Below are 57671 nucleotides of genomic sequence, written 5' to 3' on the forward strand. Positions count from 1 at the left end.
CAAGTATGGAGAAAAGCGGCTGTCAGAACTGACCATGCCTTAGAATGCACCGCCAACAGCGTAAACCTTCTTATTTTCACACAACCCGGACACAACTCCATAGGTTTTTTACGAAAACCACCTCGTACAGCATCGACTTGCTGTTCTGGTCAAACACAGGTATTTTTTCTTCTTTTTTTGATCAAGGTCAAACCTGTCATCAGGTTGACCAGATTGCTCACTTTATTAAGGTTCGCACCCAATGTCTGTTGATCTAGATCATATCCGGCAAGTTCGTGACGAAGCTGACTGTCTCTACAATGAGCAGCAGATTGAAGAAGCTATTGCCAGCATGGGTAAAGCCATCACCGAACAGCTGAGTGACAGCAACCCGCTGGTTTACTGTGTGATGAACGGTGGTCTGGTCATCACCGGCAAACTGATGACCCACCTGCAATTCCCTCTGGAAGCATCCTACGTGCATGCAACCCGCTACAGAAACCAGCTGACTGGCGGGCAGCTGAACTGGAAAGTGCGCCCAACCCAGGACATGAAAGGTCGTACCGTTGTGGTGGTTGATGATATTCTTGACGAAGGTCACACTCTGGAGGCCATCGTTGACTTCTGTAAAGAACAGGGCGCCGAGAAAGTACTGACTGCCGTTCTGATCGATAAGAATCACGACCGTAAGGCTCGCCCTGGCATGAAAGCCGACTTCTGCGGCCTGGAAATCGAAGACCGTTACATCTTCGGTTACGGTCTGGACTATCAGGGCTACTGGCGTAATGCTAACGGCATCTTTGCCCTGAAAGGTCACTGAGGCCTTTTAGCTGCAATAAAAAAACCGCTATTTTATTACGGAATAGCGGTTTTTTTCGTATTATTTTTCATCTGCCTTTGGCAGATGCCTTTTCCTCAGCGGCCACGTATTGATTTTTTAATGCTGTTCCTTTCCTTCCTGACTGTTTCTGTTACCTGTTTGTGTTCTTTCTCTGCAACCTTGTCTTCATTGTGAGTGCGTTTATCCAGGTTTTTCAGTGTTGCACTGAAAGCGTCACCATCAGTGACTTTTTTCAGATCACTTTTGGCTTGTTCCAGTTTCTTTTTCAGCTTTTTCCGATCCAATGGGTAATAATCAACCCTATTGTCCATTTCTTCTTTTTCGCTTTTGGCTTTATTTAACTTTTCAACTAATTCACCAAGACCTGACTGCAAAAATTCTTTTTTGGATGTTGATTTTTTTTCCGCCTTTGGGAGCTGGTTATACTGGGTTTCCAGCTTGCTTTTTTGTCTTTTCAGCTCACTCTCTAACTGTTTAATATCACGCCTTTTTTTAGGGATATCGACATTCCGGTATTTATTCCGCGTAGTCCTCAGGTCACTTAAATTTCTCTCCGCTTCGCTGACTTTATCCTGATAATTTATCAGCAGTTTATCGTAGCCCTCTTCCACCCGACCTTTCTCCTGATCGAATGCTTTGTGCCGAGCCTCAGTGGCTTTGTCAATACCGCTGTGTTTCTGATTTCCTACCTGTTCGTAGTGTTGGTCAAGCGCAGCGCTAAGCTCTTTAGTCGATAATGATAACTGATCTTTCAGTCCGGCTTTGAGAGAGTCAATATCAGCCGTTTGCTCAGATACACCCTTATAATGGTTATATCCCGCTGACTGACTGAACGCCGCTTTAAACTCTCTCAACATCTCTTTTTTCTGGTCTCTGGATTGAGATTTGGAGAAATTAAACTCCTTCCCTGTATCCGGAATTTTGAACTTGCCTGACTTCGGGCCCTTATCACTATCAAGCAAATCCAACTCCTTACCAAACTGACGTTCAAACTGCTGCCACTCCTGCTTCATGGTCTTTAGCTCATCAAGACGTTCCAGCTTCTGGTTTCTGGCTTCTACCTTAGCCTGCAGGTCTTCTGGAAAGGTCTTCAACACGTCTGGAGGTACTTTTTTCCAGTTCTTCCCTGTTATCCAGCGTTTTGCTTCACCATAAACCATTGATTTAAGTTTGCGCCCTCTTGTACGAATGGCATCTTTCACCTTCTGCGTTGTTTTTCGGGTGTCTGTTCTTTCCGGGGTTTGATCAGCGGCTTCACCGGTAAGTTCAAGAAGCTCACTTTCAGAAGGAGGAGGCGGAAAGTCATTATCGTCTGCGTTTTTTACGCCAGAGTCCGATGCAGGCTTAGGGATATAAGAGTGTTCTGGCGTATGGTGTGAAATGCGCCTGCTGGCAAGCAGTGGACTGTGATTCGAAGGCGCAGGCTGTGAAGATGGTGATTTGACAGTAGGAAGCGAATCCATTTTTGACGGCAAACTGACCGACTTGCCAAAAGTCTTTCCTGTTGCTGCCGGAGCCGATTGAGTCGCCTGATTCAGGGGTTGCGCTGACCTGGCAGCTCCGGAACTATCGATTGATGACATAAGCTGATACCGTGAACGTCCCTGTTCTGATATTGCAAAAGCACTTGCAACGGTTACTGAGTCCTTTCTGTTATAAATTAAGTATCAGCTATAGCTGTAAGGATGATTCTGTTGGATTTATATCAATTTGAAATATCAAAAAATATTATCTACAAAAAAAGCTGTTATAGCCACGATACCAACCATCACAGTAAAGCAATCAAGCAGTGGTTGCCTGAAACGCTTCAGTCGCTCGACCCTGTAGAATGCGTATACAGGCATCAGGTAGAGAATGGTTGCCAGTACAGGCACAACAACCATTTCAATCATGCCGATGACACTCCAGTTGGCATAACCTGCAAACCAGCAGGTCACTATCACAAAAAGCACTGAAAAACGCTTCAGCCCGACCGTATGCACAGGTATGTCTGGCCACTTTTTGATCCACTGTTGCACAATCAACCCCTGAATACCCTCAAGCGTTCCCAGGTACACACCAAACCATGAGCTGGCTATGGCAAAGAAAGCGATACAAGGCGCAATAACGGAGAAAAAGAGATTGCCCGAACGGTTTGCCAGCAATGACAATACGGGTAAATTCTCAGCTTTCGCCAAAGCCATGTCTTCAGGAGAGAGGCAGAGAACGGAAGAAAAAACAAACAGAAGAATCACGACCAATAACAGCTGAGTATTACGCTTGAGTATCAGGGCTGTCTTGCGGGCACACGCCTCACCATCCTTGATGTGGATCCGGTAAGCCTGAGCAAATGCTGAGCATGCGGGAGAATGATTAAATGAAAAAATCAGCAGCGGCATGGTCAGAAACATCGTAACCCCCATGCTCTGAAAGTCGACAGGCTGCTCAAAAGCCGAAAGATTCCACTGAGGCACCAGATACAGGGAAATCCCCAGCAGAATCGCTACCAGCGGATAACACAGTAGTTTGGCAGCACGAAGCATCCAGGTTTCACCAGCATGCATCACAGCGACAAGCATAAGGATTAAAGACAGACACAACCAGAGGCGGGAAGGTGCCTCTATATGCAGCTGATGTTCGATAAAACTGAGTACGACATTGGTAATGCCTATGCCATAGAGCAGGCTAATAGGGTAAATACAAAGAAAGTAGGCAAACGTAAGAACCTGCCCGATTCTCTCTCCAAAATGTTCCCTCACGGTTGAGGTAATATTGGCCGCCGGATCACTGCCAGACAGGCAGAAACGAACAAGGTTGCGATGAGCCAGCCAGACCATTGGGCCAGCCAGAACAGACAATATAATCAGTGGCCAGATACCACCCGCTCCGGCACTGATGGGCAAATAAAGGATACCAGCACCAATGGCGGTGCCAAACAAATTAAGCATCCAGCCTGTATCGCGGGAAGTCCAGCCAAAAGCCTCTGCCCGCCCTACATCAAGCTCTGCAGAATTTTTTGGCATTGAGTTCTCCTCAAACTTAGCGCTTTCTGTTACTTCTGTATTAATAGCTGGTTTCCATTCCGGCCTGATTAGTAACCTTCAAGAGCCTGTTGAAACAAAGGCTGCCCGGATACAGGGCGTCAGAGTCAGAAAAATACCCTGAATGGGTAAACAACTCAGGAGCCTGTCGGAGTATAGACACCCTGCTCAGAAATAATTCCCGTGTTTACAGAAAAAAACACTTTAAAAAGAGGTATGGATATTCATATAACCATTTGGATTAATTCCTTAAGGAGTTATTCAGTTAGAATCATGCAAGACCATTTTCCGGACCGAACCATGAAAAAAGACAAGAAGAAAATCATTGGAGAATCATTAAGCGATGAGCGTATTAAAGAGCTTCTGGCATTGAGGCCTCCAGTCGGTGAAAGCCGCTCATTCCATATTCTGACCCGGGCTTACCGTACTCTGAGGCAGGAAGATTTTTCCCGTTTCATTCTGTTTTATGCAGAAACCGGGTTAGAGCTGAACCCCTGTGACCGATCTGGCCGTCGCTTCCTTGATGTACTCTCCAGGCATCAGCGTGCCGCGCCTTATATTCAAATTCTCCACACAGTGGGCGTCAGATAAACACCAGATGGCAGATCCTCAACTGCCATCTATACTCCTGATTCTTTATTATCTTTTCATTATCGGGTAACCCCAACATGCTGTTATCAAGGCTTCAACGCTTATGGCTTATGGCTGTTATTTTGCTTTCAGGCCATCTGTTTGCCGCAGAGATGGATCAGGCAAGAGCTTATGACAAACACTACCCTGAAATAAAATACACCGAACTGAGAAAATCCATTGATGCGGGTGAAGTGTTTATTATTGATGCCAACAGTGAGCAGACTTTCAAAAAAGGCCACCTGCCTACAGCAGTGTCTATGGTTGATGAAAAAAAGCTGGAAGAGCGTATGCCTTATAACAAGCACTACCCCATTATTGTTTACTGTGGTGGCTCCCAATGTACGGCGTGGCACAAAGCAGCCGACTTTGCAGCAGCACGGGGTTATACCAGTGTTCGCCACTACAAGGGCGGGTTGAAAGACTGGCAGGCACAGGGTGATCGCCTGTCTACAGCATCAAACTGAACCGTTAGGTCTCTTGTTGCCACAAATGTTGTCACAAAATAAATGTGCTGATTCTCAATAAACTCAGCCTGTTCATCGGTTATTGCCTCAAATTGCTTTCCCATAATAACCACCCGCTTTATTGATGTTTGACCCGATGCAAAACAAACTCTTGACCCGTCTACATTATGACCATGTTTTTTGTAAAATGGCCCTGCAAAAAAGTCATCGACAGACAGCATAATTTACACAAACAGCCACTGAAACAACATTATGAAAATTCGCAAAGAAACATCAGACGACATCAACACCATACGCCATCTGGTTTATGCTGCGTTCAAGGGGCATCCACACCATAAACCCGGAGCCGAACCCACTGAACACACGATTATCGACCTGCTGAGGGAAAGTAACGAATTATCGCTGTCTCTGGTGGCTGAGCTGAATGGTAAAATTATTGGTCATATCGCATTCTCACCCGTCAGGATTAATGGGCAGGATAGCCACTGGCTCGGGCTCGGGCCTGTCGCCGTTTTACCCGATGCGCAGGGCAAAGGCATTGGCTCAGCACTGATCAATGAAGCGATTAAGCAGCTTAAAGAAAAGGGGATCAGCGGCTTTGTTGTTCTGGGAGAGCCGGAATATTACAGTCGGTTTGGTTTCTCTCATTACTCAGAACTCACTTTACCCGGCGTTCCGCAAGAGTATTTTATGGGATTGTCAAATAGCTCAGAGATCCCAACAGGTGAAGTTACCTACTCTTCAGCCTTTGGTTAAAATTTCTCCTTCTTTTGACGATGGCCTATAAGTACTCAGCCATAAGGTTGAGTACTTATATTTACAACACAGTGCTCATACTATGCCTGATATCTCTGGTACCAACAGGCCACTACCACCAATCCCCGGTCGCCGGCCTAAACGTCCGCCTTTGCGAACAGGCAAAGTGGGCAATACAGGACGTACCGTTCAAACTGCCACACCAAAGCGAAAGCTGCCAAAACGACCAAAGCTGTCACCCATAAACCCTCTTCCCGACAAGCCTCTGAAAGAAAGAAAAGTAGCAGCAACAGAGAGCCAGGCACCTTACATCAAGAGACAGGCAAAGGATGTCATACCTGAAATGATGCCAGGCAAGGTGCAACCCCCTCCCAGACTGGGCAATGTAAAGATTGGAACAATGCTGGGTCAGGGAGCATTTGGTAAGGTATTCCTCGCCCAAAACGATTCTTCCGCTAACATTTCTGAAACTCCGGGAATATTGCAGAAAAATTATGTAGTCAAGGATCAAAATCTGGGGGTCGACCCGAATGTGGTACAGTTTCGAAAGAATCTGGCTCATGCAGAAGTCAACTTCCAGAGGCAGGCAAGAGGAGCGGTGCGCGTTACCGGCGAAAACGTCTATCAAGGCAGGGATGGTGTTCATCATCAGGTTATGATGGAACATGGTGGTCAGGAGCTTGCCAAAATCATTGCACGCTCAGCCAGTGGCGCGGCCAACCCTCTGGATGAAGGAACCTGCCGGGCCATAGGCTCACAGCTTATTTCACAGTTATCTTCCCTGCACAGACAGGGAGTGGCTCACCGGGATATCAAGCCTGAGAATGTACTGGTCAACCATCAGGGAAAAGCCAGGTTATCCGATTTTGGGCTTAGCCAGAAAGAAAATCCTGTCAGCAGACAGTACGGTTCTGACGACCTGAAATTCAGCGGTTCTGCAGGAACCCCCGTCTATATGGCTCCCGAAACCTTTCATGCACAAACTTACTCGGAAAAAGCCGACTGCTGGTCGATGGGAATGATGCTGTCAGAATTACTGACCGGAGAAAGGCCACCTTATTTATTTCAGGATTTTGAGTTTCAGGGGCAAAAATACAAGCAATTTAACCAGCAGCTGTATAACCAGTTTACCCGTTCAATCTTGAACCACCCTGAATTGTCATCAGACGCAAAGAGTACCATTCTCAGTATGATTGCCCTTGATCCACGAGCCAGACCCTCTGCCGAACAAACTCTGAATCTGCCGTTTTTCCAAAGTGGCAAGACCCGGGCCGGAGGCGCACATTTTCAACTTCAAAGCCAGCACCAGGAGGCATTCCAACAACTGGCACACTTTGAGCAAATGCTTGAAAGTGCCGAAGCTCGCTTGCAGGACAATCCTGATGAAACGACCGCACGAGAAGTTGCTTCACTAGGGCGACAGGTCTCAGCAATGGGTGTTGAAGTCAAGAGTTTACAGGCCAAAATGGAATTAGAAGACCTGAATTCTGAACTGAAACAACTGGATCAGAAAATGAATAGTTCTCGTAGCTGGCTACCACAAACCAAAAAACAGAAACAAGCCTTTTCAGACCTGTCTGTCAGGTATTACGCAACCAGAAAAGATGTACGCCTGAAAGAGCAGGAAGCAAATTATCTGGACCAGGCCGCCAGTCTTATGCAGCAAAAAAACAGCCTTATTGCTCAGGTAGAGGTCGCACAAAACGGAAGCAGCGGGAGACCAACCCGGAAAATAGCACAATTGATGATGCAGGCTCTGGAGATCGACAACACGCTACAAATCAAAGACCTTGAGAACCAGCTTGGCATCCTTAAAATAAAGCAAAATTATTTCATAGATCATCAAACGACATTAACCAGTCGTCAACGCACCGAGGCAAAAGGGATAGCAGCCACTATAAAAAATACGGAAAAAGAGTTGACAGATTTCAAAAAGTCATCTAAAGGTTCATAAAATTGGCTACAGTGAGTCCACTCTGGCCCTCACATCATCCGTTTTAACAACTCACGATCCCGAAACCCCATGAACTAAACTGTTCCTAGAGCAAGAAGACAAAGTAAAAGAAATTAATCTTTTACTTTTGCTTTTACTTTTACTACCAGCAACCATTATCCAACTGACAGACTGATGCTTATGTACTGGTTCCTTCTCTTTATGGCCGGAGTGTTTGAATCCGCCTTCGCCATAGGGCTTAAGCTCTGTGATGGCTTCAGCAAGCCGATTCCCAGTATTCTGACGGCAATTGCCATTGTCCTGAGTATGCTGATGATGTCCATGGCCATGCGTGGCATTCCGGTAGCAATTGCCTACGCCGTCTGGGTGGGAATCGGGGTTGCTGGCAGCCTGGCCCTGAGTTATCTATTCCTTGAAGAGCCCATCAGCGCTATGCAAGTTGTTAGCGTTTCGTTGATTATCACTGGTGTCATTGGCTTAAAAATCACATCTACTGGTTAATACCTGCTCAAACAAGCAGGTTAGTTCTGCGTAACTGGGCACTGAACCGTTAAACAGACTGATCCAGATCAATACAAACACTTAGGTAATAGCCGAAATTGAACAAATGAAGGCTCCAGGTGCCAGCTATATCCTCTAAATAACATAGAATAATCAGTGCTTTACCCCAAAAACACCTGATTTGATTCTCTATTTTGTCATTTATTGATCTAAATCAACTTCTCTTGCCCTCTGTATCTCTAACCTTTATAGTCGACGGAGTTTAGTTGAGTAATTACCAGGAAAAACCCTTCATCGCCTATGGGTTCATGGGTAGATTTTATGCTCATAAACTCCGTTACCCGCTGAGATTGACTATCCATAACAACCACAACAAGCAGATCGTACATCTCGCAATCAGCCTGCAATAGCTACACGACAACAACATGTGAGCAGGCACTATGTCTGGCAACAAAGGATAATCAATATGCAGCAGTGGATTCGACTCTCCCTAACCACCAAAGTACTGATTGGTATGTTAACGGGCTTGCTGGTTGGCCTGGTTATGCGACACCAGTTCGAAGGCATTGCCTTCGTGGAACATTATCTGGTCAACGGTCTGTTCGACATCACTGGTCAGATCTTCCTGACTGTTCTGAAAATGCTTGTGGTACCACTGGTTTTTACTTCCATCGTCTGTGGTGCCTGCTCTCTGAAAGATATCAGCGTACTGGGTCGCCTTGGGGTTAAAACCGTTGGCCTTTACCTTCTGACGACCTGCATTGCAATCAGTCTGGCAATGGCAGTAGCCCTGGTGGTCTCACCTGGCGAAGGAGCCAACCTGGAGAGTGTCAGCACCTTCGCTGCATCTGACGCGCCTTCCATTTCCGACGTCATCATTGGCATGTTTCCAAAAAATCCAGTTGAAGCTCTGGCTTCCGGCAACACTCTGCAAATTATTGTATTTGCACTGCTGTTTGGTATTGCCATTGCCGCTGCCGGCAAACCCGCCCAGCCGGTGGTCAACCTGTTCATCGCCCTGAACGAAGTGATGATGAAACTGGTGACTCTGGTAATGAACCTGGCACCTTATGGCGTGATGAGCCTGATGGCAAAATTGTTCTACAGCATCAATCTTGGTGCTGTTGGCAACCTGTTCCAGTACTTTATGGTGGTGATCGGTGTTCTGGCCCTGCAGGTTTTCATCACCTATTGTGGCCTGCTAAAAATCACAACGGGTCTGAGCCCACGCCTGTTCCTGAAGAAAATTCAGGATGCCTTTATGTTTGCGTTTACCACGGCCTCCAGCAATGCCACCATTCCGGTTACTATGGAAGCCGTAACCCGTCGTATGGGCGTAAAAAACGATGTCGCTTCTTTCACCATCCCTCTGGGCAGCACCATAAACATGGATGGCACTGCCATCATGCAGGGTGCTGCGACAGTATTTATCGCCCAGGCGTTTGGTGTTGAATTGTTTATGAACGACTACCTGATGGTCATTATGACAGCCACTCTGGCATCTATCGGCACAGCAGGTGTTCCGGGGGTCGGACTGATCATGCTGGCAATGGTCCTGCAACAGGTTGGTCTGCCGCTGGAAGGCATTGCCCTGATTATGGGTGTTGACCGTCTGCTGGATATGGTGCGAACAGCCGTTAACATTACCGGCGACAGCGTTGTCACCTGTATTGTTGCGAAGAGTGAAGGCGCGCTGGACCTGTCAGTGTTTAATAACGAGGCAGCCGGTGAGAGTGATGAAAACATTGACTTTCGCCAAATAGGCAACCGCCAACAACCTCTGGAAGCCTGATCAGCTAAATGTCCGTTCTCCAAACCGGCGCGCTCCGCAGGTTTGGAGAACTCAAAACATCAACTCACCGTTGCTGAAATGTCGTCATAACCAGGCTTCTGACCATACAAACCCGGATCATCAGGATTAGGGCGGGTTTTAAAACGACGGTGCAGCCACATATACTGCTCCGGTGCTTTCAGAATACCCTGCTCAATAATTTTGTTGCAGCGAATGGCATCAGCCCGGTCATCGCCACTTGGAAAGTCTTCCAGAGGTTCAGAAATTTCCAGCGTATAACCGGAACCATCTTCATTACGGGTCGCTAGAAACGACATCATCTTTGCTTTGGAAATTCGGCACATGGTACTGCTGCCAGTAATGGTGGCGGCTTCTTCCACAGCAAAAAAAGGTACAAACTCCGCACCGTCACGACCAAAGTCCTGATCGGTGGTATACCAGACAAGCTCTCCCTGACGCAGCGCACGAATAGCCGACTTCAGTTTGAATTTGTTAATCATGCCCTTGTTGGAACGGGAACGACCACGAACCTGCAAGTACTCCATCACCGGATTATTATGCGGACGATAAACGCCCAGACCGTCAGACTTCAGACCGAACAGCCGAACACCAATCTCCAGCGTCAGGCTGTGCAGGGAAAACAGCAAAACGCCACGTCCTTCCTTATGAGCCTGCTCAATATGTTCCAGCCCTTTAAACGTCAGTAGTTTGCTGAGCCGTCGGTCTGACCACCACCACGCCATCGCCAGTTCAAACAGGGCGATACCAGTAGATTCAAAGTTTTTCACCAGAAGTTCACGACGTTCGTCGTCTGGTATCTCAGGGAAACAGAGTTCAAGGTTACGCTCAGCGATTTTACGGCGGGAGGAAGCAATCAACATCAGCAGTCGTCCAAGTTTTCGGCCCAGTGCCAGCTGCCAGCGATAAGGAAGGACCTGAGTGGTTATCCACAGCAGCCCTGCCAGCAACCATAATGCCCAGTATTTTGGATGCAGAAAAGCCAGCTCAAACTTAACGGTGTCCGCTGATACCAGAGAGTTGATGGTCTTGCCTGAAGATCGTGAGGTATTGGAAGTCTTTTGCATGGCAGCATTTTATTAAAAATTGCAAATGCTGAACTGGAGTATTAACCGCAAATTACCGTTATAAACGACAGTACTTACCGAATCAGAAGATATAACAGCGAGGAGCCTGTCTTTCCCTATGGAAGAGAAAATGTACCTTTTCTACAAGCACTCCGGCCTGCGCCCTATTGAATAATTCTACCCATTCGGTAAAGTCCGCGGTTTATCGTAACCCCAGATGGAATCAGTGTGTCCAGAAGCTTTCAGTTCGATCAGATCGGTGTCATCCACTCCTGTTACCGGCAGAAGTTTGGTATTCCACGTCAGCCCGGCATTGTGACGGCTGCAGAGGCAGAGCTGGAACTGTTACCCCCTTATAATCAGGAAAATCTGGTGCGCGGACTGGAAGGGTTTTCACATCTGTGGGTACACTTCATTTTTCATGAAACCATGGATGAAGGCTGGCGCCCAACCATTCGTCCACCACGACTGGGCGGTAAGCAGCGCATGGGGGTTTTCGCCACTCGTTCGACGCATCGCCCAAACCCTGCGGGTCTTTCGGTGGTTCGCTTAAAAGGCATTCAGTCTGGCAATGGCAGGCTGATTCTTAAACTCGCAGAAGCCGATCTGCTGGACGGCACGCCGGTCATTGATATAAAGCCCTATCTTCCTTATGCAGACGCCCTGCCTGAAGCCAGGGGTGGTTTTGCGCCACTGCCAGCGGTGATGGCAGAAGTAGAGTTCACCGAAGACGCCATGGCCAAATGCCTGAACTATGAACAGAAAACCGGTCGACGGCTGGTTCTGCTTATTCAGCAGGTTCTTGGTCAGGACCCTCGTCCGGCTTATCTGCGTGAAACCACCGGGCGACGACATGGCTCGGCACTATGGGATGTGAATGTGGTCTGGGAATCCAGAGGTGACCACTTTCTGGTCACCGACCTGGAAGCTTATACAACCCATCCGTAGCTGCTCTGCTGCTACCGGCAACATAGTGATCAATGACCAGTCTCTGGTCAGCCTGAACCAGCATCCTGATGGGGGCTCGGGGGGCAGAAGCATCCGTCATCATATCGGCAATCGTTTTTGTTAATAAGACTGAGGCTGGTCCACCATAGTTCAAAGAGACATGAAGAAAAACACCTTTGGTTGCAGAGTTGCTGGCAGAAAGGGCTGCACCTTTTACCTGACCGGGTAATGATAAAACCCTTCCCAGCAGGTTTGTCGCAGATGCAAATCCCGGGATATAAGCCTTGCCGTAGGGGATAAAGTAGTTGATAACCGGACTCACGTAAGGGGAGGCTATAGCGGCTACTTCTATTCCAACCAGCACCCCCGTGGTCAGGCTGATACTGTCAATTTTTTCCTGAAACCATTCTTCTAATTCCTGCATCCGCTGACTACTGGACAACACATAACCCGTCGCTGAAGAACTCGTCTGCTTCAGGTATTCATCAAAAAAAACCTTTGTAACCGCATCAGGGTCACTCATCAGTGCCATAGATACAGAAACCAGACCATCCTGTAGCAAAGGCAGAATTTCAGAATCACGCCAGAAATAGTGATCATTGATATTTCTTATAAAGCTTCGGATTCTTCCTGCAGAAGTAATGGTAATTTTTGCCAGCATGCCAAGGTCGTCACCCTTGCCTGCCAGTGCGTAAGCACTACCCAATGCACCAAAACCGCCCCAGGCATCGGTGACTAGTTTGCTGCCAGGCTGACGAACAGTGCCATTCGCAGGCGACAGCGCCTCCCCTATTGGCTGAAAAGCAGTCAGCCCAATGCAGTCAACGATGTTTCCTGACAGCGATGAGAGCCAGAATGTGGCATAGCGCCCTGCCAGAGAAAGGTCAGCCATTGGTGTTAATAATTTTTGTATGAATGGATAACCAGTTGCCTGCACGGCGGCGGCCTGACAGGTTGACAGGGTCGGTGAAAGACCGAGATTCGCGAAAAACTGCTTAATGTCACGTCCTGCCTTCAGCTGCACCGGTAACAAGCCGTAACCGTGGGCATATGCGAACGCGCCTCCATCCTTAAAGTTATTTAACCGATCCCCTGTTGCCTTATCGATACCCCAGGAAAAAGCCACTCCCATCAAATGATAACCCAGTGTTTCAAGTGGGGACTGAACCCTGACATAAGGAGAGCGCCCGGGCTTATGCAGGACGGTCAGGCAGATCAGTTGGCCTTCATTACCTGGCGAGCGAATAACACGTTTTCTGGTCAGAGGGGTTTCCAGCCTTTCACTGTCAAATTCAGTTTGCCGCTCAAGGTTAATGAAAGGCAGATCCAGATACAGACCGTGATGGGTGTAATCAAACCCCTCCTCCGTGGCTGTGCTGCCAGGGCGGATCGGGTTGTATTCCAGGCTGTCCCAGTCAGCGTTCTTTAATTGCGGAGGAGCAACCAGATAAACGGTTGCAGTGGCATCAGGACCGACCAGAACACAGTTAGTCCCATCATCTTTAATCGTGCCGTCAGGCTGAATCTCAATAACAGGGTGCTGTTCATCAAGAGCTGCCGGCCAGGTGGCATTGAATGGTTCGACGCTCGACTCTGCACTACCGGGAAATAAAAAACCCGCTAGCAGGCTACCCAATAACAAAGAAAAGAACTGTCGCATATTATCTACAGGCTCTAGAAAATGAACGCTAAGAATAGACAGTTATCTTAAAGAACGCAGACAGTTACCAATTTATTTTTTAAGCACAATGTGAACTGACAGGAAGTATTCTGAATTCGCCCTGATATTTATTTCGGAACAAAAGTGCTATTTTATCCCTTCGAATAATGTTTGTTGGCAGAACGCTGAATGATCATACCTTATAAGGACATTGAACCCGATACACTCAACAACCTGATTGAAGAATTTGTCACCCGCGATGGCACCGACAATGGCTACGACCAGCCTCTGGAACAAAAAATAGAAAGTGTCCTGAAACAGCTACAGCAAGGGGAAGTCGTGGTTGTTTTTGACCCGAACCTGGCCAGCGTTAATATTGTGCCGAGAAATATGGTAGCCGCGATGGATGGTAGCCATTAAGGAAGCATATATTGCTGTTGGCTGTTGGCTGTTGGCTAAAAGCCAACAGCCAACTCCTCAAAGCGGAAACTGTGTCAACTCCACACCATTCAACATCAGCAACCCATCTTCCAGAGCCATTTTCAGGGTTCTGCTTTCCTGCCAGACCGCTTTAGCCTGCTGCATGCTGTTCAGGCATTGCATCTGCTCACCGGAATCCTGAAATTGCAGACAGGAAGCGGTAAGGAAGTCACCACTGTTCACCATGGTCTGACACATGGAAGTGTAAAGTACCGCTTCCGCTGGCTTCCCGCCCTGCTCCTGAACCATTTGCTGAGGAATATATTCACAGCCCCAGTCCAGCAGCTCATCGGACAAATGAACAGAAGCAGACACAGCCAGCGACTGCATCGCTGCATGAGTCATCAGGCTTTCTTCTATCGGTGTCTGAGGTGGGTTATCCAGAAACTGTTCTACAAATGCTTTAGTTTTGTCTGTACCTGTCAGATCAAAGGCAAAAGAAAAATGTCCTTTGCTGGTCTGTACCGAGACTTCATCAACCGCAATACGTGGCTGAGTACTGATTAAATCCCGTAACCACAGACCAGCATCGTCAACCGACATGACCTGTTCAGCATCACCGCGCCCCAGCAGTTCAGGGATACGTTCAAGCAGATTCCTGTCAAGATTTTCCACGCTGGAACTGATGCTTAACCCTTCAATCAGATTATCCAGCCCCTGGTCGGACAATAGCGGAACAGTCACTGAGCCAGTACTCATGACCATATGACTGCTCAGCTGGTCATTAGCCGTTGTCTGCTCACCTTCAGCCTGAAAGTTATCCACAACCAGCAATACATCGGAAGAAACGGAAGGCACAGAGTAAGAGACTTCCGGAGCCGTCATGGACCAGCTCTGTTCATGGGTACTGAATTCCACCACCGGAGAATTCATGGCCATGCGAAACAGGGGCTCACTGTTTTCATGCACCGTCCAGACCAGAGGTTCCATATCCACAGCAACGGTTCCGGAGCCCTGGCTGGTCAGCTGCCCCTCTGCTGGGTCAACCTGTAAAGTCAGCACCGATTCCGGATCCAGAGGCCATTCAATACCTTCTGTGGTCAGTCTGGCGGATACGGAACCGTTCAGATTCATAGAACCACTGATGGTTCCGGGCATGGTAAAACGAACACCCTGCTCATACGTGTAATAGTTAACGTCCAGATCACCGGAGATCATGCCCGGCACAGAAAACAGAGAGCCATGATTCAGAGTACCGGTCAGTTCCAGCGCCTGACCGTTAATCTTGCGCAAGCCCGTTCCCTGAAGTGTCAGTTCCAGATCCGTACTGCCATAACCCCGACTGATGGACAGGTTTTCAACACGATAGTCGTGCTGCTCTGCCAGATTGACCAGATCATTCTTCAAACGGCTTTCAAGAATAAAACCGTTCAGGGCTGGCATACCCAGTACCGCCAGGCCTGCCAGTCCGGCCATACCGGATATCCATAATTTTTTTGTATTCGTCATTGATTACTTCTTACTTATAGTTTGCAGCGACGCAGTTGCTCGCCATAATTACTGGCCCGACTCTTTACACGTCGTGCCGTATTCATCAGCCATGGCTTACTCTTGTGAGTACCACGGCGATACCCCCCCATACCTTCGTGATAGTTGAGATACAACTGATCAGCCCGCCACAGGGATACCCCATTCACACGACGGGCTTTATTGGTGTACCAGCCAATAAAATCAATTGCGTCAGCAAAGTCATCACGGCTTTTAAACCAGCCTCCGGTTTCATCCAGATATTCCTGCCAGGTACCGTCCTGCGCCTGGGCATAACCATAGGCTGAAGATTTACGCGGTAGCGGAATAAACAGGAAGTAAGGGCGAGGCGGCCGAACGTTGTGTCTGAAGCTGGATTCCTGATACATAATCGCCATCTGTACCTGCACAGGGGTTCCCCACTTCTTCTGGGATTTTTTTGCCGCCTTATACCAGCTGGGCTTTTCTCTGAAGATGCTACACAGGTTATGCCTGTCAGAAGGCGGAGCCGTACTACTGCACCCGCTTAACAGCAGGCTGATCAACAGGATCAGCCCCCCCAGTTTCTTAGTGTGGCTATTTTTAGAAAAGCTTTTTCTTAAGAACAAGGCCGATATTTGTATCATTCAACGCCCCAGTCCGCTTTCAGTGCTATGAAATCGTCTTCGGAAATCACTTTAACCCCAAGATTCTGTGCTTTGGTTAACTTCGATCCTGCTTTTTCTCCGGCCAGCAATACGGTGGTTTTTGCTGAAACAGACCCGGATACCTTAGCGCCCAGTTGTTGCAGAATCTCTTTTCCCTGATCTCTGGTCATAGAATGCAGGGAGCCGGTCAATACCCAGGTTTCTCCGGCCAGTGGTTGTGCTACGTCTTCAGCCGGTGCTTCAATAGCGGCCCATGTAACCCCCTGCTCCAGCAGTTCTGCAATCACGTCCTTATTATGAGGCTGACGGAAAAATTTCTCGATATGCGACGCCACAACAGGACCCACATCATCAACAGTTTGCAGATCATCAACACAGGCTGAACGAATGGCTTCCAGTTCTTTATAGTGGCTGACCAGACTGCGTGCCGTCGCCTCTCCCACTTCCCGAATACCCAGAGAATAAATAAAACGGGCAAGGGTTGTCGTACGACTGCGATCCAGGGCATTAATCAGGTTGGTGGCTGACTTTTTACCCATTCGCTCCAGGCCGGAAACCTGTTCTACCGTCAGTTTGTAGAGGTCGGCAACGGTATTAATCAGGCCTTTTGCCACCAGCTGGTCCACCAGTTTATCGCCCAGCCCTTCAATATCCAGCGCCTTGCGGGACGCATAATGCTTAATGGCTTCCTTACGCTGCGCGGAACAGAACAAACCACCGGAACAACGTGCCGATGCTTCACCTTCATCCTGCTCGATTTCAGAATCACACACCGGACAGGTGTCCGGCATAACAACATCTCGCAGCTGATCGTCTGAAGGCCGGCGGGAATGAACAACACCCACCACTTTAGGGATAACATCACCCGCCCGATGCACAATGACCGTATCACCTATTTTCAGATCGAGGCGGATAATTTCATCCATATTGTGCAACGTGGCATTACTGACCGTAACGCCCCCCACAAACACAGGCTCCAGTCTGGCGACAGGCGTTACCGCACCAGTTCGCCCCACCTGAAACTCAACGTCTTTCAGCAGGGTCATCTCTTCCTGCGCTGGAAACTTGCGGGCAATCGCCCAGCGTGGTGCGCGAGCCACAAAACCCAGCTGTTCCTGCAAAGCCAGGTCATTTACCTTGTAGACAATGCCGTCTATTTCATAAGGTAAACTCTGTCGTTTTTCTGCCAGCTGTCCGTAGTAATCTTCACAGGCTTTAATACCGGTGACGACCTGCATTTCAGGGTTAATGCGCAGCCCCCACTGACTGAACTGTTCCAGAATGTCAGCGTGTTTATCAGGCAGGCTACCCCCTTCGACAATACCGGCACTGTAACAGTACATATCCAGAGGACGACGTGCCGTCACTCTGGAATCCAGCTGCCGCAAACTGCCCGCAGCCGCATTACGGGGATTGACAAAGACCTTTTCTTCTCTGGCACGGGCGCGGGCATTCATCGTTTCAAAACCGGCTTTGGGCATGAAGATTTCACCGCGCACTTCCAGCCGTTCAGGCCAGCCTTTCCCCATGAGTTTAAGCGGTATGGATGAAATAGTCCGAACATTCTGGGTGATATCTTCCCCGGTGGTACCGTCACCACGGGTAGCACCACGAACCAGAATGCCATTCTCGTACAGCAAACTGACGGCAATACCATCCAGCTTGGGTTCACAGGCGTATTCGATATCAGCCGTAGCGGTCAGACGCTCTTTTACACGACGGTTAAAATCCTGCAGGTCGGCTTCATCGAAGGCATTATCCAGCGACAGCATCGGCAGTTCATGACGAACCTGACCAAACTCTTTCAGGGGGGCAGCACCGACACGCTGAGTAGGAGAATCTCCGGTGATCAATTCCGGATTGTCGGTTTCCAGTTGTTTCAGGCGTTGCAGTAACTGGTCGTAAGCGGCGTCACTGATCTGTGGATCATCCAGCACGTAATAACGATGGTTGTGGTGGTTAATCTGCTGACGCAGGTCCTGAATTTCCTGCTCAACATCTTCCTGAGAGAATAGATTTAGGTCAGTCATGGTCCGGGAGAGTATTAAAGCCCCGTCTTTTAAATAACATTTAACAACGACGGGGCTGACAAGAGAATTAGTGAGAAAGCTTGATCGCCAGCTGCTTACGTTCGTAATCACGAATGCGCTGGCGACAATGCTCCAGTGTCTGCTGGGTCATTACACTCATATTCTCATCCTTGAGTTCACCGCCAAGATCCAGTGCCAGCTGCTTTGCAGTTTCTTCCATCTGGGCAAAGGCTTTCTGCGGTGCTTCCGGTCCGGGCAGGCACAGAAACAGGCTGAGAATCGTCGTTTCTGTCGCTTCCATCTGTTCGATATCAAACGTACCCGGTTTTACACCGTTGGCAAGGCTGAACTGTATCTGTCCACTGCCGTCTTTGCTGCTGTAGCGATGGAAAATCGACCGATCACCAAAGCGCATGCCAGCCGTCAGTACACTTTGCAGCAGGCGGGTACCATCAAACAGCTCATTGTTTTTAGCCAGCACGTTAATGACGATCACTTCTTCAATAGCAGGGCGGTCAGACAGCTTTTCCTTGTCCTTTTCCACCTTCCTGACAGGTCGTTGCTTAGCCCTTGTCTCTGGAGCAGCAGGCTCAGCCATCGCTGCTACGGAGTCTGCACCATCCCGGATTTTATGCTGTAAAGGCTTAATCTCATCCATCGGTTGTGGCTGGTCATCGACAGAAGGTGCAGCAGGCTGTTCAAACCCGGTCTCCACGTTTCCTGCACGACCACTGGCTAACGGCTCGGACAGATCCAGCCCTGGTTCAATGGCTGAGCCAAAGTCCATGCTGTCAAAATCCGGTTCGATACGGTCAAAACGATTTGACCGATCTTCCCTGCGTACACGTTTTGGTGCATCAGACTCAACCGCCTCAGTTTCTGGCAGTTCATCCTGCGCACTGGTGGGACGCGCGCCGCCATTGGGCAGCTCACTGGAAAATGACTCGTCGTAGCCTTTTACTTCTTCAATTCCAAACGTCAACTCAGAGGCTCGTTTACGAGCCAGACGCATACGGCGGTATCCATCAATAATTACTCCAATAATGACGATAACTCCGATTACTATCAGCCACTCTCGTAAACTCATGTCCATGCCATCCGTCTTACCGCACTTTCCGGTTGCTCAGTGCTTACTACCTGACTCCCGAACCGGAAAAATAAGGTGTATTTCATTCAATGGTACATCAAAAATACATGAATCGGACTACCTTGAAAGCAATACACGACCATGTTGTTATACTACATTACTGCTACACCGCTACTACATTGCAGCCATAGCAGCTGCTTCTTCAATATCCACAGACACCGGCCGGGAAACTCCAGGCTCCTGCATGGTAACCCCCACCAGCTGATTAGCCGCCTGCATTGCAATCTTGTTGTGGGTGATGTAGATGAACTGTACCTTGTCACTCATCTCCGACACCATTTTTGCATAGCGGCCAACGTTAGCGTCATCCAGTGGCGCATCCACCTCGTCCAGCATACAGAACGGCGATGGATTCAACTGGAAGATGGCAAAAACCAGCGCAATGGCAGTCAGTGCCTTTTCCCCGCCGGATAACAGGTGGATAGTACTGTTCTTTTTACCGGGCGGCTGTGCCATGATCGCCACACCGGTATCCAGCAGATCTTCGCCCGTCAGTTCCAGATAAGCCCGGCCTCCGCCGAACACTCTGGGAAACAGATCCTGCAGACCTGAATTTACCTTATCAAAGGTATTCTTGAAACGTTGCCGGGTTTCCCGGTCAATCTTCCTGATTGCATTCTCTAACGTTTCCAGCGCAGATTCCAGATCTTCGTTCTGGGCGTCCAGATAGTTTTTGCGTTCAGACTGGGTTTCATACTCTTCAATCGCTGCCAGATTGATCGCCCCAAGTCGTTCAATCCGAGCCTGCAGACGTTCCAGTTCATACTCCCAGCCCTGCTCTGAAGCCTCTTCCGGCATATTAGCCAGCACCGTTTGCAGGTCAAACTGATCTTCTTTTAACTGTTCAGCCAGTGTCGTCCGGCGTACCTGCATGCCCTGCCAGTCCATACGCAGTTTTTCCAGACGGGAACGGGCAGTCTGTGCTTTCTGCTCAGCGGCCTGACGCTCTTTCTCATATTGTTGCAGATGCTGTTCAACCTTTTCCAGTTCACTGCGGGCGGTCTGCATGGCCTCTTCTTCTTCCAGCCGACGCGTCAGCAAAGCTTCCAGCTGCTCCTGTAATTCACCTTCAGGTGAGTGGGATTCATTCAGGGAAGCCTGTAACAGTTCCCTTCGCTCACGCAGTTTAGTGGACTGCTGGCTCAGCCGTTCGATGGCTGCCCGCAATGACATGACCTGACTGTTGATGCTCTGTTGTCGCAGTGCCAGCTGATGGGAACGCTCTTTATCGTGACGGGAGCGCTGTCGCACGTCTTCCAGCTTTTCACGACAACGTTCACGTTTTTCCAGCAGTTCATCTTTATGACTGCTGTCGTATTCCATAAGGTCCAGAGCTTCCTGCAATTTCAGGCGGGATTCATTCACTTGCTCCTGCTCAAGCAATTGCTGTTCCCGACAATCCGCCAGTTCCTGCTCCAGACGCCTGCGTCGCTCAGAAAACTGCTCCAACCGGACTTTGCGCCCCTGTAAGTCAGCACGCACTTCACCCTGCTGCCGGTTCAGATCAGACAACTGCTGTTGAATTTCCTTACGGAGACTTTCCAGAACATCGCCCTTCTCTCTGTGGTTTTGCAGGTCCTCGGCCAACTGTTCGAGAGTCTGCTCCAACTGTTCCAGTTTAATGGTCAGCGCTTCCAGCTCCTGCTGCCGTTCAAGCACCCCCGAGCTGTTATCGGCACTGCGATTAACCCGCAGCCAGCTGCGGGACAGCCAGATACCTTCCGGGGTAATGATCGATTCATGGGGTTCCAGTGACGCACGCAGCCCTAACGCTTTGTCCAGCGATTCACAGGTAAAAATACCGGCCAGCAATGGCAGGGCTTCACTACCAGCCACCACTTTACTGGCCAGAGCCACCAGCCCCGATTTATCCGCCTGCGGTGTTACGGTCTGGCTGGAATCCAGCAATATGGCTGAACCCTGTTCCAGATTACCGAGAAAACTGGCAACCGGATCAAAGCCATCGACACATAATGCCTGCAAACTGTCGCCCAAAACCGTTTCCATGGCCAGCTCCCAGCCACTGTCCACCTGCAGTTTTTCTGCCAGCCGGGGACGGTTCTGCAACCCATGTTCTTCCATCCACACCAGTACGCCGGTATCCTGCCCCATGGCGGCCTGTTGCAAGGCTTCCAGAGAGGCATGCCGACCACGCAGGGTACTGAGTTCAGAACGGCTGCGATCACGCTGCTCCAGTCGTTCATCCACTGCCGTACGATTCTGTTCGATTTCGGTCAGGGTATCTTCCTGACGCAGTTCCTGAGTCTCACGCGTCATTTCCAGTTCGGTCAGACGCTCAGCCAGCAGTTCAATTTCTTCCTGGTCTTCACCACCGCCAAGGCCATCCAGTTCGCCTTTCAGGCGCTGGTCTCGCTCGGACAGACGCTGAATCACCTGTTCAGCGTGTTGAATGCGGGACTGTTCGACTTCTGCCGTACGACGAGGTTCATGGGAACGCTGGTTAAACTGATCCCATTCCTGCTGCAGCCGGTGCATCTCTTCTTCCGCCTGAGCCAGCGCATCACCGGAACCGGCTTCCTGCTCCAGCAGCATTTCCAGCTCAGGTTCAATCTCCAGTTTCTCGGCTTCGAGCAGCTCCAGCTGTTCCTGATCATCCGCCATCTGTTCACGGGCTTCCTGCCAACTGTGTTCCAGCTGTTCAAGATCATGACTCAGCTCTTTCGCCCGCTCTTCACGGTGGCGCAAAGTCTGCTCGATGCGGGTAACTTCATTGCCGGTGCCGTAGAATTTAGCCTGAGTCTCGTGGAAGTGATCGCTCAGTTCCATCTGCGCGGCACGGTCTTCCTCCGAACGGGCATCTGCTGAGCGCTGTTGGCTGACAGCTGCTTCCAGCTGAACTTCCAGCTCACTGATAACGTGTTCCTGAGACTTCGCACCTTCATCAATGGTTTTCCAGCGCAGTGCCTGCAACTGAGCCTTTTTCAGGCGCTCTTCGCCTTTAAATTCCTTATACTTTTCCGCAGCCTGTGCCTGACGCTGCAAATGTCCAAGACGCCGACCCAGCTCTTCACGCAGGTCAGTCAGACGTTCAAGGTTTTCATTGGTACGACGAATGCGGTTTTCGGTTTCCCGCCTGCGTTCTTTGTATTTGGAGATGCCAGCGGCTTCTTCAATAAAGACGCGCAGTTCTTCCGGCTTGGATTCCACCAGGTTGGACACGATCCCCTGACTGATGATGGCATAGCTGCGAGGTCCGAGACCTGTCCCCAGAAAGATATCCATTACATCCCGCCGACGACATTTGGTTCCGTTGAGGTAATAGAAATTCTTGGCTTCAGAGGTAAGCAGACGCTTCACGGAGATTTCGCTGAATGCCGCGTATTCTCCGGTCACCCGGCCTTCGTTGTTGTCAAAGACCAACTCAACCGACGCTTTGGCAGCCGGTTTGCGACTGTTTGACCCCTTGAAAATAACATCGGTCATGGACTCGCCACGCAGGTGCTTGGCGGAAGACTCGCCCATCACCCAGCGCACAGCGTCGATAATATTAGACTTACCGCACCCGTTAGGCCCGACCACACCACTCATATTGGAGGGAAAATGAACCACGGTTGGGTCCACAAATGATTTGAAACCGGCCAGTTTGATCGATTTTAGACGCATCTTATCCTTTAGCTCATCGCTTTCGGGGCCACAGCATGCCGCCTCGCGGCCCCCATTCCCTGTCCTCGAGTGTTGCCTGGATCACCTACTGACGTATTGAACGAATCAAGTCTGATGACGTTCAGCAACATTTTGCTGCCAAAAGCCTTAACTTTCAGAGTGTACACAGGATTAGACTAACAGGAAAAGTCGTTAAATCCGAAAAGATAAGACCAGATGATGGAAAAGTAGTTCAGAAGCGGTTGTAAACCGCATCTATGCGGTCTGTTACGTTTAGCTGAACTAGCAAAAAAGTGCTATGACTTCTTCAGCTGTCTTTAAGGTTTCATTGTCGTTATAGTGTGGATTTATAGTGATTTTTAACTCATTAGGTGGCCCTTGTCTCCATTCACTTTCCTCTGGATTCAAAAATCTATATGGCCAGACCACTCCCACAATATAATCATTCAAAATTGGGTGAGTAAAGTTTACATCACAGATATTTTGCGCCAAATGGGGATGATAGTGGGATATTGAGGGATGCAGGTTATTCGGATTAGCATAGCCCCTGAAGCAGGTTGCATTGATCAGGTACACGTATCCAACAGTGCCGAAGTTAGAAAAAAACCAGCCAGCAACATGAGAACAGATACTTGAAGAAACCCCTGCACTGGCGTTATGAAATCGGGTTGCCCCGGATGAAGGCGCACATAACAAACCCAGCCTGGTCTCCGGGTCGACTAAAGGATCAGGGGTAAAAATCAGGCCTGTTTCAAAAATTTCATCAGGCGGCTTATAGCTGCCCACAAAAACGTAGCCGGTAAAATACCTCTGCCCGGGACGACTGCTGTCCTCTATGAGCATAGAGCCAGGCACTGTTGTTGTATCATTAATTTTTAGCTGATCGGTCAGGCATTCATACTTATCATACATGCAGATTACCTGCTGAGCCCCTGGCTTTGGGGCTTCAAGTAAGGGTTACAAACTGCATCCCTGCAGCCTGTTACACATTAATGCTCATCATGGCGAGGCGAAAAAGTCTCCACATCGGAGTACATGGTGCTTTTAATGGTCATCTGATCTCCCCTGGCCATTGGATAGGTATCTTCATCAGCCTTCATTTCAATCCGGTCGAGCTTGATATCATCAAGGTATGTGGCCTTATGTTGCGGATCTAGTTCACCTCGCACAGTAATATCACTTGGATCGACATCAACATCAATATTTTCAGGCAGTGTTTTCACGCCATCAGAAAGTATTTCAAGAAAGGGAGTATCTATACCCGCAGCCTTTACAGCATAGGTGATGACGGCAAAGGCTATCTTAAACACTTTAACAAATGGGATGTTAAGGTCTCTTTCCTTGAGTACCAACTTAACCTGATCGGTTCCTTTCCAGAGAAGCAGTTTCGTATTCCCTACATTCACTCCTTTTTCGATCGCCCAGTCTACATTAACAGTATCCATGCGGACGAACTTTCCATCCTTATAATAGAGAACCAGAAAATAAATCTCAGGGCTCCCAAACCATTCTCCGGTGCGCTTAAGTTTAAGCTTGATCAGGCTGGTTTCCTTAGCCCATTTTTTGCCATCGGTTGTAATTGGCACTTCAGCTTCTGAAGCAAGATCAGAATCAACGGCCATGGACATTGGCTTAAAGCGATAAACCAGTCGTATCACATCTTTTTTTACATCTTTCACATCGTCCAGTTTGATCGTTCTGAAATCACAAGCGCCCTCACGACAACTGTCGCCATCGGTTACATAGCCAATTTCAGGTACTTTCTCCCCCTCTGCTACCTCCACATCCGGGTCAGGTCGCACATAGCCCACCAAAGGCTTGTCAGTCTCACCAAGGCGATAGTAACGCCATCTGAGAATCGGTGGATCAGACTCATCAACCCGACCATACATATAACACCTGGCTACCGTTTCGACCTTATTTTGAGTGGCTTCCAGCTCAGGTATTTTATCTGCAAACTGTGGATATAAGGCCTTCACCTTATCAGGAAACTCCTGTAAAAAAAGTTCATGGTATTTACCAGTTTCCGTTCCCGCTCTTATAATAAGCTTGAACTTTTCACTATGTAAATCTAACCGCAGTGAAGTAATAAACTCATTCTGTGCAGCCATCAATTCTTCAAACTTTTCTTTATCAGACTGTTTCTGAAACTCCACACATTCTTCAGCTGTCATCGCCGAAACCGGCATAGAACCCAGTGAACCCAATAAAGGCAAGGCAAACTGCCAACTGCGAGAAATTTTAGCCATAGCAGGAGTACCTGACTGATTAGAGAGGAAAAACTAATTAAGAGAGGAAAATATGAAGGCTGAACTGAAATCAGCCTGACTATTTATTAGAAGGCAATAGTGCTTCTGTCAAACCAGGGAAGAAATATTCGACCTACCGTTAACCCGCAGGTTCTATCAACAGCTCAACCACTTCTTTGCTTTCAGGCCGGACAGACTTCACTTCACCTTTGTAATCCGGGTTCATCACGTCGCCGGAAAGGCTGATTGTCGCCACCACATCAAGCAGTTCTGTTTCCGATAATTTGCTGCCCCCCATCATCATGGCCGTGCTTTCATCCAGCACCACCTCCCCCGGCAGTTCTGATACCAGAACAGGCTTCACCGCTAAAGGCATACGCCCCTCTGCAGCTCTGGCAAATACCATCACCCGTGTATTACCCGGCAGAGACTGTAGCTCTGGCGCCAGAGACACCATTACCCTGAGCGAGGGCAACGGCTCACCCAGCATCTTTTTCGCCTGATTAATGCCGGTCAACAGCGACTCCCGCGCCTCCGGGTCGGTCTCAACAGAAAAGGCTTTATCCCAGGCTGCCAGCGCACCGGCGTAGTCTTTCAGTCCAAAAGCGGCAATACCCTGCATTCCAAGGGCTGTTGTATTAAATTCGTTGCGTGTCAGGGCTTCGTGCAGCAACTGACTGACCTCTGCATCAAACTGACTGTTGTTTTTCAGATACAGCACCTGAGCCAGCTGGGCAGCCCCCTGGTCACTGTCAGTCAGCTGATAAAAACGACGGAAAGCATGTACCGAATCCTCCATTCGCCCCAGAGCCAGATAGCGCCCACCCAGCAGATACAATGCCTGAGGGTTGTCTGGCTTCTTCTGCTGCCAGCTCTCCAGGGTCTCCAGTAGTGAATTCGAATTCAGCTCGGGCTTTGCCAGCGCTTCTGCCACCTGCAGTTCAGTCTGTGCGCCCAGCTTCCAGTAAAGTGGCAATGCCATCAGAGGAATCAGCAGCACAATCAGGGCCGACATGACAACGCCGGGACGAACGTCGAAGCCTTTACGGTGCCCTGCTGGCACATCACTCAACAGCTTTTTTTCAAGCTCTGCACGCATTTCATTAGCCAGGGCTGGAGCAATCAGTCCCTGACTGAGTTGTGCTTCCAGCTCTTTCTGTTGCTCGCGAAACTGTTCTATATTGGCTTCCCGGGCTGACGTACCAGACGACTTTCGCCGCTTAACCAGCAAAGGCACTGCGGCAAGAGCAATGGCAGCCATAATCAGTAAACCGGCAGAAAACCAGAAATTCATTATCATTGTTTACCGTCCAGAATGTTATCCAGCTCATCTTGTTCCGCTGTATCCAGCACGCTGGACTGAGCAGTTTTTCGATGCCTTTTTACGATCACGGCCAGAACCCCCAGCGCCAGAATCAGCAGGAATAAAGGGCCAAACCAGAGCAACAGGGTTTGAGCATTAAGCCGGGGTTTGTAAAGAACAAAGTCGCCATAGCGCTCCTGCATAAAGCGGATAATATCCTGATCCTCCCTGCCTTCATCAATCAGTCGATAGACCTCACGACGTAGGTCTTCTGAAATGGTGGCGTTGGAATCGGCAATCGACTGGTTCTGGCATTGTGGACATCGTAACTCTGTCGTCAGTCGAATAAACCGGCTCTGCTGTTCCGGCGTTTCAAATACATAGTCGTCTATTGCGGCAGCATTCGCTGCCATCGCCCACAGAGAGAACACTAGCAGAGAAATAACATATCGGATGACCTGAAGCATTCAGCCTGACTCCTTCTGCAAAGCCTGGTAACGGGGTTTCAGGTCTTCCTCCCAGACCCGCTTGTCCACTATGCCAATATGCTTGTAGCGGATCATACCCTGCTGATCAACCAGAAAGGTTTCCGGCGCGCCATAAACACCCAGATCAATGCCCAGTCTGCCATCCACATCGGCGACACTTAAGACATAAGGGTCATCCTTTTGTTTCAGCCATTGCCGGGCGTCAGCCTGTTCATCCTTGTAGTTCACGCCATAAATCGTGACGCCCTGATCAGCCAGTTCCATCAGGTATGGGTGTTCAACCCGGCAGGCGACACACCACGAACCCCAGACATTCAGCAAAAAGACCTGCCCTGTAATTTCTTTTGCCGTTATTAAACGCTCAGGGTTTAATACCGCTGGCAACTGAAACTCCGGCAAAGGTCTGTTCAGCAATGCAGAAGGCAAGTCATTTTTGTTTTCCCGAAACAGAGCCCGGTAAAACAACAGAGACAACACCAGAAATAAAACCAGAGGCACCAATGTCCATTTCTTCACACAGCGACTCCTTCTGCATCGTCCTTACGGGAATCTATTGCTGATCGTCGTTTTGTCACCCGCATTCGGTAACGCCGGTCGGCAATAGCGACAAAACCACCCAGCGCCATAAAGATCGCACCCAGCCAGATAAAACGGACGAAGGGTTTTACATGCAGCCTGAGCGCCCAGCTGTCATCACCCAGACTTTCACCCAGTGCAACATAGAGGTCTCGTGACATACGTGGATGAATCGCGGCTTCTGTCATAGGCATATTCTGTACCTGATAAAGCCGTTTTTCCGGATGCATACGGGCCACTTGCCGCTGACCTTCAAAGACCGTTACGCTGCCATAATCAGACAGATAGTTAGGTCCCTGCCGACGCTGAATACCGTCGAAGCGGAAGGTGTAATCGCCCAGGGTCGCCATATCGCCCGGCGCCATGCGGACATCTTTCTGTACCGTATAACCGGCACTCATCGCCACACCAATAAAGGTAACAGCCAGCCCAAGATGAGCCAGCTGCATGCCGTAATAGCTGGCCCTCAGTGTTTTCATACCTTGCCACAGCCCTTTGTGGCGGGTTTTATTCATAATGTCCCGGGCAATGGCTAAAACAATCCACAGCACCAGCCCTATCGCCAGAGCTTCACTGATCAGGAAGCTATCTCCATAAAGCAGGCTGAATGCAAACCCTCCCACCACTGACATCAGCAAAATCCAGCGCACCTGCAACCATAGCCAGGAAGTAAGATTTTCCTTCCAGTTAAGTAACAGGCCAACCCCAAGACTGAGCGCCAGCAACATCGACAGTGGTACAAACAGTGTATTGAAATAAGGAGGGCCCACGGAGATCAGCCCCATATCCAACGCATCGAGAATCAAAGGAAACAGCGTTCCCAGCAACACGGTTGCCGCTGCAATGGTCAGCAGCACATTGTTCAGCAGCAGAAAGGTTTCTCTGGACAGCAGGCCGAAACCAATCCGGTTTTGCGCCTGTGGTGCTCTGAAAGCAAACAGCGTCAATGACGCCCCCACCACCACGACCAGATAAACCAATATAAACAAGCCACGCTCCGGGTCACTGGCAAACGCATGCACAGACGTCAGCACGCCCGAGCGGACCAGAAAAGTGCCAAACAGGCTTAACGAAAAGGTGAAAATCGCCAGTAGCAGTGTCCAGCTTTTAAACAATCCTCTTTTTTCTGTCACTGCCAGAGAGTGCATCAACGCTGTACCCACCAGCCACGGCATAAGCGAGGCATTTTCCACCGGATCCCAGAACCACCAGCCACCCCAGCCCAGTTCGTAATAGGCCCACCAGCTGCCAAGGGCAATCCCGAGGGTCATGAAGCACCATGCCACTGTCGTCCAGGGTCTGGCCCAGCGCGCCCAGGCGCTGTCCATTTTACCTTCGAGGAGCGCAGCGATTGCAAACGCGAAAGCAACCGCAAACCCTACATACCCCATATACAACATGGGCGGATGAACAATCATGCCAAAATCCTGCAGCAGCGGATTCAGGTCGTTACCATCGAGCGGTGGAAATGGCAGGATTCGGGCAAACGGGTTAGAGGTAAACAGGATAAACAGCAAAAAGCCGACGCTGACCAGCCCCAGTACCGACAGCACTCTTGCCGACAGTTCATGGGGTAAGCGATAGCTGAACATGGCGACGGCCTGTGTCCAGCCTGCCAGCACCAGAATCCACAGCAACAGAGAGCCTTCATGGCCTCCCCAGGTGGCGGTAATCTTGTACTGCACCGGCAACAGAATATTGGAATTACCAGCGACATACGCCACAGAAAAGTCATCACTGACAAACGCATACACCAGACACATAAACGACAGTAATACAAAAGCAAACTGCCCAAATGCCAATGTTCTGCCCATCGCCATCCAGCGCAGCTTGCCCATGTAGCTGCCTGCCAGGGGGATAATGCCCTGGAGGAGCGCCATGCAGAATGACAGGATCAGCGCCAGAAGCCCCAGTTCAGGATTCATTGTTTACCTCCTTCCACCGCTGGCTTTTTAATGGGATGGGGAGCCGCATTTTCAAGTGCCTTTTGCACTTCCGGCGGCATATAGTTTTCATCGTGTTTGGCCAGGATTTCGTCAGCAATAAAACGACGCTTGTCATCCAGTTTTCCCGTTCCAACAACACTCTGCCCTTCACGAAACAGGTCGGGCAGTATACCCGTGTATTGAACTTCCACCTCTGCCGCCCCATCCGTAATTTTGAAATGAACGGTCAGCCCCTTGCTATCCCTTTTCACCGAGCCGGGAACAACAATGCCGCCAGCACGAAAGCGACTGTTCTGAGGTGCTTCTCCGGCAACGATCTGTGATGGGGAGTAGAAATGGTTAATGTTATCTTTCAAAGCCAGCATCATCAGTGTTACCGCCAGCCCCACACCAAAAACCAGCAATAAGATCAGAATTAACCGCTGCCGCCGAATCGGGTTCATAATACTTCCCCCTTGTTCGTCGCAGTGTCCGTCGCTTTGTCAGGGCTACAGCGACTTCCATCAGGACCACTTCTGACCATCTGAACTGACCTTTCTGATGTTGTTATTGCTTTTTTTGTTCGATGACGATGAATTTGTATCGAACGGATGGCCTGCTGCTGGCGCAACAAAGGAATCCCGATATTGTATAGTATTACCAGTAAACCGATCCCATAGGCGGTCCAGACATAAAGCCCATGCCCGCCCATATCAATCAGACTGCTCACGCTCTCAAAATACATTCAATACCATCCCCCGAACTTATTCTGTTTATTGCTGAGTAGAAAGAAGCGTGTTTACTATCAGCTGTTATAAAGAATCAGCTGTTATAAGGATTTTTCTGAGGGTGTCAGTAATGCCTGAACCCACTTAGTACGTCTTTCCCGGCTAAGAATCTCAGCTCTCATTCGCATCAACAGAACTACTGCAAAAAACAGGTAAAAGGCCACAATAGAGATCAGAAGCGGCCATAGCATCTCCGGAGCCATTGATGGTTTGCTGGTCAGTTTGAGTGTTGCTCCCTGGTGCAGGGTATTCCACCATTCAACAGAAAATTTGATAATGGGCAGGTTGACCACACCGACCAGCGCCAGGATGGCACAGGCTTTTGATGCAGCATGAGTTCCGTTTATTGCCCCTCTTAAAGCAATGATTCCCAGATAAAGAAAGAGAAGAACCAGCATTGATGTAAGACGTGCATCCCAGACCCACCAGGTACCCCAGGTGGGTTTACCCCATATCGCACCGGTCACCAGAGCAAGAAAGCAGAAGGAGGCACCCACCGGCGCACTGCACTGCAAAGCAATATCCGCCAGTTTTATCTTCCAGATCAGGCTGATAGCGGCCGCTATTGCCATCATGGCATAAATTGCTGAAGCCAGAAACGCACTGGGTACGTGAAGAAAAATAATTCGATAGCTGTTTCCCTGAAGGTAATCCGGCGGGGCAAACAATAACCCCCATCCTAAACCTGTAAAGATCAGCAGTGCAGCTGACAGTGCCAGCCATGGCAACCATCGACCACTGATTTCGTAGAACCATTTGGGAGAACCCAGTCTGTGGAAAATACGCCAGCTCATTACTGCTTAGACTATCTCGTTGTTATTACTATCAAAATGCAATTTTTATCACCAGAGGTGACGAAAACCGCATTTTCCGCTGGTGGCTGTTTATTAATTTTTACTATGGAGATGTAATGTCCATCGCCACAGGTAACGAAACAGTACCGGATTTTATCTGAAATGCACAGATGAATAAGACAGAAAACCACATTCAGCAGCAGGGAGGAGGAAAAAAACGGTTATCCACAGGCCATTACCCACAGACAAGAGCCAAACACTCAAACCTGTGGATAAGGCAGACAGAAATTACTCAGGTCTCATGGTGACGACTTCTTCTGGTTCAGAGTCAGACCTCAGGGTGACAGGGAAATCCAGCGCCAGCCACGAATAGTAACCATCCCGGAAGAAAAACACACGTTTGTATCCCCAGAGCGCAGCAAGATAGCTGGCGATAGCGCCGCGCATGTGGTAAGTGCTGTTCCCATAGATCACGATTGGCGTATTCTTGTCCAAAGTACCTGGCATAAAGAGCTGCCGAAAGCCCGATTTCAGGTCAAGATTGTGGGCTCCATCAACCCTTCCCCAACGCCACTGGTCCAGAGGGCGGACATCGATAAACAGAGCACCCAGCTCGTGCAGTCTTTTGGCCTGATGGGTATTGACTGTGACGACATCCTTGATATTGACGGGCGCTTCCTGTGCGGAGAGAAAAGAGCTGGACAAGGCAAGAATGATTCCTGCTACATAAGAAATCCATTTCATATTGATACAGTCCGTTATAAAACTTCTTAATAAAAAAGTATATGGAGCGCATGACGGCTTACATGGAACATTAAGAAACTAAAAACCGCCTGTTCAAAGCGATGCAGTATATAAACTGTGCAAACTAATGAATTAACCAGCAGAAACTGGCCTGTTCAGCAGTAGAAACCCGGCCACTCTTCGATAAGAAGCCATTACTAATTGTTGGATTGGGAATGAACCCACTGGAAGAGCTCAGCTCAACCAGTGGTGAAGTTTGCCTCTGAGCCGAAGGGCTGCCTGAGAATGAATCTGGCTGACGCGGGATTCACTGACACCCAGCACCTTGCCGATTTCCTTGAGGTTCATCTCTTCATCGTAATAAAGCATCAGAACCAGCTTTTCCCGTTCTGGCAGTTTTTCAATCGCATCCACCAGGGCATATTTGAATTTTTCTTCCTGGGTGTCTGCCTGAGGTCCCTGATCACCAGAGCGCGCCTGCATTCTTGATTCTTCACTGTCAAACAGCTCTTCAAAACTGAACAGACGGCAACCACGCAGATCACTGAGAATTGTGTAAAACTCTCCCACTTTTACATTGAGTTCTGCGGCTACTTCAAAGTCCCTCGCATCACGTCCGAGTCTTGCTTCTACTTTTTGTACGGCCTCTGATACTTTCCGACTGTTGCGATAAACAGACCTTGGTCCCCAGTCACCTTTGCGAATTTCATCCAGCATCGCCCCCCGAATACGAATACCGGCAAAGGTTTCGAAGCTCGCACCTTTTGTAGCATCGTATTTTCCGGCTGCTTCCAGCAGCCCGATCATGCCCGACTGAACCAGGTCATCAATCTGAACACTGGCAGGCATTCTGGCAGCAAGATGATTAGCAATTCGTTTCACCAATCCACGATGCAGTTCAACCAGCTCAGTCACTTCTGCCTTTTTCCGTTTTTTCTGTGCTTCAGTCAGTTCCGCTTCAGAAGGCTGCTTGCCAGACTTTTGAGTGATCTCGTTCATGATTAAACCCTTTCTTTTATTCTTGTTGGTAAAAAGAACTCAATGCGCCCACGGGGAGGCGTAACTGGCATGGAATGCAGTTGATGGGCAATTCGAAGAATGGCTTTGGACGCACGACAATCCGGGTTATGTTCAAGCAGCGCTTTTTGTTCTTTCAGAGATTCTGCAACCGTCTTGTCAAAAGGAATGGTTCCCAGGAATCGCAAAACAATCTCAACTTCGTCTTTTAATTGTGCCTGCAGCTTTTCAAACTGCTGCGCCCCGGAACGACGATTACTCACTGCATTGACGATGATGCCGAATTTCTGGACACCATAAATCCGGTATAAAACCCGAATTAAACGCAAAGCGTCGAGTAATGAAACCACTTCCTGATTAACAACAATGAGAATTTCTCCTGCTGCCTGAATCAGGGTGATATTGTCTGGTGCCAGACCCGGAGAGGTATCAAGAATAAGGGTATCGAGAGAGGGAGCAAGGGGTTCCAGACTATCAATCATTTCAACAGCATGGCTGACATTAATTGACTCCCGCCAAATAGGCTTTCCTCCAGGGGTAAGCACATTAACACCAGAAGGTCCCTGTCTTAAAAGACCGTGACCATAGGCTTCTATACGACTGGTTTCAGGAGCGTTCATATCGAGGTCTTTCTCAAGACCCAGGGTAACCCCCACATCTGGAACATCCAGGTTACCATCGACCAGAACAACTTTTCGTCCTTTTTTGGCCAGTGCCAGTGCCAGGTTCACAGATATCAGTGTTTTACCTACCCCGCCTTTACACCCCGCGACCGCAATCACTTGTTTTGTTGATGAGTTCATAATTGACCAGCTTCAGATTTGAGTTTGTCGACATTTAAAAACGACATTTATCTTTTACCGCTACATCAATTCCTTACTTCAACAACTTTTTTAATGTCACCTTTTATATAACAAGTCTTATGCCAGTCTTTTAAAAAACAGCAAATACACGAGTTGTCACCACCTTGACGTGGCAATAATTTGACCAGGTAACAAAAGCAACAGATAACTCATTGATTATGTTGATTTTTATTTTTATCGTTCATTTTTCTGGCGTGATAATAAATTGACACCACACAAACACTGTCACCATTTAATACAAACTGGTTGTTTTTTTGAAAAGCGTAACGAAAATTAATTGACAGTGTCAGTTTATAGTGACGAATTAATGACAAATTATTCAGATTAAAACTGGAAAATTTGACATTTTTTTGTCATTTGCAGATGACATACATAACAAAAATAAAAACGACATCTTTATGTCATTTTTATTTTTACTTAAAGAAACAGGAATGAATTACGAACGAGATGAACAAGTGATTTATTCAAACAAAAAAAAACGCCATAGACAGGTCTATGGCGTTTTTTTTCAGGTCAGGAAAATAATTAGCGGGCAGTTTCTTCGTAGCGGTGCAAACTGTACTTTCTCATTTTTTCAACCAGTGTCGTACGACGAATTTGAAGCTTATCAGCAGCCCTGGCAACAACATTATTACAGTCACTTAACGCCTGCTGAATCAGGCTTTTTTCCAGACGGGTCAGAAATTCTTTCAGGTCCAGACCACCGACCGGTAGCACAGCCAGATCATCCACACCGCCACTGCCTGCTGGTTGAATACTATCGGGGAAGAGATCAGCAACACCGTCATCGTCACCGGTATGCTGATCAAAATGGCAGAAATTTGGCGGCAGATCCTGAATACCCACAACACCATAGGGGTACATCACTGCCAGGCGCTCCAGCAGATTGGCCATCTCCCGGACATTACCCGGCCAGTCATGACGACACAAAGAAAGAATAGAGGCAGAACTAAGCCGGATAGAACCCCTGCCCTGCTTTTCCATTGCACCCACCAGTTCATTAAGAATCAGTGGAATATCCTCAGGTCGCTCTCTGAGGGCAGGCATTTCAATCGGGAATACATTTAACCGGTAATAGAGGTCTTCCCGGAACTCACCCACCTCAATCATATCTTTAAGGTTTTTATGGGTAGCGGCAATGATTCTGACATTCACCTCGATGGGTTCAGAGCCACCTACACGATCAAAGGTTCTTTCCTGCAACACACGCAGCAGCTTGACCTGCATGTGCATGGGCATATCACCGATTTCATCCAGGAACAGAGTGCCACCCTGAGCCAGCTCAAAGCGCCCTTTCCGGGTAGCAACTGCACCGGTAAAAGAACCCTTTTCATGGCCAAAGAGTTCGCTTTCGAGCAGGTCGTGGGGAATCGCACCACAATTCACCGGAACAAAAGGTCCACCCTTCCGGTCAGAATGTTCGTGCAGATTACGCGCCACCACTTCCTTGCCGGTTCCAGACTCTCCGGTTATCAGCACGCTGACATCACTGTTTGCCACTTTCGACATGGCGGCTCGCACTTTACGAATTCTTTCCCCTTTGCCCACCAGCCCGCGAAACAGTTCCACCTGGTGATTAAAACCGGTTTGGTGCACCTGTCGCCACTGCTCACGATACACCTGCCCATAGTGCAGACACGAAAGCAGCTGCGGCTTGGTGCAAGGCCAGTCGATGCGGGCAATAATTTGACGGCGAAGTGAGGATTGAAGGTTTTCAGGAAGGGGTTCAGCAACACGAACGACCGGTACACCTCCGCTCCAGCGCTGTATGCGGGCAATCATTCCCTGCAGAGAGCTTTCAGCCTGAAGAAAATCTCCCAGAAACAAGGCACAGAAGCCACCCTTGTCCATGTCGCTGACGGCTTCTTCCCAGTATGCCGCACCAATAGCCTTGGTGCGATACCCCATAAATTCAAGTATGGTGCTGAGGTCATGGCGACGCTGCTGAGCGTCTTCTATGATAAGCACCTGATCCACTGTCTCCATTGTAACGACGGTCCCTGTCATCAAAGCAATGAAAAAAAACAGCTTGAATTAATCAGAATCGCTATAAAACATACTCTTATTAATTCATTTAAGGCCTAAATAACTGTTTCGTCAAATTTATTTCGAACTTTAATGAATTTTTATCGGGATTTTTGCAATTTGTCGGAAATGCGGCTGTGTTTTGGGAGGGGTCAAGTGTTTTTTTATGCTTATTAACCGATAAAAGCCTTTAAGCTGAAGTCTCTTATCTATTAACCGTCATTCACCACACTATTCAGGAATAAATTTCTTGGTACGTTGAGCCCAAAATAAAAATGATCGTCGATTGCCTCTCTGATATTCCAACCATGTGTTTCTCCGTCCCGTTAACCGACAGTACATGAATCCCATCAAAGCACAGGAAAACCCATCTGCCCGTTGGATTCTGGGCTGGTTTCTTCTTCATGTCCGGGAACGTTCGGCTCTGCCTTTTCAGTTCATAGCGGATTCGATGCTGAATTGCAGCATAGACCATAAGACAGAGTGTCATCACCATTAACAGGACCTCAATACGCTCAGGTTTTTTGAGATACAGTGAAGACACCAGAAAATCAGGGCTCTTCAGGAAGCGAAAACCTCTCTCAACCTGCTGCTGGGATTTACACGTCCTCAGTAGTTCGCCAGCGTCAAGCCGGGCTGTATCTGTATCGTTGGTTGCCAGAACAAAACAACCCAACGATGCTTCTGCATCACGACGAGTCTGTACAGCAACCGTGCAGGAGCCTGTCACATAATATTCATAGTGGTCGGGAACCCTCCCATCAGCAGGACGGCCTTTGGTTTTATAGCAGGGACTCTCGATGATCTCAGGTTCAGCCCGGCAGTATACGGACTGTTTTTGCCATAGCTTGAAAGCTTCCATGGCATCCGATTCGATAGATAGCAGCTATTAGGAAAATGTCATGCTGGGTGGTGAATGTCGGGTTACACGCCGATCTTTGCATTTATCTGCTGCCTGAGTATTCAAATCATTAAAATAGGAGGAGGTAAACCATAGACTGAATCAAAGATATCCGGGCGAATCAGCAAAGTTGGCAGGATTTCTGCGTCATAGAGCCAGAACCCAGGTTCGACTATTCTTGGAGTTATGAAGCGCCCTCTGAACAAACCTGCTTATAAGGTTAACCTGATCCGGCAACATTGCATTTGTGAAAGCAACTATCACAAACTGCTGAAGCTGTTACCTGACCTGGACAAGCAGGATGAATACACGTTACTGGTCAGTCATTCTGTACATCAGGGACAGATGCATTTTCATGTACAGAACCGCGCCCGGTATACGACAACTCTTCGCATCACGTTCGAAGCAGACTGGAGCCAGTGGCTTGCCCTGCCGACCATGCAGGTTCGTCTTTATCACGATGCTGCCATGGCAGAAGTGACCAGCGTACAGAAAATTCGTTATTTTGAACCAGTGTACTCCTACCCCAATGACAAAATGTTACTGCCCGATGAGAAAGAACAGCTGAATCTTTTTCTGTCAGACTGGTTAAATTTCTGTTTCAGCGGTGGTCATGTTCATTACGGAATCGTTTGATCCATCACGCTCACTGACCTGCAAACCTGATACACTGTAGTATCTTTAAACCTGCCCTTCCTGAGCGAAAGAATGAGCAAAATCCGAGTTGTCCAGATTTCTGATTGTCATGTGTTTGGCAATACAGAAGGTCGTTTGATGGGAGTCGATACCCGCGCGAGCCTGCGTGGCATTCTGGATGATATTGAACAGCGCCTGAACAGCATTGACCTGATCGTAGTCACTGGGGACCTGAGCCAGGATGATAGTAAAGCGTCCTATCAATGGATACAGCAACAGCTCGAGACCCTGAAAATCCCCTATTACTGGCTGGCTGGCAACCACGATATCACAGCCATGATGCAGGAAGTCTGTCCGGCAGCCATGCAAAAATCCGTTATAAGGAGAAACTGGCAGCTACTACTGCTGGACTCTCATCTGGATGATGGAATTCCCGGCCTTTTGTCCGACCCGGAGCTGGACTATATGGAACAGCAGTTGAGGCGGTATCCGGATCATCACACCCTGATCGCCTTTCATCATCCGGCTTACACCATCAACAGCCCGTGGCTGGACAAGATAAACCTTCAGAACAGCGAGGCATTCTGGGAACGGATAAACCGGCACACGAACGTCAAAGTGGTGATTAACGGCCACATTCATCAGGTGCAGGAATGGCAGCAAGGCCTTGTCCGGGTACTCTCAGCACCCTCAACCGCTGTTCAGTTCAAACCAGAATCTTATGATTTCTGCCTCGACAGCCAACCGCCTGGCTATCGGCTCATCGACCTGCAGTCAGACGGTTCCCTGAATACTCAGGTTATCCGCCTGCCTGAATACAGCCAATCTCCGGATTTTACCTCGTCAGGTTATTGAAACCTCTGTTTTATATAAGCTTTTATTATTAACAATGCCCGCTGCTTTCCTAAATTTATTAATAGGAGCAGCGGGATTGTCGGCCAATAAAACCAATCAGTCCCGCTGCGTTGTTCCTGAAGTAGTAAAGAAAGGAGTCTTTATGTCCAGGGTGAGGTCAATGCAGTACGACGACCAGGATCAAATCTATTGGGATGGCGGTCAGGAAGTCCGTAAAACCCAATCTGCCAGAGATCGCTGTAAGAAAAGAAAGTCAAAATCCATCCGTCGCGGTATTGATGAATACTGGGAAAAGCACCAGTTGCATCAAGATACGGCTGACGGTTATGAAAGTTTTGATGAATTTGATGATTCTGACAGGTTTAATGACAGTACTTTGCATTAGCCTTATTCGTTGCTCATCACCACTGCGCCCCTGCCGGAAGCGATAAGCCATGCTCAACGATCCGTTTTCATGCTGCCAACGGTGATATAAAAATGAACTATGTCAAAATAGGGAATCGCATCCTGAAAAAAGAATGTGGCCGTCCCTGGCCACTTGTGAATCCAAAGGTGGGATTAATTAGAAGTTACGTCCAACCGATGCGAACGTCATCTTGTTCTCGAAATCACCCGTCAACTCGTCAAGGTCGATAATTTCCTTAACCCTGGAGCTCAGGTAAACATCACGACCACCCAGAACAGTGCTGAGAACCTTGGTCTTGTGAACGTCGGTAATTGGCACTTCAAAGATATTCTGGTTGAGTACCGCGAAGTCAGCGTATTTTCCCGGAGTGATGGAGCCGATTTCGTGGGAACGCTTCTGACTGTCAGCGTTAGCCTGGGTGTACATCCAGACGGCAGTTTCCAGAGAAATAGCATACTCCTCGGCGTTCATGGTGGATCCTTCCTTAATGCCACAACCACGACGGGTTACGATGGTCTCAATCGCCGCCCACGGGTCAAGCGGGGTTACCATCCAGTCTGTACCAATAGCTACAGGCGCGCCACTGTCAACAATTGGCTTCACCGGGTACATGTATTTATGAACACGTTCTTTGCCAATATCCTGCTCGATCACACGAGTAGCAGCCATGTCGTACCAGAACACGGGTGAGAATTCTGCGTAAACATTCAGTTCTGCAAAGCGCTGAACGTCATCCGGATGGATCATTGCACAATGGGCTACCCGGTGCTGTAGCTTGTCAGCGTTGTTACCGGGTTTCTTGCGCAGCTCTTCTACGGCATCCAGCACCATACGGGCAGCGCCATCACCCGCGCAATGCGCATGAACCGTCAGCCCCATGGCATCGTATTTTTTCAGGCCTTCACGGTACTGTTCAGGCGTGTTACGCCATGGTCCGTGATAGTCAGTGCCTTCATAAGGTTCAACGACAACCGCCGTTTGGCCTGCCGCAGCACCGTCAAGGATGTACTTAACGCCAACAATTTTTACATTCTTGCCGCTATAGTCCCTGTGATTCATGATGTACTTGTCCGCCAGCTTCTGCATTTCCGGCGTAGCGAAGTCAACAACATCTGTCGCATAAACCGTCAGACGAACACTCAGGTCATCATTGTCATCCAGGTATTTGTAAGCCTGGCCGTACATTTCACGGGACCACACTTCACTGACCGACGTCAGGCCGTAACTGTTTATGTAGCTGAAAACAGGCTTGAGCTGCTTTTCACCCAGTTCCTTAGGTCCTGGCAGTGTACCCAGCCACTTCTCCCAGACAATGTGAGCCGCCAGTTCACGGAGTACACCCGTCGCCTCGCCATTCTCGTCACGCACGTAATGACCACCAACAGGGTCCGGCGTATCCTTGGTAATACCGCATACTTCAAGGGCTTTAGAGTTAACCAGCGCCGCATGACCTGAACACTCCCAGAAGTACGCAGGCTTGTCCGGAATCAGCTCGTCAAGAATCTTCTTATGGGAAGGCTTGCCGAACATCTTGATGTTTGAGCCATCATCCCACAGGTAATCAAGGTTTGCGCCAAACACCCATGGTCGTTCAGGGTGTTCATCCAGTTCTTTTTTTACCAACACCTTGAATTCATCCCAGGTGGTGCTCAGCTCGTCTACACGGACATTGTTGAAGCATTCCACCGCCATTTCAGGGTGCATATGGTCGTCAATCAGTCCCGGCAGAACCGTGTGACCGCGCAGGTCAACCACCAGCGTTTCCGGTGTGCGCAGCTTCAGAATTTCTTCGGTTGTACCTACCTTGGTAAACACGTTGCCACGAACCACAAAAGCTTCTGCCCATGCCTGCTTGTACTTACCCCCCTGGTAGACTTTACCGTTCACGTACAGAACGGTTTTGTCACCAACACTCGGGTGCGGGGCTGCCACCCCACCACTGGCTACTGCCTGGGCGATAGGGCTGACCATTGTCGCCGCAGCGGCGGCAGTGGCCGCAGCACCAAAACTCTTTTTGAAGAAGCTTCTGCGTTGCGGTGATTCCAGAATGTTGTCGTTATCATTCAGATCAAACATTTGGCGTTTCATGATTACTCCTGGTTTTATCTTGTCAGTAAAATTTTTTGTATCAATTCCGTTCTACGGTTTATCCCGGTTAATAAAACTGACCCGGGCCTTTTCCAGTATCTGTTTGAGGGTTTCCAGATACAGCCGTTTTTTTGCCAGCCCTGGCTGCCTTTCCAGACTCACAATTAATGTGTTCAGTCGCTGAACCTCACCTTCGGTATTGGCAACCTGCGCCTGGGCCTGAGCCTGGGCCTGTTTGAGGGTATTGTTTACTTCACTGCGAGCCTGGGCCAGCTTCGTCTCCCGCTCCCCGAGCGCATCCTGAATCAGTTTTTCCCTGGCCGCCGGAGCCATTTGTACTTCGTCGTATGCCTGCTTGATAACAGCCGGGGTCTCCAGCCGGTTCAGCATAACGTTGGTGACGGTAATTCCCGGACCAAAGCTGTCCAGCTCCTGTTGAATCGCCTGTTGCATCCACTGTTGAAAGTCACTGCGCCCGGTGGTCAGCAGGCTGTCCAACTCTCTCTGGCTGACATAAATCACCGCCTGAGCTTTGGCGGTGTTACGCAATATGGTCTCAGCGTCCATGGCAACGGATAAAAACTTACCGGGGCTGGGGATGCTGTACTGAACCTGCAAAGCCAGTTCAATCAGGTCACCCTTGCCAGTAGTCAGTTCGCTGCCGGTCAAAGCGCTGTCCAGCTCTTTGGCAAAATCAATATTGATAGAGCGAAGTTCAACAGCCGAAAGGGTTTCCACACTTTCCACCGGCCAGGGCAACCGGTAGTGCATTCCCGGCATGACATTCTGCTCGACAATGCGACCAAAGCGACTGACCACAGCCCGCTGATCTGCATCCACCGAGTAAAACCCACTAACGCCGTAGAGCATCAACGCCAGCACCACGACCAGCCAGCGCAGACGGTGAAACAACTGCCGGTAAACCCGGCTGACATCCTGCCACCAACTCATGATTCGTCCTTGACATCCAGCTTAGGGTTAACCAGTTGCTCAAACAAATCAGAGTCCGACGGTAATACAAGACGACTATTGTTGTCTAGAACTGCCTTGTAAGCTTCCATGGTTCGCACAAATTCAAAGAATTCCTGGTGGGACTCAAAAGCCTGACTATATAGCTCTGCGGCCCTGGCCTCACTGTTGCCCTTGATGATCTGGCTGTCACGGTAGGCGGTGGATTTCAGCTCGGCAATTTCCTGCTCAGTTCGGGCACGGATTTTCTCCGCTTCTTCATGGCCTTGCGCCCGGTATTGCTTCGACAGCCGCTCCCACTCTGAACTCATACGATCGTAAATGGCTTTCAGGTTGCGGGGTGAATAACCAAATTTTACCGCCCGCACCGCCAGCACTTCGATGCCCAGCTCCTGACGACTGACCTTATCCACCCGCTCAGACACCTGCTGAAACAGTTTATCCAGCTGATTTTGTTCTGAGTCGACGTTAAGAATACTGTCCAGCGGATAGGAGGCCAGCATCGCCCCAACCTGGGAGTTGGTGATGGTATTCAGCCGCTGTTGTGCAATTTCGGTGGTGCGGGTACTGGTCAGGAAAACCACAGGATCAACGATACGCCAGACTACGTAATTATCGACGACAATGTTACGACGATCCCTGGTGCTGTATTCACTGGGCTCAAGCCGCAGCATCTGCACCCTTTTTTCCAGAGGTGTCACCGCCTGAACCGGGTTGGGCAGTTTCACCGCCAGTCCCGCTTCGGTAATGGTTTTCACTGGTCTGCCGAACTGGGTGATCACTGCGTACTCGTGTTCGTTCACCGTGACAAAGCAGGTGGCCGCGATGTATACGCTGAGCAGCCCTCCTGCCAGCCACCAGATTTTTGCTTTCAAATTCATGGACCTGACCTGAATATTCTGAAATTCTCCAACAACTCCCGCTCCCCGGCACTGAGGTTGCGTTCTCCTTCACTCATCTCGTTCAGATAGTCCGGATAGCCGTTATTGATAACCGGTTGCTGAGTGAGATCCGGAAGCGATAAAGCTGGCACCTCTTCGTCTGGCTGAGGTTCAGAAGATTGTGATTCCGGCAACGTCCGGGGGTGCTGGAGCATCGGGCTTCCATAGGGATTACCCCAGATGCGAAAATCCTGACTGCTGAAGGCCGGATCAATCACCGTAAACGGTTTTCCCGTCAATGCGTTCCGGGCAATATCCACCCGTTGATTAAACCGGTAGGCCTCAGGCGCTTCATGGTACACCGTGGCTAACGCTTTAAAATGACGACTCTCACCTTCAGCGGAATGGACTCGCTGGCTCGCCTGTGCCCTGGCTTCGGATTTCACCAGAAAATGCTGAGCCCGCGCTTTGGGAATTTCCGTTAAACGCCAACCCTCAGCCTGATTCACCAGGGTATGGCTCTCCTGATAGGCGTCCAGGGCATCACGGTACTGGCTGACCAGATAGGCCGGAGGCTCAATTTGCTGGACGTTGACTGACACTATTTCAACCGGCAGCTGAAACGGTTCCACCTCAGCAGTAATCTGCTCCGCCAGAGTAGCCGCATAATCACTGAAACCTTCCTGTTGCAGCCGGGCAAAACTGACTTTGGCGCTACTGCGGGTCAACACGGCATTAGCCAGATTTACCAGCAGTTCCTCAATGTGAGTAAACCGGTTCAGTTCGGCGCTGGGATCTGTGAGCCGGTACTGAAGGTCTGCGGTAAAAAACATCAGCTTTTCATCTCCGGTGAGCAGATAGTCAGCATCTTCCCGGCTTAGCTGGCTTTGCTTGATGGAGTACCACAGCTTTGCCCCGTAAGACGGGCGTAAAAAAGAATTTTTGCTGCCAATGGCAATGGAATACAGCTGCCCTTCCGGGAGCAAAGTCACCTGCTCAAAGGGCTGGGGTAAAGACCAGACCAGACCGGGTTGAATGTGATTGTCAGTAATTTTGCCAAGGCGGGTGTGAACACCAATATATCCCTGGGGAACAACCGTTATGCCGGAAGTCAGATAGACCACGGTAGCTACTGCACAGACAGGCTTCCACAACTGGCTGGCTAACTGTCTGCAACGACGCGCTGTCGCCTCGACAGGGATGTGGTCGGGCAGATAGCGAACCAGTGTCTGGTAGCACCGTTCCAGCAAAGGAACATCCGGCGCATCGTGTCCGGACAGGGTGCGCACACCCGTGACCAGCAGCTCAGCCCCCGTGATCAAAATCATCAAGGCGATCAGCAGTGCCGCATATTCATCAATATTAAAACCGATCAGGGAACCGATCAGGGACAGCATCACCGCCCCGGAGGTCATCAGGTCCACCCTGGTGTGCAGGCTGTCGGCTTTCAGTACTTCGGATTCTGCTTCGATACCCACCAGCATTTTCAGGCGGGAAATAAACAACAGCAACACCATGACCACACCGATACCGGCGATGCCCCACCAGGCGTGAGTGATCGGTTCATTCTGTACGGTCAGGGTCTGGTCATAAATCTCATAAGGTACGGCCAGAATCAGCAGCGATACCAGAATGACCGCCATTCCTTCCACTTTAATGGCGCGCTGGATTCGCCGTTCATCACCACTGCGCTCCTGCCGGAAGCGATAAGCCATGCTCAACAGCAGCACCAGTGACACCAGCACATCACTCAGGGAGTGCAGGGCATCAGCGCTTAACGCCACACTGGCAGTGAGCCAGGCCAGAAAAATACGAAACCCGGTCAATGCCAGATCAATAACAAGTGCCGTTGCTGATGTGCGAATACGTCTGTCTGAAAACATCCTCTGGCCTGTAAAAAACTCAATAAAAAAGCCACCGGCAAACCGTCTGAGGACGGCTTGCCGGTAGCCTGAAGGGCAGAATTACCTGATGTTATTAAGAATGGTCGGGAGAGCAGTATGGAAGCCATCGACCGCGAAACGTGCACTGGATGCGACGTTGTAGTTACCAAACATGGCAACAACGGTCTTACTCTCTTTTTCCACCGCCAGAATCTGGCCATGAACACCAATGCCTACCATCCACGGCTTACCATCGAGGTTCAGGATGCGGAACTGATCTTTGTAGAAACCGTCAGCCAGTGCCGCTTCTTTACCCAGTGCCCAGGCCGCTTTAACTTCCTTATCACCCGCCCAGATTCCATCCAGGAACGTCTTCGGAATCACCTGGGTGCCGTCCTGCGCCTTACCGTCGTGCGCCCAGATATCACCCATGGTGGCTGCATCACGGGTGGTCATGGACAGGCCGCCGCAGGCCATGGGCTGATCGTCTTTGCCGACAAAGATGGTGGCTTTGGAGTTGAACCCACCCTGCTTCCAGATCTTGTCTTCAAAGTACTGGCTCCAGTGCTGGTCGGTAGCACGCGCTGTGATCAGACCCAGCACTTCGGTGTTGTAGCTGTGGTACTCATACTTTTTGCCCGCCTCGTAAGCGGTTTTGTTCAGGTGTTTGGTGTATTCCTGTACGCCAACCCAGTCAGTCGGCTCACCGTACCAGCCGATGGCTTTCGCCATGCTCATATCCCAGTCACTGGCGTAGGCATTCTGGTTGTCGGCGTCAATCAGTCCGAAACCGGTGCGCATATCCAGTGCATATTGCAGGGGCTGGCCTTCGATCACTGTGCCTTTCGCTTCGGGCAGGTACTTGTCAATCGGGTCGGAAAACTTCAGATAACCTTCTTCCTGAGCGATAGCGGCCAGGGAGCTGGCAAAAGATTTGGTAACACTCTGAGCCAGTTGCAGAGTGTCTTTGTTGGTGCCTGACCAGTAATGTTCATGCACCAGTTTGCCATCCTGCAATACCACCATGGTGCGGTTATGCAGGCGATCCCGTAACAGTTCTTCAATGGTCAACTCAAAACCATCGACATCCTGAACCGGTGCAGACATATCCAGCGCCCTGGAAGACTTCTCAAAAGTACGGCCTTGCTTCGCAGGGTACATGGTGGCGTGGTTCAGCAGACGATGGGAATCAATGAACGTTAGCGAGGTAAACTCTCCGTCATCCCAGTTAGACTGGGTGATGCCATAGCCAGCCAGCCTGTCCAGAGTGTCGGTATCCGCCTTATCCAGTGTGAAGGCATTGGCTCCGAATGCAGCCATGGTAATAACGGTGGCGAGTAGCGTTTTTTTCATACTCTGTTCCTTGTCTGATTCTTTACTCAAAGTCTTAATGGCAGGTCATAATTGATTAAAAAGACCACCGACAAAACCGCCCGAAGAACGGTTTTGCCGGTGGTTCAGAGCAATCGTTATGATGCTTCTACCGGCTTGCGATCATTCTTCGCAATCAACTTGCCTTCGTAGTAGACCTTGGTCGGGTACTGGGCATGAACCTGGTTCAGCGGTACCTCAAACAGGTTGTTACTCATGATCTGGAAGTTGGCTTTCTTGCCTTGTTCAAGGCTGCCCACCTTATCTTCCAGACGCAGAGAGACGGCTGCATTCAGCGTGTAAGCGCGAATGGCGTTCTCCAGCGGAATTACTGCGTCCGGGTTCATGCTCTTCTCGGATTCACTCGCGCCTGGCATGCGTCGGGTAGTCAGCGTTTCAATGTGCTGCAGTGGATCCAGAGGAGACTGGCTCCAGTCACTGGCCGCTACGTAGTTGTTGCCCTCAGCGATAGCCTTCTTGATTGGGAAGAAGTTCTTGATATCTTCCATACCGTTAGGCATGTCCTGAGCCAGCACTTCGTAAACCGGCATTGGCGTCCAGAAACCCGGAGAGAACTCCATGGTGGCGTTCACGTTTTTAGCCCGGGCAAAATCCTGATCCTCCACCATAAAGCAGTGAGCAATGTGGTTACGCAGCTCACGGACTTTTTCAATACCGTTGACTTTGGCGGACTCTTCCATAGCCTTCAGCACCAGAGACATGCCCCGGTCACCCACGGTGTGGGTGGTCACCGCCAGCCCCATACCGTTGAACTTGATCATTTCATCTTTAAAGCGCTCATAAGGCGTGTAAAGCTTGCCGTAATCATCGGAGCCAGCGTAAGGCTTGTGCAGTGCCGCCGCACGACCAAAAGGAGAGGAGTCGATAAAGGTTTTTACGCCGTCAACACGAAAACGCTCGGTTTCGTATTTATGCTTCTCTTTCAGGGCAGGCAGAATGGATTTGCCGAAGTAGAATTCATTGATGTACGGGTGCATATTGACGTCCATGGTCAACTTGCCCGCCTTGTCCAGGTCGTGGTACGCCTGCATCTGCTCGCGATCACCTTCCATCACTTTCACCGATGTAATACCGAACGCGTTGATCTCCTTCATGGATTCGACGGCCGCTTCAGTGACATCTTCCATCCGATGAGCAGGGTGGTATTTGAGTACCTGCTGGATCGCGGGCCCAGCCACCAGATGGCCATTCGGCTCACCGTTTTTATCCAGCAGGATTTTGCCACCTTCAGCCGCTATGGTGTCTTTAGTGATACCTGCCAGCTCCAAAGCCTTGGTGTTCACTACCACCACATGCCCCCCTTCGTCTTCAATGGCAACAGGACGGTCTGGGATGTATTTATCCAGATAGTGGCGATCCATGGTCACGCCGGTATTGTGGAAGTAAGACCAGGAGAAGGCCTTACCGAAGATCCATTCTTTATCAGCGCCACGTCCTTTTGCATAATCCTGAAGCAGCTTCCCGAACTCTTCCGGGGTTTTATGTTCCAGGTTGGCGGTGCTGTTGTTAAAGAAGACGTTTTCCACCATCTTCACCCGTACCGGGTGGGTGTGGGCGTCGATAAAGCCCGGCATTACAAACTGACCTTTCAGGTCAACCACTTTGGAGTCAGCATCTTTGAACGCCATAATCTCTTTGCTGCTGCCCAGCTTGACGAATTTGCCGTCCTTGACAGCAAACGCTTCAGCCCATGCCTGATCGGTATTAACGGTATAGACCTGACCGTTTACATAAACGGTGTCAGCGTTCTCGCCCGCGCTGGCTGAGCCTGTGGCCAGTGCCAGCGACAGGGCCAGGGATGACAACAGGAATGGTTTTGCTTTCACGGTCGACTCCATCGGGTAGTTTGATTTGCCTTAAAAATGACCGCCATTATTCATTAACCGAAGTAATCAACAAATCGCTGATCATGGTCAACTAACTCATGCTTAGCATGACAATTATTCATGCTAAAATGCCCGCTGTTTTTTCACGGCTTGCTCTACCCGCTGAAGTGAAAGAAAAAAGGAAAAGGGAAACGTAAAGTTGAACCACAGTCTTGAACAGCTCACTGCCTTTATTGCCGTTTACGAAGAGGGCAGCTTTGCCGTTGCTGCCCATAGGGAAAAAAAACACGCTTCGACCTTAAGTAAGCACGTCAGCAATCTGGAGATTGATCTGGGGTTTGAGCTGTTTGTACGCAAGGCCAGAGCCTTAGAGCCTAATGAACGGGCAGACGAACTCTACCAGTACGCCAAAGCCATAGAGTTTGAAGTCAGGCAGTTTAACTACCGGGCATTGAGTTTTCTGCGGGAACTGCCTTCCAGACTGACGCTGGCCATCGACAGCTCAATTCTGGGGCTGCAACTGACTCCGGCCGTCTCAGCACTGTCCCGCCAGTACCCCACTCTGGAACTGGCTTTTATTGAAGGGGATACACTGGAGTGCATCAAGCGAACCCAAAGCGGGGAAGCTGATTTGGCAGTATTGCTGTCAACGGAGCATTACAGCCTGGATTTCGCGGTTTCCAAGCTTCTGACCTTTCCGGTAGCCAGCGTGACCAGCCCTGAATACGCCAGGCAGTTTGGCATAGAACCCGGTGCCGAAATCAGCCAGCACACCCGCCGGCAGATGCGACAGATTATCCTGCAATCGTTTCAGGACATGGGACACAACCAGACACAAAAGGCCAGTCATCATATCTACCGGGTGAACAGCTTTCCCTGTGCTCTGGATTTGATTCGTCATGGCTTAGGCTGGGGTAATCAGCCGCGCCTCCAGTGCCAGCAGTTGATTGACAGTGGTGAATTAATTGAGTTCAGCGCTGAGCAGGAAAAAAACTTTCGCTGGTCCGCAGATGCCATCTGGCTGGCTTCCAAGCCTCTGTCTGAACCGTTGCAAACGCTGATTACCGCGCTCAGTGAGACTTCTGATAAGTTGTGACAGACACCCGGAGGACATGGCTAAAAGTGCTGGAAGCCGCCTGACCAGGCGGCTTCTTTTATGGCTCAGATACCAGCTTCTGGCGCTCATCCCTGAAAAAACGAATCAGCGTACTGGCCACCAGATCGGGCTTGTCTGCATGCAGCCAGTGTCCGGTTCCATGGATGCTTCGTAAACTGGCGTTGGGGAATAGTCTGAGAACGTCATCGCGATACTCTGGCAAAATATAGTCAGACTCACCACCTTTCAAAAACAGTACTTCGCCAGAAAAAGGCTTATCTGCCTGCTGCCCCGACAGAATAGACGCATAAGACTGCTCAATAACGGTCAGGTTCATTCTCCAGTCAAACACCCCTTCGCTGTTTCTGAACAGGTTTTTTAACAGAAACTGTCGTATTGCTGTCTCTGGAATGTAATGCGCCAGCCCGACATCTGCTTCACTGCGTTTTTTCAAAGCATCGAGGTTTAATGCTTTCAAACCGGAAAACACATCATCGTGTCGCCGTTGAGTGTACGTCACTGGTGCGATATCAAGCACAGCAACCTTGCCGACCCGTTCAGGGTAGTGCAAAGCCGTCTCCATTACGATCTTTCCACCCATAGAGTGTCCAAGCAGACAGGCTTTCTCAATACCCTGTTCATCCATGTACTCAATCAGGTCTGCAGCCATCTCCGAATACAACATTGAGGCACTCTGTGGTGAACGACCATGGTTTCGTACATCCAGCCCATGCACACAAAAAAAATCCGCCAGCCTGCGGTTAATGCCACCCAGGTTTTCCTGCGAACCAAACAACCCATGGACGCTGATTATATTAATCCCTTGCCCTTGCTGTCTTGAGTAAAGCTTCATGGAGCAGTGTTCCTGTTTTTGAGCTTATGCCCGATTGTATTGATCGCCCGGAAGCAATAGATACCCGTAATTTACAAGAGACAATTTCATCTAAAACCGACGTTATTGCAAACGTAAACCATGTCGGCAGCCCGGGCGGTTGATTATCCTTCACACGGGCTGCCTGCCTTTTCCGAAACCTGGCTACGCCCTTCTGACAGCTGCACCATAATTAACATCAAAACCATCTTATTAGCTGCACTGTATCTGAAAACACAGGGATTTCACCTACTCTGCAACTCATTAACGAGTCAAAATCGTGTAAATTAAAGCACTACTCACCATTTTTTGATACAGATCAAAAAGCGTACAGTTGCCTGTTCATTACCCTTCTCATGTTACTCACTCCAAAAAGGGCTATACCCGAATGACTGCTAAAGAATTCAATCTTGAAGCTTATCTCGAAGCACTTAAGCCGCTGGTTAACATTGACTGCGGTACCAATACGCCTGCAGGCGTTGCCAGAATCGCTGACATGATGACTGAAAAGTATGAAAACATCGGCTGGCAGGTAACTCGCGAAGACTTTGGCGAGCAGGTAGGCCCGGGTCTGCTGGTCACCAATAAGCCAGGGGCTGAGCAATTTGACATTATGCTGATTGGTCACATGGATACTGTCTTCCCTGAAGGCACTGTGGCTGAATGGTCCCTGACCCATGACGATGAAAAAGCCTATGGCCCGGGCTGTGCCGATATGAAATCCGGTCTTTTGAACGTGTTCCTGGCGGTAAGCTCCCTGCCGGAAGATGTTCTGGATCGCCTGAACATTGCTGTCGTTATGAACCCGGACGAAGAGACCGGTTCTACTTTCTCCGGTGAATGGCTCAAGGCTATCGCTAAAAAGAGCAAGTGTGTTCTGGTTGCTGAAGCAGCCCGTGCCGACGGCTCCCTGGTTAAAGCTCGTAAGGGTATGGCTCACTACGTTGTCGAGTTCAACGGTAAGGCAGCACACGCCGGTAATGAGCCTGAAAAAGGTGTTTCTGCCATCACTGAACTGGCACACTGGATCAGCACACTGAATCAGGAAACCAATTTCGAGACCGGCACCACATTGAACTTTGGTACGGTTAAAGGTGGTACTGGCAGCAACGTGGTGCCTGACTTTGCCTCTACCGACCTGGACATCCGTTTCTGGGACAACGACGCCTACGCTGCCCTGGAACAGAAGATTGCCGACATGGTCGCTAACCCGTCTCTGGAAGGCATCAGCATCAATATGATCCGCAAAGCTTACAAGCCTGCGTTCACGCCAAACGAAGACTCTGAAAAGCTGATGGCCCTGATCGAAGCAACTGGTAAGGACATTGATCTGCCTATCACCTGGCAGGCTGTTGGAGGCGGTTCTGACGCAAACCTGACCGGCTCTCTGGGCATTCCTACCGTTGACGGTCTGGGGCCTATTGGCGGTGCAATGCACAGCCGCAATGAATTCATGGTGCTGGGCTCCATTGCCAAGCGCCTGGAACTGCTGCGCAATGTAATTATCAATATTGCAGAAAAAGCGTGAAAGGCAGGGCGATAGTCAAAATAAATAGTCAAAATAAATAGTCAAAACAGACTCTCAGTGAGGTGGGCATGATGCCCACCTTGTCTCACGTTCTTTTCTTCTTGCTGCTTTTCCTGCGGCTCACAGTAGTTTGGGGGTTAGTGCTGGAAGCATAAAGCTGCCAGTCCACTGAGTATCCTGCTTTTGCCCATAAGACATTGGTTGTATGCCTGAGTTTATTTTTCAGCGCCCCACTCAGTTCACTTTGTTCTGAAACAAGTTCCTGTATTTTTTTTAGCGCCTTACGATCACTATCAGTCAGACTTTGTTCATTATCGTTGAGACGGTTCCACTGGTTTGCACAAATTCGCCAGACTTTATCAGAGAGTTCCTTCCTGTCATGAAATTCTGATAACTTTTTCGCCTCCCAAAGGTCTTCAGTAACACCTGCGGCTGTCGCTGTATTTTTTATTGCCTGTAGTTTTGGTTTGATACAGGTTTTCCAGTCACCCACCATATTATCCAAAACCCAGAAGTACTCTGTGGTATGTAGAAGTTTCAGCCGGTATTCCAGCTCTTCGCCCTCATTATTGATGTCATCGATCAGCTCTTTTAAGATCTCTTCATTTGTAATGTCCAGCTCCCTGTTTCCGTCAGAGCTGATGTAATTCCAGAAATCACCGTAACGGTTCCATTTTTCTTCAGGCATGTTTTTATGGAAAGATTTTCTTGTGGCGGCATTGAGGACTTTGATTGGTACTCCGGCTTTTTCAGAACTCTTTTCGGTTTGCCGTATTTTTTTAATGATACTTTCTGTAGGTTCTTCATCAGAGTCACAGAGTTTACGCTTTACCCCCTGTTCAATGACGTAGCCTTTTTTACCAAAAATAGCAACGGGTAAGATAGATTCGATGGTATGTCTTGCTCCTTTAAAATCATCAACATTCATAACGAGATTTTTTTTGAAGTCTATTCTTTTTTTATTCCCAAACAGGTAATCAAAGCATAACTCCTCTCCACTGTTTATTTTACGGATGGCCATGACGTTAACTTTTATTTTATCTTTTTCTGACCAGACTGCTGTAGAGCCCTGAAAATCTATCTTCAATTCCACATTGGGTTCTTTAGAGTGGTTTAAATACCTTATCGTTGAAGTGCCATTGATACCAAACTCCATTCGTGTGCCTTTAAGGTCAACGCCAGACCATACGACGAACGTATCATTATCCAGATATCGAATTTTTTCATCAATATTGTCTCGTTCAAGGCCTTCTTCTTCAATTTCAACAACATAAAAATGTTCAGGGTGTGGTTTACAAAGATGTGAGAGAACTATCTTCCCCGTGTATTCACACACCTTTTCACCAGCCTCAAAGCTTTTATCTGCAAACGCGCCTTTACCGTCAATCTCTGACCCTCTGGCGGATACAAACGGGGCTTTTGAGATGGAAGAGTCTTCCGTATCATCGGGCAGCTCTACCCTGACCGGAGTATCTATAGGTGGAGGCTCTGCCTGGCTTCGGGTAAGCGGAGTGTTTGATCTGGTCAGCAGGTTCCGAATTTCTATGCCCGTAGCGATGCGCTCCTGTTCCTTTGCATTTTGCATGAGCGTATGGACTGGAATACAAGAAGGCAGGACCTTTGTTTGAATTTGAGAGGGTTCTGAATGCTTATTTGTACCGCAATTTTCCACAGGCGTACCAGTCAGCAAAGCACGGACTTCTTTACCAAAAACAACGCTACTTGCATGTCTGCCATTTTGATCTTGACTGTGGCTATCGAGATTGCGGCTATCGAGATTGTGGCTATCCTGACTAAAACCAGCAGCCTCGCTAACAGAACCCGATGGGCACCCTGTACCGGAAATTTGCATAACCGACCCTATATTTTCCTTTTAAAACGAATAAAGAATGGACAATGAAATGGCCAGCAAATTTCATTTATCATCAGGAAAATAACTGAATGGTCAGTGTGGCTAACTATAAACCCTCTCACTGAATCAAGTAACACCGGGCTGAAAGCCTTTTAAGCCCGGTGTTGGTGGGCGGTTATACCGAAGCCGCTTATACCGAAACGACTGCCTTAATATGCGGATGCGCCTGATAATCCACCAGCTCAATATCATCAATGGTGAATTCAAACAGATCCTTTATCATCGGGTTCAGCTTCATGGTTGGCAACGGCAGAGGCTCCCGGGACAGCTGCTCATCAACCTGCTCCAGATGGTTAGAATAGATATGCGCATCGCCGAAGGTATGTACAAACTCACCCAGCTCCAGCCCGCATACCTGGGCAATCATCATCGTCAGCAACGCATAAGACGCAATGTTAAATGGCACGCCCAGAAAAATATCGGCACTGCGCTGATAGAGCTGACAGGACAATTTGCCATCCAGTACATAGAACTGGAACAGACAATGACAGGGTGGCAATGCCTGTTTGCCCATGGCGGCATTTTCCTTCGGTGAATGTTTCACATCCGGCAGAACCGTTGGGTTCCAGGCGCTGATCACCAGGCGGCGGGAGTCCGGGTTCTTTTTGATCTCATCCAGCAACCACTGAATCTGATCCACCACTTCACCATTCGGGCCTTCCCAGCTGCGCCACTGTTTGCCGTACACAGGACCCAGGTCTCCGGTTTCCGTTGCCCATTCGTCCCAGATGCGAACACCGTTTTCTTTCAGGTAACCAATATTGGTATCGCCTTTCAAAAACCACAACAACTCATGAATAATGGAGCGCAGGTGACATTTCTTGGTGGTGATTAGTGGAAAGCCATCCGCCAGGTTAAAACGCATCTGGTATCCGAACACACTGTAGGTGCCGGTGCCGGTACGATCCGATTTGAACGTGCCATGTTCTTTAACATGTCGCAGAAGGTCCAGATACTGTTTCATTTCTTCAGTCCGTTTTTAGCCGCTGGGCGCTGTTTCAGCCAGGTCAGGTCGTCTTGGTTCTGACCATTTACCAGAGGGTATTTTGAATAACCAATAACCATAAATGCTACACCCAGAATGATCATTGGGGTAGATAGCAACTGCCCCATTGTCAGCCAGTCAAACGCAATAAAACCGAGTTGCTCGTCAGGTTGACGCACAAATTCAACCATAAAGCGCCCAAGACCATAGATGATCAGGAACAGACCCGACACTGCCATTCTGGGACGGGGCTTGGATGAAAACCACCAGAGTACAGAGAACAGCACAACGCCTTCGATGAAAAACTGGTACAGCTGGGATGGGTGCCTTGGCAGATGGGACGGGTCGGAAGGAAATACCATGGCCCATGGCACATCACTTACACGCCCCCAGAGTTCACCACCTATAAAGTTGCCGATGCGTCCGGCACCAAGACCTAAAGGCACCATGGGAGCGATAAAGTCGGTCATCTGAAAAAAGCTTTTGCCCTCCTTCCTGCCAAACAGATACATGGCCAGCAATACCCCCAGCAAACCACCGTGAAATGACATACCGCCTTCCCACACCCGGAACAGCCAGAGAGGGTCTCTCAGGAAGTGGTCAAAATTGTAAAACACCACATAACCAAAGCGTCCACCAAGAATCACGCCCACTGCGCCATAGAACACCATGTCACCGATCTGCTCTTCACTCCACAGACCGTTAGACTTTCTGGCTCGATAAATACCCAGCCACCAGGCTCCGGCAAAACCAACAAGGTACATCAGTCCATACCAGCGAATGCTTAACGGACCAAGACTGAACAGGACGGGGTCGATATCTGGGTAAGGGATCACGGGCGATTCCAGTTCTCTGATGGGTAGTTAAAAAAAGCGAAAGCTTACAGAATACCGGATGCCAAGTATATCTGCCTCAAAGAATAAGAAATTCTGTTCCTACCAGCAAAAGAAAAACAGCAAACAGTTTTTGCAGAACCTCTGCCGACAGGTGATGCGCCAGCCTGGCACCATAACGGGCAAACAACATGCTGGTCAGAACAATGCCCAGAAAAGCAGGCCAGTAAACATAACCTGTTGTCATGGCCGGAAGCAGGTCGTTACCCTGACCCATAAACATATTGGCCAGAGCCCCCATCAGAGCAATGGGTAAACCGCAGGCAGCCGAGGTTCCCACCGCTTCAGGCATCTGAAGGTTGCATTTGCGCAGAAAAGGAACGGACAGCGTGCCTCCGCCAATCCCGAAGATACTGGAAGCCCAGCCAATAAAAATGCCGGCGCTGACAAACGTGGGACGCGATGGGAGATGACTGCCATCTCTGGCTTTGAAGCCTATCCACATTTTGATGGCAATAAGGATGGCGAATATGCCTATTGCCTTCTGCAACACTGCACCAGACATCTGTATGGCGGTATAAACCCCAAACCATGCCCCCAGCAGAATACCGATGGTCATCAGAAGAAAAATCGACCAGCGCACAGCCCCCTTGGCATGGTGCGCACGAATCGAGCTAAGGGATGTTACAACAATGGTCGCCAGTGAAGTACCCACTGCAAGGTGGGTCAGAATTTCTGATGGAAGCCCCTGAATTTCAAAGCTGAAAACCAGAACCGGAACAATAATAAGACCACCGCCAATACCAAACAGCCCAGCCAGCGTGCCAGCTAATGCCCCCAAAATTAAATAAGACAAAAATACCATGCAACTATCCTGACTGGCTTATTCGGGCACCTGACTGGCTTATTCGGGCAACCCGCACAATAGTGAACTTTAGATAAGCCGGAAAGTTCAAAAAATTCAACTTAATCAGTCTATTATCGGCTAAAAACGTTTTTCTATAACCTTTATCTCTTCACAGGGGTTACCTTTATTACACCGTTATTGTTTCACGGAGTTATGTCTTCTGGTGAGGATATCCTACACTTTTTAACTCTGAAAATGCGCATTAATTAATACAAAAATATGGTTTCAAGTTGGAAAAAAGTCGCTGCAGAGAGAACCATTATGGTTCTCTCATACCTGCCTGACGTGTTCTGGAACGGTGTGTGTCAACTCGGCGCATGGTTGCTGGATCGGCAAAAAGGACACATCGCCAGAGCCTCCATCAAACTGGCCATGCCTGATATGGAACCCCGGCGCAGCCATCAGATAGCCAGAGCATCCGCCCGTCACAGCCTTAACTATGTACTGTCGCTTCCCCGTTTAAAACACACCTGCTATCAGTTGCATGACCTGCCCACTGTTCAGGAAGCGGTTGCTGAAGACCGGGGTGTTATTATCATATCGCTGCATACGGGACCACCTGACCTGGGAACCATGGCACTGACCCGGGCGGGCATTCACACTAAAACCGTTATTGGTGCTGGTAAGCAAAGCCCGTGGCTGAACAGCCTGGGGCGCTCTGCCCTGCAGCGCGCAGGCATCCAGTTTATTCAGCGGGGCAACCCGACAGCCGTAATTCAGGCCATTAAACAAAAATACGCCGTCTTTCTTTACAGCGATATGCGTGCCAGGGAAATGCCGGTGACGTTCTTTGGTCATGAAACTTCTGCCCCAGCCAGTGGCATCTATACGGCGATACTGAGCAAAACCCCTATTCTGTTCCATTACTGCACCCTGGCAGAGAATAGTGAATGGCAACTCTGGTTCGAACGATTTGACATTGAACTGAAAGGCAATCGCAAAGACAGTGTTCAACACAACCTGCAGCAACTGATACACAAAATGGAAGCCGTGATCAGAAACCATCCAGAGTTATGGATATGGCATTACGACCGGTTCAATCTGAAAAAAAAGATCAGAAAACCATCATAAAGGCTGTTCACACAAAGGTGGTGTAGACTCCTGCCACAACATAAACCTGAGCCTGATTGATGACAGGCTCAGGTTTAAAAGTTTCCGGATGAGAATTATCTATTTTGGCAAAATCATATCCAGTATTTTGTTAAATACCTCCTGATTGCCTTCGATCGATATCAGCCCATATTCAATCAGCCGTTCAACAGTAAGCCCTGAACCCACTCGGCCCGGAAGCTCTTTCTTCCCGTGATTAATGCACCTCATCAGCATGTTAGCGGCACGCCCTTCAGCCTCATTGGTTATGGTGACTTTTATATGATAATCCATGTCTCGATTATCCGGGTGATTGTCATACTGATTGAATTCATTAAAGACTCGGTGTTCAAGGTGCGTCCCGGATTCATCCGGGAGAAAGTAAATTGATGTCAGCAAGCCACTGCCTGTATTGTCAGGGTAGGCAGACTTAAGTAACTCATGACTTAAAGAGAATTCGATACCAATCCTGCCATACCCCATCAGTTCCTGACGTTGACCTTCCGTGAAATCCCGGTTCAAAAACGAATCGCTGAACGCTGCTGTCAGTTGCTGAAAGCTCATGCCATGATATGTTCCAGTCTTTACCTGAAGACCTCCACTGGTATGGGAAGAGTGGGGTCTGGCTCCATCGGGGGTAGCCAGTCTAATACCAGTACTTCGAATGTCATAAGTGTTTCTGCCGGATCTTTGAGTTTGATCTTCAAACCACGGTGTTTCCAGAGGCTTAACGAAAACATCTAACTGCTGCATAAACTCATTTCTTACTCGTTCCGCCCGTTCCTCCCCTCGTGCCTGACTGAACGCCTGCTG

Annotated in this window: 49 protein-coding genes and 1 pseudogene (1 of these 50 running past the window's edge); 15 read left to right on the plus strand and 35 right to left on the minus strand. The window is 49.2% G+C overall.

Annotated features, from left to right (window positions below; genetic code table 11):
* The first annotated feature begins 241 nt into the window (after positions 1-241).
* Positions 242-799, plus strand: coding sequence for a hypoxanthine-guanine phosphoribosyltransferase (locus NX722_RS16235; protein ID WP_262563872.1), 558 nt, complete (start codon positions 242-244; stop codon positions 797-799).
* Positions 800-894: 95 nt separating this feature from the next.
* Here NX722_RS16235 and NX722_RS16240 read toward each other — a convergent pair whose 3' ends face one another.
* Together NX722_RS16240 and NX722_RS16245 are read right to left on the minus strand one after the other, a co-directional pair.
* A complete protein-coding gene (locus NX722_RS16240; RefSeq protein ID WP_262563873.1) occupies positions 895-2403 on the minus strand; it encodes a hypothetical protein in 1509 nt (502 codons plus the stop codon).
* Positions 2404-2538: 135 nt separating this feature from the next.
* Positions 2539-3822 carry an amino acid permease gene (locus NX722_RS16245; RefSeq protein ID WP_262563874.1) on the minus strand — a complete coding sequence of 428 codons (1284 nt, stop codon included), beginning with the start codon at positions 3820-3822 and terminating at the stop codon, positions 2539-2541.
* 291 nt (positions 3823-4113) lie between these two features.
* Between NX722_RS16245 and NX722_RS16250 the strand changes: the two genes are divergently transcribed.
* The 6 genes from NX722_RS16250 to NX722_RS16275 all read left to right on the plus strand — a co-directional run bounded on the left by NX722_RS16250 (position 4114) and on the right by NX722_RS16275 (position 9940).
* The gene (locus tag NX722_RS16250) at positions 4114-4431 is read left to right on the plus strand and encodes a PA4642 family protein (protein ID WP_262563875.1); all 318 of its coding nucleotides are present in this window, start codon (positions 4114-4116) and stop codon (positions 4429-4431) included.
* Positions 4432-4541: 110 nt separating this feature from the next.
* Positions 4542-4937: a rhodanese-like domain-containing protein gene (locus tag NX722_RS16255; RefSeq protein ID WP_262563876.1), complete on the plus strand. Its 396-nt coding sequence runs from the start codon at positions 4542-4544 to the stop codon at positions 4935-4937.
* A gap of 252 nt (positions 4938-5189) precedes the next feature.
* On the plus strand, positions 5190-5693 hold the full coding sequence (locus NX722_RS16260) for a GNAT family N-acetyltransferase (protein WP_262563878.1): 504 nt from the start codon (positions 5190-5192) through the stop codon (positions 5691-5693).
* An 82-nt stretch (positions 5694-5775) separates the two neighbouring features.
* Positions 5776-7647: a serine/threonine-protein kinase gene (locus NX722_RS16265; protein WP_262563879.1), complete on the plus strand. Its 1872-nt coding sequence runs from the start codon at positions 5776-5778 to the stop codon at positions 7645-7647.
* Positions 7648-7827: 180 nt separating this feature from the next.
* Positions 7828-8148 carry a DMT family transporter gene (locus tag NX722_RS16270; RefSeq protein ID WP_262563881.1) on the plus strand — a complete coding sequence of 107 codons (321 nt, stop codon included), beginning with the start codon at positions 7828-7830 and terminating at the stop codon, positions 8146-8148.
* 466 nt (positions 8149-8614) lie between these two features.
* The gene (locus tag NX722_RS16275) at positions 8615-9940 is read left to right on the plus strand and encodes a dicarboxylate/amino acid:cation symporter (protein WP_262563882.1); all 1326 of its coding nucleotides are present in this window, start codon (positions 8615-8617) and stop codon (positions 9938-9940) included.
* A gap of 59 nt (positions 9941-9999) precedes the next feature.
* Here the strand turns inward: NX722_RS16275 and lpxL are convergent, their stop codons facing one another.
* A complete protein-coding gene (gene lpxL / locus NX722_RS16280) occupies positions 10000-11025 on the minus strand; it encodes an LpxL/LpxP family Kdo(2)-lipid IV(A) lauroyl/palmitoleoyl acyltransferase (protein ID WP_262563883.1) in 1026 nt (341 codons plus the stop codon).
* A 228-nt stretch (positions 11026-11253) separates the two neighbouring features.
* Here lpxL and tsaA point away from each other — a divergent pair, with 228 nt between their 5' ends.
* Complete coding sequence (tsaA, locus tag NX722_RS16285) at positions 11254-11973, plus strand: tRNA (N6-threonylcarbamoyladenosine(37)-N6)-methyltransferase TrmO (RefSeq protein ID WP_322740933.1); 720 nt, start codon at positions 11254-11256, stop codon at positions 11971-11973.
* On the opposite strand, the gene NX722_RS16290 is transcribed toward tsaA, so the two are convergent.
* Positions 11939-13633: a hypothetical protein gene (locus tag NX722_RS16290; RefSeq protein WP_262563884.1), complete on the minus strand. Its 1695-nt coding sequence runs from the start codon at positions 13631-13633 to the stop codon at positions 11939-11941. The genes tsaA and NX722_RS16290 overlap by 35 nt on opposite strands.
* Before the next feature lie 189 nt (positions 13634-13822).
* On the opposite strand from NX722_RS16290, the gene NX722_RS16295 reads away from it, so the two are divergent.
* Positions 13823-14053: a YheU family protein gene (locus tag NX722_RS16295; RefSeq protein ID WP_262563885.1), complete on the plus strand. Its 231-nt coding sequence runs from the start codon at positions 13823-13825 to the stop codon at positions 14051-14053.
* 57 nt (positions 14054-14110) lie between these two features.
* On the opposite strand, the gene NX722_RS16300 is transcribed toward NX722_RS16295, so the two are convergent.
* The 19 genes and pseudogenes from NX722_RS16300 to NX722_RS16390 all read right to left on the minus strand — a co-directional run.
* Positions 14111-15562, minus strand: coding sequence for a YdgA family protein (locus NX722_RS16300; RefSeq protein WP_262563886.1), 1452 nt, complete (start codon positions 15560-15562; stop codon positions 14111-14113).
* A gap of 14 nt (positions 15563-15576) precedes the next feature.
* Entirely contained in the window at positions 15577-16206 is a 630-nt protein-coding gene (locus tag NX722_RS16305; RefSeq protein ID WP_262563887.1) for a transglycosylase SLT domain-containing protein, read from the minus strand.
* Positions 16203-18257 carry an NAD-dependent DNA ligase LigA gene (gene ligA / locus NX722_RS16310; protein WP_262563888.1) on the minus strand — a complete coding sequence of 685 codons (2055 nt, stop codon included), beginning with the start codon at positions 18255-18257 and terminating at the stop codon, positions 16203-16205. The genes NX722_RS16305 and ligA overlap by 4 nt, the downstream gene beginning before the upstream one ends.
* 67 nt (positions 18258-18324) lie before the next feature.
* Entirely contained in the window at positions 18325-19344 is a 1020-nt protein-coding gene (zipA, locus tag NX722_RS16315; protein ID WP_262563889.1) for a cell division protein ZipA, read from the minus strand.
* A 174-nt stretch (positions 19345-19518) separates the two neighbouring features.
* Positions 19519-23028: a chromosome segregation protein SMC gene (smc, locus tag NX722_RS16320; protein ID WP_262563890.1), complete on the minus strand. Its 3510-nt coding sequence runs from the start codon at positions 23026-23028 to the stop codon at positions 19519-19521.
* 282 nt (positions 23029-23310) lie between these two features.
* Entirely contained in the window at positions 23311-23940 is a 630-nt protein-coding gene (locus NX722_RS16325) for a hypothetical protein (protein ID WP_262563891.1), read from the minus strand.
* A 77-nt stretch (positions 23941-24017) separates the two neighbouring features.
* Complete coding sequence (locus NX722_RS16330; protein ID WP_262563892.1) at positions 24018-25277, minus strand: hypothetical protein; 1260 nt, start codon at positions 25275-25277, stop codon at positions 24018-24020.
* A 139-nt stretch (positions 25278-25416) separates the two neighbouring features.
* Positions 25417-26571, minus strand: a complete 1155-nt coding sequence (ccmI, locus tag NX722_RS16335; protein WP_265442361.1) for a c-type cytochrome biogenesis protein CcmI — start codon at positions 26569-26571, stop codon at positions 25417-25419.
* A 2-nt stretch (positions 26572-26573) separates the two neighbouring features.
* Positions 26574-27047, minus strand: a complete 474-nt coding sequence (locus NX722_RS16340; protein WP_262563895.1) for a cytochrome c-type biogenesis protein — start codon at positions 27045-27047, stop codon at positions 26574-26576.
* Positions 27048-27584, minus strand: a complete 537-nt coding sequence (locus NX722_RS16345; RefSeq protein WP_262563896.1) for a DsbE family thiol:disulfide interchange protein — start codon at positions 27582-27584, stop codon at positions 27048-27050.
* Positions 27581-29569, minus strand: a complete 1989-nt coding sequence (locus NX722_RS16350) for a heme lyase CcmF/NrfE family subunit (RefSeq protein WP_262563897.1) — start codon at positions 29567-29569, stop codon at positions 27581-27583. The genes NX722_RS16345 and NX722_RS16350 overlap by 4 nt, the downstream gene beginning before the upstream one ends.
* Positions 29566-30033, minus strand: a complete 468-nt coding sequence (ccmE, locus tag NX722_RS16355) for a cytochrome c maturation protein CcmE (protein ID WP_262563898.1) — start codon at positions 30031-30033, stop codon at positions 29566-29568. Before ccmE ends, NX722_RS16350 begins: the two co-directional genes overlap by 4 nt.
* Positions 30030-30314 carry a heme exporter protein CcmD gene (ccmD, locus tag NX722_RS16360; protein ID WP_262563899.1) on the minus strand — a complete coding sequence of 95 codons (285 nt, stop codon included), beginning with the start codon at positions 30312-30314 and terminating at the stop codon, positions 30030-30032. The genes ccmE and ccmD overlap by 4 nt, the downstream gene beginning before the upstream one ends.
* Before the next feature lie 84 nt (positions 30315-30398).
* Complete coding sequence (locus NX722_RS16365) at positions 30399-31151, minus strand: heme ABC transporter permease (RefSeq protein WP_262563900.1); 753 nt, start codon at positions 31149-31151, stop codon at positions 30399-30401.
* A 288-nt stretch (positions 31152-31439) separates the two neighbouring features.
* Entirely contained in the window at positions 31440-31895 is a 456-nt protein-coding gene (locus NX722_RS16370) for a rhodanese-like domain-containing protein (RefSeq protein WP_262563901.1), read from the minus strand.
* 234 nt (positions 31896-32129) lie between these two features.
* Positions 32130-32894, minus strand: a complete 765-nt coding sequence (locus tag NX722_RS16375; protein ID WP_318654059.1) for an RNA polymerase sigma factor FliA — start codon at positions 32892-32894, stop codon at positions 32130-32132.
* Positions 32895-32896: 2 nt separating this feature from the next.
* A complete protein-coding gene (locus tag NX722_RS16380) occupies positions 32897-33715 on the minus strand; it encodes a MinD/ParA family ATP-binding protein (protein WP_262563902.1) in 819 nt (272 codons plus the stop codon).
* Between the two features lie 585 nt (positions 33716-34300).
* Positions 34301-35761 carry a sigma-54 dependent transcriptional regulator gene (locus NX722_RS16385; RefSeq protein WP_262563903.1) on the minus strand — a complete coding sequence of 487 codons (1461 nt, stop codon included), beginning with the start codon at positions 35759-35761 and terminating at the stop codon, positions 34301-34303.
* A gap of 274 nt (positions 35762-36035) precedes the next feature.
* Positions 36036-36674 (minus strand): annotated as a pseudogene (locus NX722_RS16390) (IS1634 family transposase); the annotation flags it as partial.
* 213 nt (positions 36675-36887) lie between these two features.
* Here NX722_RS16390 and NX722_RS16395 point away from each other — a divergent pair.
* From NX722_RS16395 to NX722_RS16405, 3 genes are all read left to right on the plus strand, one after another.
* Positions 36888-37337, plus strand: coding sequence for a DUF1249 domain-containing protein (locus NX722_RS16395; protein ID WP_262563905.1), 450 nt, complete (start codon positions 36888-36890; stop codon positions 37335-37337).
* A gap of 72 nt (positions 37338-37409) precedes the next feature.
* Positions 37410-38192 (plus strand): 3',5'-cyclic-AMP phosphodiesterase, encoded by a 783-nt coding sequence (gene cpdA / locus NX722_RS16400; RefSeq protein ID WP_262563906.1) that lies wholly within the window; start codon positions 37410-37412, stop codon positions 38190-38192.
* 142 nt (positions 38193-38334) lie between these two features.
* Positions 38335-38577, plus strand: coding sequence for a hypothetical protein (locus tag NX722_RS16405; protein ID WP_262563907.1), 243 nt, complete (start codon positions 38335-38337; stop codon positions 38575-38577).
* A 177-nt stretch (positions 38578-38754) separates the two neighbouring features.
* Here NX722_RS16405 and NX722_RS16410 read toward each other — a convergent pair whose 3' ends face one another.
* The 6 genes from NX722_RS16410 to NX722_RS16435 all read right to left on the minus strand — a co-directional run bounded on the left by NX722_RS16410 (position 38755) and on the right by NX722_RS16435 (position 47637).
* Positions 38755-40686, minus strand: a complete 1932-nt coding sequence (locus NX722_RS16410) for an amidohydrolase (protein ID WP_262563908.1) — start codon at positions 40684-40686, stop codon at positions 38755-38757.
* Positions 40687-40737: 51 nt separating this feature from the next.
* Complete coding sequence (hflK, locus tag NX722_RS16415; protein ID WP_262563910.1) at positions 40738-41637, minus strand: protease modulator HflK; 900 nt, start codon at positions 41635-41637, stop codon at positions 40738-40740.
* The gene (gene hflC / locus NX722_RS16420; protein WP_262563911.1) at positions 41634-42536 is read right to left on the minus strand and encodes a protease modulator HflC; all 903 of its coding nucleotides are present in this window, start codon (positions 42534-42536) and stop codon (positions 41634-41636) included. Before hflC ends, hflK begins: the two co-directional genes overlap by 4 nt.
* Positions 42533-44419: a cation transporter gene (locus NX722_RS16425; protein WP_262563912.1), complete on the minus strand. Its 1887-nt coding sequence runs from the start codon at positions 44417-44419 to the stop codon at positions 42533-42535. The genes hflC and NX722_RS16425 overlap by 4 nt, the downstream gene beginning before the upstream one ends.
* Before the next feature lie 81 nt (positions 44420-44500).
* Positions 44501-45772, minus strand: coding sequence for a serine hydrolase domain-containing protein (locus NX722_RS16430; protein WP_262563913.1), 1272 nt, complete (start codon positions 45770-45772; stop codon positions 44501-44503).
* A gap of 116 nt (positions 45773-45888) precedes the next feature.
* On the minus strand, positions 45889-47637 hold the full coding sequence (locus tag NX722_RS16435) for an amidohydrolase (protein ID WP_262563914.1): 1749 nt from the start codon (positions 47635-47637) through the stop codon (positions 45889-45891).
* Between the two features lie 199 nt (positions 47638-47836).
* Between NX722_RS16435 and NX722_RS16440 the strand changes: the two genes are divergently transcribed.
* Positions 47837-48733, plus strand: coding sequence for a LysR family transcriptional regulator (locus NX722_RS16440; RefSeq protein ID WP_262563915.1), 897 nt, complete (start codon positions 47837-47839; stop codon positions 48731-48733).
* 58 nt (positions 48734-48791) lie between these two features.
* Here the strand turns inward: NX722_RS16440 and NX722_RS16445 are convergent, their stop codons facing one another.
* The gene (locus tag NX722_RS16445; RefSeq protein WP_262563916.1) at positions 48792-49586 is read right to left on the minus strand and encodes an alpha/beta fold hydrolase; all 795 of its coding nucleotides are present in this window, start codon (positions 49584-49586) and stop codon (positions 48792-48794) included.
* Between the two features lie 406 nt (positions 49587-49992).
* Between NX722_RS16445 and NX722_RS16450 the strand changes: the two genes are divergently transcribed.
* The gene (locus NX722_RS16450; protein ID WP_262563917.1) at positions 49993-51132 is read left to right on the plus strand and encodes a M20 family metallopeptidase; all 1140 of its coding nucleotides are present in this window, start codon (positions 49993-49995) and stop codon (positions 51130-51132) included.
* An 85-nt stretch (positions 51133-51217) separates the two neighbouring features.
* Here the strand turns inward: NX722_RS16450 and NX722_RS16455 are convergent, their stop codons facing one another.
* The 4 genes from NX722_RS16455 to NX722_RS16470 all read right to left on the minus strand — a co-directional run bounded on the left by NX722_RS16455 (position 51218) and on the right by NX722_RS16470 (position 55727).
* A complete protein-coding gene (locus tag NX722_RS16455) occupies positions 51218-52717 on the minus strand; it encodes an SET domain-containing protein (protein WP_262563918.1) in 1500 nt (499 codons plus the stop codon).
* A gap of 457 nt (positions 52718-53174) precedes the next feature.
* Positions 53175-54008, minus strand: a complete 834-nt coding sequence (locus NX722_RS16460; protein ID WP_262563919.1) for a thymidylate synthase — start codon at positions 54006-54008, stop codon at positions 53175-53177.
* On the minus strand, positions 54005-54865 hold the full coding sequence (gene lgt, locus NX722_RS16465; protein ID WP_262563920.1) for a prolipoprotein diacylglyceryl transferase: 861 nt from the start codon (positions 54863-54865) through the stop codon (positions 54005-54007). Before lgt ends, NX722_RS16460 begins: the two co-directional genes overlap by 4 nt.
* A gap of 76 nt (positions 54866-54941) precedes the next feature.
* Entirely contained in the window at positions 54942-55727 is a 786-nt protein-coding gene (locus NX722_RS16470; RefSeq protein WP_262563921.1) for a sulfite exporter TauE/SafE family protein, read from the minus strand.
* Between the two features lie 303 nt (positions 55728-56030).
* Here NX722_RS16470 and NX722_RS16475 point away from each other — a divergent pair, with 303 nt between their 5' ends.
* Positions 56031-56840 (plus strand): lysophospholipid acyltransferase family protein, encoded by an 810-nt coding sequence (locus NX722_RS16475; protein ID WP_262563922.1) that lies wholly within the window; start codon positions 56031-56033, stop codon positions 56838-56840.
* Between the two features lie 99 nt (positions 56841-56939).
* On the opposite strand, the gene NX722_RS16480 is transcribed toward NX722_RS16475, so the two are convergent.
* Positions 56940-57671, minus strand: the final stretch of a protein-coding gene (locus tag NX722_RS16480) for a hypothetical protein (protein WP_262563923.1). It continues 1689 nt past the right edge of the window; the window shows 732 of its 2421 coding nt (coding positions 1690-2421); the start codon falls outside the window, past its right edge — the gene reads right to left on this strand; its stop codon occupies positions 56940-56942.

It is taken from the genome of Endozoicomonas gorgoniicola (assembly GCF_025562715.2).
GTDB lineage: Bacteria > Pseudomonadota > Gammaproteobacteria > Pseudomonadales > Endozoicomonadaceae > Endozoicomonas_A > Endozoicomonas_A gorgoniicola.

What these genes read in the sequence shown, in the direction of transcription:
- NX722_RS16235 (WP_262563872.1), top strand. Translation starts at nt 242, where the DNA reads ATGTCTGTTGATCTAGATCATATCCGGCAAGTTCGTGACGAAGCTGAC.
- NX722_RS16240 (WP_262563873.1), bottom strand. Translation starts at nt 2,403, where the DNA reads ATGTCATCAATCGATAGTTCCGGAGCTGCCAGGTCAGCGCAACCCCTG.
- NX722_RS16245 (WP_262563874.1), bottom strand. Translation starts at nt 3,822, where the DNA reads ATGCCAAAAAATTCTGCAGAGCTTGATGTAGGGCGGGCAGAGGCTTTT.
- NX722_RS16250 (WP_262563875.1), top strand. Translation starts at nt 4,114, where the DNA reads ATGCAAGACCATTTTCCGGACCGAACCATGAAAAAAGACAAGAAGAAA.
- NX722_RS16255 (WP_262563876.1), top strand. Translation starts at nt 4,542, where the DNA reads ATGGCTGTTATTTTGCTTTCAGGCCATCTGTTTGCCGCAGAGATGGAT.
- NX722_RS16260 (WP_262563878.1), top strand. Translation starts at nt 5,190, where the DNA reads ATGAAAATTCGCAAAGAAACATCAGACGACATCAACACCATACGCCAT.
- NX722_RS16265 (WP_262563879.1), top strand. Translation starts at nt 5,776, where the DNA reads ATGCCTGATATCTCTGGTACCAACAGGCCACTACCACCAATCCCCGGT.
- NX722_RS16270 (WP_262563881.1), top strand. Translation starts at nt 7,828, where the DNA reads ATGTACTGGTTCCTTCTCTTTATGGCCGGAGTGTTTGAATCCGCCTTC.
- NX722_RS16275 (WP_262563882.1), top strand. Translation starts at nt 8,615, where the DNA reads ATGCAGCAGTGGATTCGACTCTCCCTAACCACCAAAGTACTGATTGGT.
- lpxL (WP_262563883.1), bottom strand. Translation starts at nt 11,025, where the DNA reads ATGCAAAAGACTTCCAATACCTCACGATCTTCAGGCAAGACCATCAAC.
- NX722_RS16290 (WP_262563884.1), bottom strand. Translation starts at nt 13,633, where the DNA reads ATGCGACAGTTCTTTTCTTTGTTATTGGGTAGCCTGCTAGCGGGTTTT.
- NX722_RS16295 (WP_262563885.1), top strand. Translation starts at nt 13,823, where the DNA reads ATGATCATACCTTATAAGGACATTGAACCCGATACACTCAACAACCTG.
- NX722_RS16300 (WP_262563886.1), bottom strand. Translation starts at nt 15,562, where the DNA reads ATGACGAATACAAAAAAATTATGGATATCCGGTATGGCCGGACTGGCA.
- NX722_RS16305 (WP_262563887.1), bottom strand. Translation starts at nt 16,206, where the DNA reads ATGATACAAATATCGGCCTTGTTCTTAAGAAAAAGCTTTTCTAAAAAT.
- ligA (WP_262563888.1), bottom strand. Translation starts at nt 18,257, where the DNA reads ATGACTGACCTAAATCTATTCTCTCAGGAAGATGTTGAGCAGGAAATT.
- zipA (WP_262563889.1), bottom strand. Translation starts at nt 19,344, where the DNA reads ATGAGTTTACGAGAGTGGCTGATAGTAATCGGAGTTATCGTCATTATT.
- smc (WP_262563890.1), bottom strand. Translation starts at nt 23,028, where the DNA reads ATGCGTCTAAAATCGATCAAACTGGCCGGTTTCAAATCATTTGTGGAC.
- NX722_RS16325 (WP_262563891.1), bottom strand. Translation starts at nt 23,940, where the DNA reads ATGTATGATAAGTATGAATGCCTGACCGATCAGCTAAAAATTAATGAT.
- NX722_RS16330 (WP_262563892.1), bottom strand. Translation starts at nt 25,277, where the DNA reads ATGGCTAAAATTTCTCGCAGTTGGCAGTTTGCCTTGCCTTTATTGGGT.
- ccmI (WP_265442361.1), bottom strand. Translation starts at nt 26,571, where the DNA reads ATGAATTTCTGGTTTTCTGCCGGTTTACTGATTATGGCTGCCATTGCT.
- NX722_RS16340 (WP_262563895.1), bottom strand. Translation starts at nt 27,047, where the DNA reads ATGCTTCAGGTCATCCGATATGTTATTTCTCTGCTAGTGTTCTCTCTG.
- NX722_RS16350 (WP_262563897.1), bottom strand. Translation starts at nt 29,569, where the DNA reads ATGAATCCTGAACTGGGGCTTCTGGCGCTGATCCTGTCATTCTGCATG.
- ccmE (WP_262563898.1), bottom strand. Translation starts at nt 30,033, where the DNA reads ATGAACCCGATTCGGCGGCAGCGGTTAATTCTGATCTTATTGCTGGTT.
- ccmD (WP_262563899.1), bottom strand. Translation starts at nt 30,314, where the DNA reads ATGTATTTTGAGAGCGTGAGCAGTCTGATTGATATGGGCGGGCATGGG.
- NX722_RS16365 (WP_262563900.1), bottom strand. Translation starts at nt 31,151, where the DNA reads ATGAGCTGGCGTATTTTCCACAGACTGGGTTCTCCCAAATGGTTCTAC.
- NX722_RS16370 (WP_262563901.1), bottom strand. Translation starts at nt 31,895, where the DNA reads ATGAAATGGATTTCTTATGTAGCAGGAATCATTCTTGCCTTGTCCAGC.
- NX722_RS16375 (WP_318654059.1), bottom strand. Translation starts at nt 32,894, where the DNA reads ATGAACGAGATCACTCAAAAGTCTGGCAAGCAGCCTTCTGAAGCGGAA.
- NX722_RS16380 (WP_262563902.1), bottom strand. Translation starts at nt 33,715, where the DNA reads ATGAACTCATCAACAAAACAAGTGATTGCGGTCGCGGGGTGTAAAGGC.
- NX722_RS16385 (WP_262563903.1), bottom strand. Translation starts at nt 35,761, where the DNA reads ATGGAGACAGTGGATCAGGTGCTTATCATAGAAGACGCTCAGCAGCGT.
- NX722_RS16395 (WP_262563905.1), top strand. Translation starts at nt 36,888, where the DNA reads ATGAAGCGCCCTCTGAACAAACCTGCTTATAAGGTTAACCTGATCCGG.
- cpdA (WP_262563906.1), top strand. Translation starts at nt 37,410, where the DNA reads ATGAGCAAAATCCGAGTTGTCCAGATTTCTGATTGTCATGTGTTTGGC.
- NX722_RS16405 (WP_262563907.1), top strand. Translation starts at nt 38,335, where the DNA reads ATGTCCAGGGTGAGGTCAATGCAGTACGACGACCAGGATCAAATCTAT.
- NX722_RS16410 (WP_262563908.1), bottom strand. Translation starts at nt 40,686, where the DNA reads ATGAAACGCCAAATGTTTGATCTGAATGATAACGACAACATTCTGGAA.
- hflK (WP_262563910.1), bottom strand. Translation starts at nt 41,637, where the DNA reads ATGAGTTGGTGGCAGGATGTCAGCCGGGTTTACCGGCAGTTGTTTCAC.
- hflC (WP_262563911.1), bottom strand. Translation starts at nt 42,536, where the DNA reads ATGAATTTGAAAGCAAAAATCTGGTGGCTGGCAGGAGGGCTGCTCAGC.
- NX722_RS16425 (WP_262563912.1), bottom strand. Translation starts at nt 44,419, where the DNA reads ATGTTTTCAGACAGACGTATTCGCACATCAGCAACGGCACTTGTTATT.
- NX722_RS16430 (WP_262563913.1), bottom strand. Translation starts at nt 45,772, where the DNA reads ATGAAAAAAACGCTACTCGCCACCGTTATTACCATGGCTGCATTCGGA.
- NX722_RS16445 (WP_262563916.1), bottom strand. Translation starts at nt 49,586, where the DNA reads ATGAAGCTTTACTCAAGACAGCAAGGGCAAGGGATTAATATAATCAGC.
- NX722_RS16450 (WP_262563917.1), top strand. Translation starts at nt 49,993, where the DNA reads ATGACTGCTAAAGAATTCAATCTTGAAGCTTATCTCGAAGCACTTAAG.
- NX722_RS16455 (WP_262563918.1), bottom strand. Translation starts at nt 52,717, where the DNA reads ATGCAAAATGCAAAGGAACAGGAGCGCATCGCTACGGGCATAGAAATT.
- NX722_RS16460 (WP_262563919.1), bottom strand. Translation starts at nt 54,008, where the DNA reads ATGAAACAGTATCTGGACCTTCTGCGACATGTTAAAGAACATGGCACG.
- NX722_RS16470 (WP_262563921.1), bottom strand. Translation starts at nt 55,727, where the DNA reads ATGGTATTTTTGTCTTATTTAATTTTGGGGGCATTAGCTGGCACGCTG.
- NX722_RS16475 (WP_262563922.1), top strand. Translation starts at nt 56,031, where the DNA reads ATGGTTCTCTCATACCTGCCTGACGTGTTCTGGAACGGTGTGTGTCAA.